48 protein-coding genes and 1 tRNA gene (1 of these 49 cut by a window edge) are annotated in these 56841 nt (G+C 65.9%); 32 read left to right on the top strand and 17 right to left on the bottom strand.

All coding sequences use genetic code 11. The features are described 5' to 3' along the window. The 6 genes from clpB to MJ205_RS14695 all read left to right on the top strand — a co-directional run. A protein-coding gene (gene clpB / locus MJ205_RS14720; protein ID WP_239809152.1) for an ATP-dependent chaperone ClpB crosses the window boundary here: on the top strand, window positions 1-1542 show its 3' portion. 1065 nt of this gene lie to the left of the window's left edge; only the last 1542 of its 2607 coding nucleotides appear in the window; its start codon lies off the left edge, out of view; it ends in the stop codon at window positions 1540-1542. 150 nt (window positions 1543-1692) lie between these two features. Then, entirely contained in the window at window positions 1693-2034 is a 342-nt protein-coding gene (locus MJ205_RS14715) for a hypothetical protein (RefSeq protein WP_239809151.1), read from the top strand. A 45-nt stretch (window positions 2035-2079) separates the two neighbouring features. Then, window positions 2080-3555 (top strand): aldehyde dehydrogenase family protein, encoded by a 1476-nt coding sequence (locus tag MJ205_RS14710; RefSeq protein WP_256460936.1) that lies wholly within the window; start codon window positions 2080-2082, stop codon window positions 3553-3555. Window positions 3556-3942: 387 nt separating this feature from the next. Next, a complete protein-coding gene (locus tag MJ205_RS14705) occupies window positions 3943-4473 on the top strand; it encodes a GNAT family N-acetyltransferase (RefSeq protein ID WP_021025922.1) in 531 nt (176 codons plus the stop codon). A gap of 140 nt (window positions 4474-4613) precedes the next feature. After that, entirely contained in the window at window positions 4614-5834 is a 1221-nt protein-coding gene (locus MJ205_RS14700; protein WP_239809149.1) for a methyltransferase, read from the top strand. A 56-nt stretch (window positions 5835-5890) separates the two neighbouring features. Then, window positions 5891-6886 carry a tRNA dihydrouridine synthase gene (locus MJ205_RS14695; protein WP_239809148.1) on the top strand — a complete coding sequence of 332 codons (996 nt, stop codon included), beginning with the start codon at window positions 5891-5893 and terminating at the stop codon, window positions 6884-6886. Here MJ205_RS14695 and MJ205_RS14690 read toward each other — a convergent pair. Then, on the bottom strand, window positions 6883-8715 hold the full coding sequence (locus MJ205_RS14690; RefSeq protein ID WP_239809147.1) for a phospholipase D-like domain-containing protein: 1833 nt from the start codon (window positions 8713-8715) through the stop codon (window positions 6883-6885). The genes MJ205_RS14695 and MJ205_RS14690 overlap by 4 nt on opposite strands. Before the next feature lie 250 nt (window positions 8716-8965). Here MJ205_RS14690 and MJ205_RS14685 point away from each other — a divergent pair, with 250 nt between their 5' ends. Continuing rightward, the gene (locus MJ205_RS14685) at window positions 8966-9217 is read left to right on the top strand and encodes a hypothetical protein (protein WP_239809146.1); all 252 of its coding nucleotides are present in this window, start codon (window positions 8966-8968) and stop codon (window positions 9215-9217) included. 129 nt (window positions 9218-9346) lie between these two features. Here the strand turns inward: MJ205_RS14685 and ribD are convergent, their stop codons facing one another. Continuing rightward, window positions 9347-10471 carry a bifunctional diaminohydroxyphosphoribosylaminopyrimidine deaminase/5-amino-6-(5-phosphoribosylamino)uracil reductase RibD gene (gene ribD / locus MJ205_RS14680; RefSeq protein ID WP_239809145.1) on the bottom strand — a complete coding sequence of 375 codons (1125 nt, stop codon included), beginning with the start codon at window positions 10469-10471 and terminating at the stop codon, window positions 9347-9349. A 181-nt stretch (window positions 10472-10652) separates the two neighbouring features. On the opposite strand from ribD, the gene MJ205_RS14675 reads away from it, so the two are divergent. Genes MJ205_RS14675 through MJ205_RS14650 form a run of 6 tightly spaced genes read left to right on the top strand, consistent with a single transcriptional unit; the run spans window position 10653 to window position 17706 of the window. Next, entirely contained in the window at window positions 10653-11231 is a 579-nt protein-coding gene (locus tag MJ205_RS14675; RefSeq protein WP_239809144.1) for a GspH/FimT family pseudopilin, read from the top strand. Between the two features lie 20 nt (window positions 11232-11251). Further along, window positions 11252-11938 (top strand): type IV pilus modification protein PilV, encoded by a 687-nt coding sequence (gene pilV, locus MJ205_RS14670; protein WP_239809143.1) that lies wholly within the window; start codon window positions 11252-11254, stop codon window positions 11936-11938. Window position 11939: 1 nt separating this feature from the next. Continuing rightward, window positions 11940-12839: a PilW family protein gene (locus MJ205_RS14665; RefSeq protein WP_239809142.1), complete on the top strand. Its 900-nt coding sequence runs from the start codon at window positions 11940-11942 to the stop codon at window positions 12837-12839. Beyond that, the gene (locus MJ205_RS14660) at window positions 12836-13627 is read left to right on the top strand and encodes a pilus assembly PilX family protein (RefSeq protein WP_239809141.1); all 792 of its coding nucleotides are present in this window, start codon (window positions 12836-12838) and stop codon (window positions 13625-13627) included. The genes MJ205_RS14665 and MJ205_RS14660 overlap by 4 nt, the downstream gene beginning before the upstream one ends. Before the next feature lie 9 nt (window positions 13628-13636). Next, window positions 13637-17266 (top strand): pilus assembly protein, encoded by a 3630-nt coding sequence (locus MJ205_RS14655; RefSeq protein ID WP_239809140.1) that lies wholly within the window; start codon window positions 13637-13639, stop codon window positions 17264-17266. A gap of 11 nt (window positions 17267-17277) precedes the next feature. Beyond that, window positions 17278-17706 carry a type IV pilin protein gene (locus MJ205_RS14650; RefSeq protein ID WP_239809139.1) on the top strand — a complete coding sequence of 143 codons (429 nt, stop codon included), beginning with the start codon at window positions 17278-17280 and terminating at the stop codon, window positions 17704-17706. A 40-nt stretch (window positions 17707-17746) separates the two neighbouring features. Here the strand turns inward: MJ205_RS14650 and MJ205_RS14645 are convergent, their stop codons facing one another. From MJ205_RS14645 to MJ205_RS14635, 3 genes are read right to left on the bottom strand one after another with little or no spacing between them, the layout of a single operon-like run. Further along, window positions 17747-18172 carry an RNA-binding S4 domain-containing protein gene (locus MJ205_RS14645; RefSeq protein ID WP_239809138.1) on the bottom strand — a complete coding sequence of 142 codons (426 nt, stop codon included), beginning with the start codon at window positions 18170-18172 and terminating at the stop codon, window positions 17747-17749. Beyond that, window positions 18159-19628 (bottom strand): sensor histidine kinase, encoded by a 1470-nt coding sequence (locus MJ205_RS14640; protein WP_239809137.1) that lies wholly within the window; start codon window positions 19626-19628, stop codon window positions 18159-18161. Before MJ205_RS14640 ends, MJ205_RS14645 begins: the two co-directional genes overlap by 14 nt. Continuing rightward, the gene (locus MJ205_RS14635; RefSeq protein WP_239809136.1) at window positions 19618-20316 is read right to left on the bottom strand and encodes a response regulator transcription factor; all 699 of its coding nucleotides are present in this window, start codon (window positions 20314-20316) and stop codon (window positions 19618-19620) included. The genes MJ205_RS14640 and MJ205_RS14635 overlap by 11 nt, the downstream gene beginning before the upstream one ends. Before the next feature lie 134 nt (window positions 20317-20450). Here MJ205_RS14635 and MJ205_RS14630 point away from each other — a divergent pair, with 134 nt between their 5' ends. The 4 genes from MJ205_RS14630 (at window position 20451) to MJ205_RS14615 (ending at window position 24797) form a co-directional block, all read left to right on the top strand. After that, entirely contained in the window at window positions 20451-21410 is a 960-nt protein-coding gene (locus MJ205_RS14630; RefSeq protein WP_239809135.1) for a Bug family tripartite tricarboxylate transporter substrate binding protein, read from the top strand. 155 nt (window positions 21411-21565) lie between these two features. After that, window positions 21566-22150 (top strand): tripartite tricarboxylate transporter TctB family protein, encoded by a 585-nt coding sequence (locus tag MJ205_RS14625; protein WP_239809134.1) that lies wholly within the window; start codon window positions 21566-21568, stop codon window positions 22148-22150. Then, the gene (locus tag MJ205_RS14620; RefSeq protein WP_239809133.1) at window positions 22150-23664 is read left to right on the top strand and encodes a tripartite tricarboxylate transporter permease; all 1515 of its coding nucleotides are present in this window, start codon (window positions 22150-22152) and stop codon (window positions 23662-23664) included. Before MJ205_RS14625 ends, MJ205_RS14620 begins: the two co-directional genes overlap by 1 nt. Before the next feature lie 191 nt (window positions 23665-23855). After that, entirely contained in the window at window positions 23856-24797 is a 942-nt protein-coding gene (locus tag MJ205_RS14615; protein WP_239809132.1) for a DedA family protein/thiosulfate sulfurtransferase GlpE, read from the top strand. A 19-nt stretch (window positions 24798-24816) separates the two neighbouring features. On the opposite strand, the gene MJ205_RS14610 is transcribed toward MJ205_RS14615, so the two are convergent. From MJ205_RS14610 to MJ205_RS14585, 6 genes are all read right to left on the bottom strand, one after another. Further along, window positions 24817-26064 carry a putative Na+/H+ antiporter gene (locus MJ205_RS14610; protein WP_239809131.1) on the bottom strand — a complete coding sequence of 416 codons (1248 nt, stop codon included), beginning with the start codon at window positions 26062-26064 and terminating at the stop codon, window positions 24817-24819. A gap of 230 nt (window positions 26065-26294) precedes the next feature. Next, window positions 26295-27338 (bottom strand): transporter, encoded by a 1044-nt coding sequence (locus tag MJ205_RS14605; protein WP_239809130.1) that lies wholly within the window; start codon window positions 27336-27338, stop codon window positions 26295-26297. A 102-nt stretch (window positions 27339-27440) separates the two neighbouring features. Next, window positions 27441-27605 (bottom strand): hypothetical protein, encoded by a 165-nt coding sequence (locus MJ205_RS14600; protein ID WP_239809129.1) that lies wholly within the window; start codon window positions 27603-27605, stop codon window positions 27441-27443. Between the two features lie 15 nt (window positions 27606-27620). Then, a complete protein-coding gene (locus MJ205_RS14595; RefSeq protein ID WP_239809128.1) occupies window positions 27621-28718 on the bottom strand; it encodes a YeeE/YedE thiosulfate transporter family protein in 1098 nt (365 codons plus the stop codon). An 83-nt stretch (window positions 28719-28801) separates the two neighbouring features. After that, the gene (locus MJ205_RS14590) at window positions 28802-29761 is read right to left on the bottom strand and encodes a rhodanese-like domain-containing protein (protein WP_239809127.1); all 960 of its coding nucleotides are present in this window, start codon (window positions 29759-29761) and stop codon (window positions 28802-28804) included. Window positions 29762-29902: 141 nt separating this feature from the next. Further along, on the bottom strand, window positions 29903-30448 hold the full coding sequence (locus tag MJ205_RS14585) for a DUF4256 domain-containing protein (protein ID WP_239809126.1): 546 nt from the start codon (window positions 30446-30448) through the stop codon (window positions 29903-29905). A 106-nt stretch (window positions 30449-30554) separates the two neighbouring features. Here MJ205_RS14585 and MJ205_RS14580 point away from each other — a divergent pair, with 106 nt between their 5' ends. Further along, window positions 30555-31445, top strand: coding sequence for a plasmid replication/partition related protein (locus MJ205_RS14580; RefSeq protein ID WP_239809125.1), 891 nt, complete (start codon window positions 30555-30557; stop codon window positions 31443-31445). Between the two features lie 30 nt (window positions 31446-31475). Here the strand turns inward: MJ205_RS14580 and MJ205_RS14575 are convergent, their stop codons facing one another. From MJ205_RS14575 to hemH, 3 genes are all read right to left on the bottom strand, one after another. Then, window positions 31476-34196 (bottom strand): ATP-binding protein, encoded by a 2721-nt coding sequence (locus tag MJ205_RS14575; RefSeq protein WP_239809124.1) that lies wholly within the window; start codon window positions 34194-34196, stop codon window positions 31476-31478. A 93-nt stretch (window positions 34197-34289) separates the two neighbouring features. Further along, complete coding sequence (locus tag MJ205_RS14570) at window positions 34290-34757, bottom strand: GNAT family N-acetyltransferase (RefSeq protein WP_239809123.1); 468 nt, start codon at window positions 34755-34757, stop codon at window positions 34290-34292. 36 nt (window positions 34758-34793) lie between these two features. Further along, window positions 34794-35843 carry a ferrochelatase gene (hemH, locus tag MJ205_RS14565; protein WP_239809122.1) on the bottom strand — a complete coding sequence of 350 codons (1050 nt, stop codon included), beginning with the start codon at window positions 35841-35843 and terminating at the stop codon, window positions 34794-34796. Window positions 35844-35972: 129 nt separating this feature from the next. Here hemH and MJ205_RS14560 point away from each other — a divergent pair, with 129 nt between their 5' ends. From MJ205_RS14560 to MJ205_RS14545, 4 genes are all read left to right on the top strand, one after another. Beyond that, the gene (locus MJ205_RS14560) at window positions 35973-36677 is read left to right on the top strand and encodes an HAD-IA family hydrolase (protein ID WP_239809121.1); all 705 of its coding nucleotides are present in this window, start codon (window positions 35973-35975) and stop codon (window positions 36675-36677) included. A gap of 165 nt (window positions 36678-36842) precedes the next feature. Then, entirely contained in the window at window positions 36843-37817 is a 975-nt protein-coding gene (locus MJ205_RS14555) for a quinone oxidoreductase family protein (protein WP_239809120.1), read from the top strand. A gap of 87 nt (window positions 37818-37904) precedes the next feature. Next, window positions 37905-38285 (top strand): LysR family transcriptional regulator, encoded by a 381-nt coding sequence (locus tag MJ205_RS14550; RefSeq protein ID WP_239809119.1) that lies wholly within the window; start codon window positions 37905-37907, stop codon window positions 38283-38285. Next, window positions 38285-38839 (top strand): substrate binding domain-containing protein, encoded by a 555-nt coding sequence (locus MJ205_RS14545; RefSeq protein WP_342395164.1) that lies wholly within the window; start codon window positions 38285-38287, stop codon window positions 38837-38839. Before MJ205_RS14550 ends, MJ205_RS14545 begins: the two co-directional genes overlap by 1 nt. A gap of 7 nt (window positions 38840-38846) precedes the next feature. Here the strand turns inward: MJ205_RS14545 and hpnE are convergent, their stop codons facing one another. Together hpnE and hpnD are read right to left on the bottom strand one after the other, a co-directional pair. Then, entirely contained in the window at window positions 38847-40160 is a 1314-nt protein-coding gene (hpnE, locus tag MJ205_RS14540; protein ID WP_256460935.1) for a hydroxysqualene dehydroxylase HpnE, read from the bottom strand. Then, complete coding sequence (gene hpnD / locus MJ205_RS14535; protein ID WP_239809118.1) at window positions 40161-41003, bottom strand: presqualene diphosphate synthase HpnD; 843 nt, start codon at window positions 41001-41003, stop codon at window positions 40161-40163. Between the two features lie 579 nt (window positions 41004-41582). Between hpnD and MJ205_RS14530 the strand changes: the two genes are divergently transcribed. From MJ205_RS14530 to MJ205_RS14510, 5 genes are all read left to right on the top strand, one after another. Next, window positions 41583-42266, top strand: a complete 684-nt coding sequence (locus tag MJ205_RS14530) for a response regulator (RefSeq protein WP_239809117.1) — start codon at window positions 41583-41585, stop codon at window positions 42264-42266. Further along, a complete protein-coding gene (locus tag MJ205_RS14525; protein WP_239809116.1) occupies window positions 42263-43600 on the top strand; it encodes an ATP-binding protein in 1338 nt (445 codons plus the stop codon). Before MJ205_RS14530 ends, MJ205_RS14525 begins: the two co-directional genes overlap by 4 nt. A 255-nt stretch (window positions 43601-43855) precedes the next feature. Then, complete coding sequence (locus MJ205_RS14520; protein WP_239809115.1) at window positions 43856-44824, top strand: Bug family tripartite tricarboxylate transporter substrate binding protein; 969 nt, start codon at window positions 43856-43858, stop codon at window positions 44822-44824. A 6-nt stretch (window positions 44825-44830) separates the two neighbouring features. Continuing rightward, window positions 44831-46480, top strand: coding sequence for a thiamine pyrophosphate-binding protein (locus MJ205_RS14515; protein ID WP_239809114.1), 1650 nt, complete (start codon window positions 44831-44833; stop codon window positions 46478-46480). A gap of 86 nt (window positions 46481-46566) precedes the next feature. Beyond that, a complete protein-coding gene (locus MJ205_RS14510) occupies window positions 46567-48114 on the top strand; it encodes a DegQ family serine endoprotease (protein WP_239809113.1) in 1548 nt (515 codons plus the stop codon). A 205-nt stretch (window positions 48115-48319) separates the two neighbouring features. Here the strand turns inward: MJ205_RS14510 and hpnC are convergent, their stop codons facing one another. Then, window positions 48320-49198, bottom strand: a complete 879-nt coding sequence (hpnC, locus tag MJ205_RS14505; RefSeq protein ID WP_373450039.1) for a squalene synthase HpnC — start codon at window positions 49196-49198, stop codon at window positions 48320-48322. A gap of 198 nt (window positions 49199-49396) precedes the next feature. On the opposite strand from hpnC, the gene MJ205_RS14500 reads away from it, so the two are divergent. The 5 genes from MJ205_RS14500 (at window position 49397) to clpP (ending at window position 56784) form a co-directional block, all read left to right on the top strand. After that, window positions 49397-50605, top strand: a complete 1209-nt coding sequence (locus MJ205_RS14500) for an efflux RND transporter periplasmic adaptor subunit (RefSeq protein WP_239809111.1) — start codon at window positions 49397-49399, stop codon at window positions 50603-50605. A gap of 12 nt (window positions 50606-50617) precedes the next feature. After that, window positions 50618-53854, top strand: a complete 3237-nt coding sequence (locus tag MJ205_RS14495) for an efflux RND transporter permease subunit (RefSeq protein ID WP_239809110.1) — start codon at window positions 50618-50620, stop codon at window positions 53852-53854. 280 nt (window positions 53855-54134) lie between these two features. Then, window positions 54135-54221, top strand: a tRNA-Leu gene (locus MJ205_RS14490). 489 nt (window positions 54222-54710) lie between these two features. Next, entirely contained in the window at window positions 54711-56024 is a 1314-nt protein-coding gene (tig, locus tag MJ205_RS14485) for a trigger factor (protein WP_230774937.1), read from the top strand. Window positions 56025-56175: 151 nt separating this feature from the next. After that, window positions 56176-56784: an ATP-dependent Clp endopeptidase proteolytic subunit ClpP gene (clpP, locus tag MJ205_RS14480; protein ID WP_239809109.1), complete on the top strand. Its 609-nt coding sequence runs from the start codon at window positions 56176-56178 to the stop codon at window positions 56782-56784. The last annotated feature ends 57 nt before the right edge of the window (window positions 56785-56841 follow it).

Genomic DNA, 56841 nt, shown 5'->3' with positions numbered 1-56841 from the left:
GAGGCCCACCATGGTGTGGACATCACCGACCCGGCCATCGTGGCGGCGGCCGAGCTGTCTGCACGCTATATCACCGACCGCTTCCTGCCCGACAAGGCGATCGACCTGATCGACGAGGCTGCGGCCAAGATCAAGATCGAGATCGACTCCAAGCCCGAGGTCATGGACAAGCTCGAGCGCCGCATGATCCAGCTCAAGATCGAGCGTGAGGCGATGAAGAAGGAAAAGGACGAGGCCTCGCAAAAGCGCCTGTCGCTGATTGAAGAGGACCTGTCCAAGATCGAGCGCGAATACGCCGACATGGAAGAGATCTGGAAAGCCGAGAAGGCCGACGCGATGGGCTCGGAGCAGCTGCGCAAGGAGCTGGACCAAGTGCGCTTCCAGATCCAGGAAGCCACCCGCAGCGGTGACTTCAACAAGGTCGCCGAGTTGCAATACGGGAAGCTGCCTGCGCTGGAAAAGCAGCTGGCTGAAGTACAGGCCGATGAGAAGAGCGAAGGGGCCAAGGACAAGGGCCACAAGCTGCTGCGCACGCAGGTGGGTGCCGAAGAGATTGCCGAAGTGGTCAGCCGCGCCACGGGGATTCCTGTGTCGAAGATGATGCAGGGCGAGCGTGACAAGCTGCTGCGCATGGAAGACAAGCTCCATGAGCGCGTGGTGGGCCAGGACGAGGCGATCTCCGCCGTCTCCAACGCGATCCGCCGTTCGCGCTCGGGCCTGTCCGATCCGAACCGCCCCACCGGCTCCTTCCTGTTCCTGGGCCCGACCGGCGTGGGCAAGACCGAGCTGTGCAAGGCGCTGGCGGGCTTCCTGTTTGACAGCGAAGACCACCTGATCCGCATCGACATGAGCGAGTTCATGGAAAAGCACTCGGTCTCGCGCCTCATCGGTGCGCCTCCGGGGTATGTCGGCTATGACGAAGGCGGTTACCTGACCGAGGCCGTGCGCCGCAAGCCTTACAGCGTGATCTTGCTCGACGAGGTGGAAAAGGCCCATCCGGATGTGTTCAATATCCTGCTGCAGGTGCTGGACGACGGCCGCCTGACCGATGGCCAGGGCCGCACGGTGGACTTCAAGAACACCGTCATCGTGATGACCAGCAATATCGGCTCGCAACTGATCCAGGCGATGGTCGGCGAATCGTATGAGGATGTAAAAGACGCGGTCTGGGGGGAACTGAAAAACCATTTCCGTCCCGAATTCCTCAACCGCATCGATGAGACCGTGGTGTTCCATGGCCTCGACGCCCAGCACATCGAGTCGATTGCACGCATCCAGCTGAAGCAACTCGAAAATCGCCTGGCGAAGATGGACCTGCATCTGCAGGTCTCCGATGCGGCGATGGCGGAACTGGCCAAGGTGGGCTTCGATCCGGTGTTTGGTGCCCGGCCGCTCAAGCGGGCGATCCAGCAGCGCATCGAGAATCCGTTGTCCCGGCTGCTGCTCGAGGGGGTTTACCCGCCCAAGAGCAATATCCCGGTGACCGTGGATCCGGTGCAGGCACCTGGCGAGTTCCATTTTGGCAAGGCGCAAGTGCAGTAATGTGCTGAGTGAGGGGCCATGCATAATCATGCATGGCCCAGCATCTTTACGCTGCGATATGCTTGTTGACAGTGCGGCGGGCTTGAAAAAGCCCGGCATCGGCATAACATGGATAGCATGCGCTGTCATACGGCGATGAAAGGAAGTGCGTTGAACGAGTTGTTGGCAACTGTGGTGAGCTGGACTTTGCGAATTGCGATGGTGCTGGCGGGTCTGGTGTTTTTTGCCAGTCTGATGGTGGTGGCCGCAATCGCCGCCATGCTGTGGGCCGTGCGCCTGCTGTGGGCCAAGGTCACCGGCAAGCCTGTGGTGCCGTTCGCGTTCAAGATGAACCCCGCCTCGGGCTGGACCACGGTCTACCGCAGCACGGCGCGCTGGTCGGCCAACAAGGGGGCGCGCGCCGCTGAGCCCGCTGCCAGCCCTGCGGGCATGCGCGCTTCCGTGATCGATGTCACGGATGTGGAGCCCCGCGAAATCCGTTCACAGCACTGACAGACCCGATGCAGGCGTTGGCCTGCTGGTGTGCAAAGCCCGGTTGTGCCTGATGCAGACCGGGTTTTTTTATGGGGCCAAGCTATGGATGTGAGCGAGTTGCACAGCCGTTTTGAGGCCATGCGTGCGGCCAGCCGCGCGCAGGCCGATACGCCGCTGCTGCTGCGGCGCGAGCGCTTGCTGCGCCTGCAAAAGCTGTTGCAGGACAACGAAGCGAGGCTGTGCGCCAGTGTGCAGGCCGATTTTGGCCAGCGCTCGGCCCGGGTGACCACTTTGACGGAGCTGCTGCCGCTGCACAGCCAGTTGCGGCAGGCACTGGGCGCACTGCGGCGCTGGGCAGCGCCCCGGCCCGAGGCCACGCCCTGGCATTTCTGGCCCGCGCGCGCCTGGGTGCAGGCCATGCCGCTGGGGGTTGTGGGGGTGATTGCCCCTTGGAACTACCCGTTGCTGCTGTCGTTGGGCCCGCTGGTGAGCGCGCTGGCCGCCGGCAACCGCGTAATCCTCAAGCCCAGCGAGTACACCCCGGAGACCATGCACCTGCTCGCCGAGCTGGTGCCCAGCTATTTTGCCGATGACGAGGTGGCCTTGCTCGCCGGGGACGCCGGGGCCTCCGCCGAGCTGGCTGCGTTGCCGCTGGACCACCTGCTGTTTACCGGCTCGGCCGCTACCGGCCGCAAGGTGGCGCTGGCCGCCGCCAACCAGCTGGTGCCCACGACCTTGGAGTTGGGCGGCAAATCGCCCTGCCTGCTGGAGCAAAGCTGCGATATCCAGGATGCGGCGCGCAAGATTGCCCATGCCAAGCTGCTCAATGCCGGCCAGACCTGCATTGCGCCAGATTATGTGTTGCTGCCGCGCGGCAGCGCTGCCGCCTTTGTCGAGGCCTATGCCCAGGCGGTGCAGCACATGTACCCGCAGCAGCAAGGCAATCCCGATTACACCTCGGTCATCCATGCCGCCCATGCGAGCCGCTTGTTGGGCATGCTGGCCCAAGCCGAGCAGGCGGGTGCCCAGGTGATCCGGCTCGAAAGTGGCGGGGCAGAGGTCTCCCAAAGCCGCATCGGCGATGGCATCAGCCGCCAGCTGGTGCCGTCACTGGTGCTGGGCGTCAGCGCGCAGATGCAGCTGATGCAGGAGGAGATCTTTGGGCCGGTGCTGCCGGTGCTGCAGTACGACGACCGCGAGGAAGCAGTGGCCGCGATCAACCAGGGCGAGATACCGCTGGCGCTGTACTGGTTTGGCCAGGACCGCCGCCAGGGCCGGGAGGTGGCCCAGCGCGTGCGCGCCGCTGGCATGTGCATGAACGACTGCCTGCTGCAGTTTGCCCATGGCGGGCTGCCGTTTGGCGGATGGGGCAGGAGCGGTTGGGGTGCACTGCATGGCTACCATGGATTCATGCGCTTTTCGCATGCCAAACCTGTCTTGCGTCAAGGCGGCTGGTCGGCTGCTGCCTGGCTGTACCCGCCTTATGGCAGGCGCTTTGATCTGCTGGTGCGTTGGCTGAGCCGTAGCTTTATGCGCTAAGCCCTTGATGGATATGGGGTGTTGAGGTTCGGGTAAACGCCTAGCGCAAATGCAGCCATTTGCAAACCCCTGCACAAATTGACCTACAAGCGGGTTGTGGGGCTACCCAAATGATGTCAGGAGTGAGACAATGGCGGGCTTTCGCGCACCATATCTCTGCAGCGCGCTGTTCACGCGCTGACTCTTCCATATGCCCTTAAAAAAGCCCTCAGCAGTGCCTTGTTGCCTGCTGATGCTGCGTGAGCCATGGTGTGTTGCAGGTGGGAGGATGTTGAGCCTCAGGGTGCTCCATCCCCACTTGACACCCGGCCGGGCGTGATGGTCGCAGTGTACGACGAGATATGCGTGCTTTTTGGTTAATTCATTGATTTTTGTTTTCGGTTATCCATGTCTGAAACTATCCAGGTTCGTCCCGCAACTCTCCGTGATGCCAAAGCCATTGCCCAAATCCATGCCGCCGCTTCGGTGGAGAGCTATCGCGGCGTTTTGCCCGATGACCAGCTGAAGTCCATCTCTTCCGTTGAAAAGCGCCAGGCTTACTGGCGCGAAGCCATCGAATACTGCGAGCCACAGGTGCAAGTGGCCGTTGAAAACGACAAGATCGTCGGTTTCATCGGTTTTGACCGTTCGCGCGATGCCAAGACCCGTCCCACCACCGGTGAGATCTGGGCGATCTATGCAGCCCCCACCCACTGGGACCAGGGTGTGGGCGTGGCGCTGTGGGATGCGGCGCGTGATGGCCTGTCCGAAGAAGGCTGCACCTCGGTGACCGCCTGGGTGCCGCTGCGCAACGAGCGCGCGCTGCGTTTCCATGAGTCTGCCGGTTTCAAGCGCGAGATGTCGACCGCCAAGACGGCGACCGTCGGTGCCATCAAGATCGAAGAAGTGCGCATGCAGCGCTCGTTGATGAACCGCTGATCCTTGCTGGCCAGGCATGCACCGGCGCTGCGTTGGCAGGGCGGTGATGCCTCGCTCTCAAGAGGCCGTCCTGGACGGCCTCTTTGTTTTTTCCCCCTTGGCAGCCGGCACCGCGCTGGTCTGCCCCAGAAAGCATTTGTATGACCACTGCCCAGCCAGAGAGTTTTCCCACCATCCACTGGGAGGAAGGCGGCGAGTCCCGCAGCGCGCGCTGGCGCAGCGAGCGGGGCGCTGCCGCTGCCACCCGCGTGGTGCTGGCCGATGACACCCTGCCCGCCGATGTGGCCTACCGCATGGCCTGCGAAGGCACGGGGCTGTTGTGGCGCGGTGACTTTCAAAATGCGCGCATGCTGCTGCAGTCGCTGACGCGCCGGCTGGACAAGACCGGTGAGCGCAAGGCCAAGAAAAAGCCTGCCGCCCCTGCCGTGGCTGGCATGCCCACGCCGCAGCTGGCATTGCCCTTCCACCAGCAGCGCCAGTTGCAGGCGCAGCGCGCCCGCGTGCTGTCGATGGTGCTGATCGAGCTGGATCCGCAGTACACCATCCACCTGCGCCGAGCGCCACTGGTGCAGGCCGCCTGCGTTGATGCCTGGGGCGCGCCTGAGGGCGATGTGGCCCAGGTGGTGTCCTTGCGCGAACTGCAGGCGCTGGTGGGCGCCCATGAATGGCGCAAGAAGGGGGTGGAAATCCCCGCGCTGGCCAAGCTGGCGCCCAAGGCCTATGACCGCATCCATCCGCACTACGGCGTCTTCTCGCCGGTGCGGGGCGAGTATGTCGACCTGATTGCCCAGGCGCCGCTGCCGACCGCACTGGCCAAGCAGTCGCTGGCCTATGACATCGGCACCGGGACCGGCGTGATCGCTGCCGTGCTGGCGCGCCGTGGCATCCAGAAAGTGCTGGCCACCGATACCGATCCGCGTGCACTGGCCTGCGCCAAGGAGAACCTGGAACGCCTGGGGGTGGACACGCGTGTGGAGCTGGCGCAGACCGATCTGTTCCCCGAAGGCAAGGCGGCTCTCGTGGTCTGCAACCCGCCTTGGGTGCCTGCCAAGCCCAGCGCGCCGGTCGAGCGTGCGGTCTATGACGAAGGCAGCCGCATGCTGCGTGGCTTTCTGGCAGGCGTGTCGGCACACCTGGTGCCGGGGGGCGAGGCCTGGCTGATCCTGTCCGATTTTGCCGAGCACCTGGGCCTGCGCAGCCGCGAGGAGCTGCTCACCTGGATCTCCCAAGCCGGCTTGCAAGTGGTGGGCAAAAACCATATCCGCCCCCGCCACCCCAAGGCCCAGGATGCCGCCAACCCGCTGCACCAGGCCCGTGCGGCCGAGATGACCACGCTGTGGCGCCTGCAGGTGGCCTGGTGATCCGCCGGATGATGCCAGTGGCCCCATCCTTGGGCGCTTGCTGAACGGGGCCAGCCATGCGCTTGTTGCTTGCGCCCATGGAGGGCCTGCTCGATTTCGTGCTGCGCGACGTGCTCACCAGCATTGGCGGTGCCGACCGCTGCGTCTCGGAGTTCATCCGCATTACCGGCAGCTTGCTGCCTGACAAGGTCTACCTGCGCACGATGCCGGAGTTGCACAACGGCAGCCGTACTGCTGCGGGCACACCGGTGCGCGCCCAGCTGCTGGGCAGTGATGCCGCCAGCATGGCGGCCAATGCCGTGCAGCTGGCGGCGCTGTCGCCCGAGGGCATTGACCTGAATTTTGGCTGTCCGGCCAAGGTGGTCAACCGCCATGGTGGCGGTGCCGCGTTGCTGCAAGACCCGGCCGCCATCCATGCGGTGGTCAGCGCCGTGCGCGGGGCCGTGCCTGCGGCCATGCCGGTCTCGGCCAAGATGCGCCTGGGCTTCAACGACCGGGCGCTGATGCTGGACTGCGCCTTGGCGATGCAGGAGGCGGGTGCCTGCGAACTGGTCGTGCATGGCCGCACCAAGCTCGATGGCTACCGCCCGCCTGCCTACTGGGACCAGATTGCGCGGATCCGCGAGGCCGTGCGCATCCCCGTCATCGCCAATGGCGAGATCTGGACCGTGGAGGACGCGTTGCGCTGCCAGGCCGAATCCGGTTGCCAGGACCTGATGCTGGGCCGTGGCATTGTGGCTGACCCGGGCCTGGCCTGGCGCATCCGCAAAGCGGTTGCCGAGCGTGATGGCCAGCCGCTGCCCGCCGGTCTGCGCGATGTGCAGTGGCCGGACCTGCTGCCCGCCTTGCTGCGCTTTTGGCACCTGGTCTGCGAGGACCTGGAGCCGCGCCAGCGCGCCGGCCGCTTGAAGCAATGGCTGAATCTGATGCGCCGGGCCTTTCCCGAAGCCGAGGCTGCCTACCAGCATGTGCGGGTGATGACGGACCAGGCGGCGATCACCGTCTGGCTGAACGGCTTGCAGCAGCACGCCTCGACGGGCGTGGCTGCTTAGAGCAAGGAATCAGGCGTGAAGGGGCTGATGATCTTGAGCATCAGCCGCAGCGGCAGGCTGGCATCCGGCTCGGTGGTCTGGTCCTTCAGGCGGCTGTTTTGCGGTGCCTGCCATACCAGGTCGCCATCTTTCAGCACCACATGCCAGGCGGCGCTTTCCAGCCCTTTTTCAATCATGTCTGCCGCCTGGGCAGACAGCTTGCGGCTGCGCACCAGCACCGCGATCTCGGTGTTCTGCAACTTCGAGCGCTGGTCCAGGTTCATCGATCCGACGACCAGCAGTTGGCCATCGAGGACCAGCACCTTGCTGTGCAGCATGACGCGGCGCCCTTCGCGGAAGCTGTTCTGCCCGCTGCCCAGACCAAAGGCGGCGCGCAGGTCACTCTCGTCGCTGACCAGTTCATACAGCTCGACACCATCACGCAGCAGGTTTTCGCGGTGGCGGGCATAGCCGATGTGCGCAATCGGCGCGTCGTTGGAGGACAGCGAGTTGGTCAGAATGCGCACCCGCACGCCGCGCTGCACGGCATCCTTGAAGGCCTGGCGCATCGTTTCACCGGGCACGAAGTAGGGTGAGACGATCAGCAAATCCTTTTTGGCATAGCCCAGCAACTGCACCAGGCCATCCACCACCGAGTCTGCACTGGGGCTGTGGCCGGGGTTGCGGGTTTCGGCCAGCACGCGCAGTTGTGCCAGGCGCTTGTTCTCCAGCACGCCCGGTGCGGCGCTCAGCGGGTTGGTCTGGCCATCGGAATCGACTGACGGTATCTTGCTGGGGGCGTCCGCCATCACCACCGAGTGGGCCCAGACCAGCGGAACACTGCGCAGGTCCATCGGCTGCATATCCCAGGCACGTTCACGCTGCTCTTCGGAGATGGCGCCGCCCGGGCGCGGTTCGCCATCCGGCGGGGAAGGCAGTGCGCCGCCGGTCGCCGCGCGCGCTGCCGGCGTCGAAGGGCTGTCGGCTGCATCGTTGTCGCCGCCTTTGCTGGGCCGGGCCAACAAGGTCTTCTGCATGTCCTCCAGCTCCTGCTTGCTGATGAGCGACTGCACCGGGTAGGCGCGCTCATTGTTCCAGTAGGTGTCGAAACTGCTGGACAGGTCCTGTACCGCCTGTCCCACGACGAGGACATCGGTGTCGAGGAAATTGGAGCTTTCGTCGTTGTCGAAATAGGCATCGCCGAGATTGCGCCCGCCCATGATGCCCATCGTGTTGTCGGCAAGGAACAGCTTGTTGTGCATGCGCTGCTGCGCGCGCTGGAAATCGGTGGCCGCATTCCACATGCGGCTGATCGGCGAGTCGCGGTCGCCGGGCAGCGGATTGAACATGCGCATCTCGATATTGGGCTCGAAGGCCAGCCGCATCACCTGGGCGTTGCGCCCGGTGCCGTGGAAGTCATCGAGCAGCACGCGCACGCGCACGCCCCGGCGCGCTGCGTTCACCACCCCTTCGAGCAAACGCGCGGTGCTGGCGTCGGCGTGGATCGCGTAGTACTGGACATCCAGCGTGTACTTGGCGCCTTGCACCAAGGCCAGCCGCGCGCCGTAGGCCGCTTGCGCACCGGCCAGAATCTCAAAACCCGAGGCGCCAGCGCCTGCCTTGCTTTCCGCCTTCTGGCGCTGCTGGCTGATCTGCACCAGCGGGCTGCTGGCCGCCGGGGGCTGGGCTGATGACGCGGGCCGATCCACCTGGGCCGGCAGCTTGCTGGCGCATGCGCTGAGCAAAAAGCTGGTGCACACCCATACCAGCCCGGACCGCAGCTTGCGCCATGATGAACTCGGGACAGAACTTGACGGGGACAGGGTGGAGGTCGGCAGAGCTATCGGCATGGCAGCAGGGTTCAATCAGTGGGCTGGCGCTATTGTGCGTGAGCGGCGGCCATTGCGGGTGCCGCCGCTGTGCTTTGGCGGCGCTGTCGTACAGCGGCAGGCGGCTGGGGCGTCGTGGCGCCGCAACGTGCTGGTACCGGTGCGTGGATCCCCAGCAGGGTTTGTGCCCAGGTGGTTTCTGCAAGCATCTCGCTAGGATTGCAGAAAACATCCGAGATCTTATTTGCAATAGCCAAGAGGAGGGCTGCTGATGCACCGATCACTGCGTTTTTACACCATCGCCCTGGTGCTGGCGGCCATCGCGATGCCACCCGCCCCTGCCTGGGCAGCGCGCCACAACAAGACCGAGGCAACGCAGGCGCCCAAGAAGCCGGCCAAAGTCAAGGTCAAGCGCCAGCGCAGCAGCAGTGCAGAAACCCCGGCCGAGCGCGACCGCCGCCTGCTGCGCGAATGCAAGGGGCTGCCCAATGCGGGCGCCTGCCTTGGCTACGCCAGCCGCTGACACCACCCGCTGACACCAGCCGTGGCAGGTCGCTACCAAGCCTGGTCGCACGCCTGGACGGCCTGGCGTTTGGCAAGCGCCAACCTTCGGTTTGCCGGGCCGAGTCAGCGGCGCTGCAGCAGGCCTGACTCAGAACGCCCCATGGCCCTGTACACGGGCCAGCACGCGCCAGTCGGCGCCCAAGGGCTCGATGGAGCGGATATCCAAGGCCGGCGCCTGGTCCAGCTGCTGCAGTGCCATACCGGCAAACGCGGGCAGTCCCTGGCCGACCAGCTTGGGCGCCAGGTAGAACAGGCATTCATCGACCAGGCCCGCCTGCAGCAGCGCGCCATTCAGGATGCCACCCGCTTCCACATGCAGTTCGTTGACTTCACGCTTACCCAGGTCTTGCATCAAGGCCGCCAGGTCGATGCGGGCGTTGGAATCTGCTGAGGCTTGACCCGGCAGTCGCACGATGGTCGCGCCAGCAGCCTCCAGTGCGGCCTGGCGGGCGCTGTCGTCGCTGCGGGTGTAGATCAGCACCTCGCGTTGCGCCGCAAAGATGCGGCCCTGCGCAGGCGTGCGCAACTGGCTGTCGAGCACCACCAGCCGGGGCTGGCGCGGGGTGTCCACATAGCGCACATCCAGCGCCGGGTCATCGGCCAGCACGGTGCCGACGCCGGTCAGGATCGCGCAAGCCCTGGCCCGCCAATGGTGGCCATCGGCCCGGGCGGCCTCGCCGGTAATCCACTGGCTGCTGCCATTGGGCAATGCGGTGGCACCGTCGAGCGACATCGCCGCCTTGAGCCGCACCCAGGGTTGCCTGCGCACCATGCGGCTGAAAAAGCCAATGTTCAGCTCGCGCGAGGCCTCCCCGCCGTCTTGCGGCGCACACACCACCACCTCGACCCCGGCAGCCCGCAAACGGGCAAAGCCATTGCCGGCGACCAGCGGGTTCGGGTCCGTGATGGCACCTACGACCTTGGCGATACCGGCTGCAGCCAGCGCTTCACAGCAAGGGCCCGTGCGGCCATGGTGGGCACAGGGCTCCAACGTGACATAGGCGGTGGCACCCACGGTGCTGTGGCCCCGGGCAGCGGCATCGCGCAAGGCCATGATTTCTGCATGGGGCCCACCGGCACGCTGGGTGTGGCCCTGGCCGATGACCTGGCCATCGGCAGCCACCAGCACGCAACCGACGCGGGGATTGGGGGAGGTAATGAACAGGGCGCTGGCAGCCAGGTCCAGCGCGGTTTGCATCGATTGATCAGTCATGGAGCTTTGTCGCAATAGGGGCCATACCTAGACGCGTGGCAGTCAACGGCAGGCCGGCTTGGCGATTATCGGCGCAAGACCGCGCCAGCGCTGCATGGCCTGATTTTCAACGCGAGCGAATTTAATTTTTCAATGGAAAGAGGGCTTTACGCGGTGGCATGAAATATAAATAATCAAAACCATGAATTCAATAGTTTTCATTAATTTATGGAGATATCGATGTTTGCGCAGGCATCGGGGGCTGACCGCTGTTGAGCTGATGGTCGTCATCAGCCTGTTGGCGATTATCGCGGGGCTGGCCGCGCCCAGTTTCAGCGGCCTGCTGCAGCGCTGGCGCGTGCAGCAGTCTCTGGAGGCCCTGCATTCGGCGATCCATCTTGCGCGCTCCGAGGCGGTCAAACGCAGTGGGCGGATCGCGTTGCAGCGCATCGCCGCCAGCGCGCACTGCCAGGCGCGCGCACGAACCAACGATTGGAGCTGTGGCTGGCAGGTCTGTGCGCATGAACTCGGCCAGCAGCAATGTGCGCCGGATGCCCTGGTCCTTCAGCGTTATGAGGTGCCGCCAGGTCTGCAGGTGCAGCGCAGCAGCTTGGGGGAGGGCATCCGGTTTGACCGCTGGGGCATGCCGGTGGCGGGTTTCAGCTTTTCGCTGCTCCCCCAGGGCAAAGGCCTGCAGGATGCCGCTGCCAAAGGGCTGTGCACCAGCCGAGGCGGCCGCGTGCGGGTTGCCGACAGGCCGCCCTGTCCTGTACGGGGCTGAAAGGGCGCCTGCCTATGTTCATGCCATCCCATCCCCAAGCCTCCTTCTCGCGCGGCATCAGCTTGCTGGAGTCGATGGTGGCCATCGTGGTACTGGTCCTCGGGGTGTTGGCGATGCTGGGGATGCAGTTGCGCACGCTTGCAGATACGCAGACCAGTACCCGGCGCGTGCAGGCCCTCCGCTTGATCGAAGACCTGGGTGAACGCATACGTGCCAACCCCCATGCCTGGGACCAGCTGGACCGCTACGTCAGCGACTGGCAGGACGCGGCGGCGGCGCCTCCGGCCTCTGCATGCAGCGCCCGGCCCTGCAGCGCTGCGGAGCTGGCGGACCACGAACTGGCGCAGTGGCGGCTGCAGGTGGCACGCAGCCTGCCGCTGGGGCAGTCCCGGATTTTTCTGGCACCGGGCGAAAACCAGGCCGCCAACCGGCGCCAACTGGGCGTGATGATCCGCTGGGCCGAGAGCTCGCATGCCATGCCGGGCTCGCCCGACCCCGCGCCGTACCGCAACCAGGTCGATAGTACCCGAAGTGTCGGCGAAGGAGCCCGCGCCGACGCGGTAGCGGAACGCGGCGGCGAGGTGGTCTGCCAGGATGACGATGGTGATCTGCGCTACACCTGCCATTTGCAGTACCTGGCCCTGAACGCACGCTGTGCGGTGGAGCGCATGGGCAGCAACGTGCACTACCACTGCGGGGGGATTTGATATGCCGCGCCACATCCGTCCGGCCGGGGCCTTTGCGCTGACTTCCGCGCCGTGCCGCTTAACGGAGAGCAGGCAGCAAGGCTTCAGTCTGGTCGAGCTGATGGTGGGCATGGCGCTGGGCTTGCTGGTGATCGCCGCTGCCAGCATGGCCATGCTGGCTTCCCGCAGCCTGTCGCTGACCGTCAGCGATGCCAGCCACTTGCAGCAGCAGGCCAGCTATGCGTTGCGCATCATCGGGCTGCAACTGCGCCAGGCGGGCGGTTTGTACCTCAACCTGAACCTGCCCGCCGGCGCCGGTGCATCGGTCAGCGCCGCGCTGGCGCCAGCGGCTTTCGAGACCACGGCACCAGCCTCAGGCAGCGCCCGTGGCTATGCCCCTCGAATGGATGCGCTGCGCGGCAGCCATAACAGCCTGGTGACCGGCTACCGGCGCTACAAGGAGCCGGTCTTTGCCCAGCCCGGCCTGGCTGCGCAAGCGCGCAACTGCCTGGGCGGGCCGGTGGATGCCAGTGCCGATCAGCGCCTGGAATCGCACTTCAGGCTGCGCGGCCATGTGCTGCGTTGTGGCGGCAACGATACCGCTGCGTCGCCCCAGCCGCTGGTCGACAACGTAGCGGCCTTTGAGCTGCGCTATTTGCGCATGCAGGCAGCGGGCACGGCGCAGCCGCAGCTCCAGTATGTGAATGCGCAGCAGGCGGGCCGCGACTGGTCGGAGGTGGTGGCGGTGGAAGTGTGCCTGGTGCTCTTTGGCAGCCGGCCCACCTCGTTGCCGGCAGGCAGCGGTTATACCGGTTGCGATGGCGAATGGGTGGCCGTCGCCGATCTGCCGGGGCCGCGCAAACAGCGGATGCACCGCGTCTTTCGCAACCTGTTCCAGTTGCGCAGCCAGGGCAGCCTATGAGACGCCCTCACCACCTTCATCCTGGCAGCCTTGCGCAGCACGCACGGGGTGCCGCGTTGCTGACAGTGCTGGTCTTCAGCATGCTGTCGATGCTGCTGGCCTTATGGGCGGCGCGGACCGCCTGGTATGGCGAACTGGTGGTCGGCAACGATGCCGATTACCAGCGGGCCTTTGAAGCTGCAGAAGCCTTGCTGTTGGACGCCGAACTCGATATTCGCGGAGAGCGGGCCGATGGCCGGCCTTGCGCCTATGGCGGCCTGCCTCATGGCGCGGCAGCCAGTGTGTGCCGCAGCGGGGGCACCACCAAGGTACCGATGGAGAACGCCGACCTGCCTGCCTTCTTGGCAACACTCAGTGCCCAGCCGCAACGCTGCATCGATGCGCTCTGTGCCAAGCGCGTCGGGCGCCAGGATATCTGGAATGCGCCTGCCGCAGGTACGCCGGCCCGGCAAGCCGGCGAGCAGGATTTGTTTGCGCTGATACGCGCTGGCACGGGCGCACGCTATGGCCAGTACACCGGCGCGCAGCTGGGCGATGCAGACCGGCCGGCCCATCCCATTCTGGCTGAGCGGGGTGACGCACAGGCCGGTGGCTGGTACTGGATCGAGGTCATCCCCTATATCGACAGCCAACCCGGTTTGATCAGCAATGCGCCTGCGCAGCAGCTCGAACTGGTGGGCCTGTCTCCGCATGTGGTCTACCGCATCACCGCCGCCGCCTTTGGCCGCAAGCCGGACAGCTTGGTGGTACTGGAGCAAAGCTACGCCCGGCCCCGGCGCAAAGACTGAGAGGCAGCTATGAATGGCAAGCACACCGGCAGGGTTTCACGCCGCAACTCCACCAGCGCTCGGAGCCTGGCACTGGCGTGGGCGGCTCTGGTACCGGCTGCGGCCGCGTCATTGGAGCTGGCCACCGAGCCTGCCGGTGGCGCCAGCGCCGTCGTGGCACCGAATGTCATTGTCTCCGTCGATGACTCGGCCGCGATGCAGCGCCGCATGGGCAGCACCGAGCCCGGTCTGGCCAGCATCACCGCCCCCGGTGGCGAGGGCATCTGGGACACGCGCGCGCAGCGCATCGCCGTGCTGCGCCATGCGCTCAAGGACGTATTGGGCGATCACCAGCAACTGCCCGATGGCGCGATACGCCTGGCCTGGCAGGCGATGTGGAACCATGGCGCAGCGCCCGGTGGCGGGCCGGCGGGCATGGTGCACGGCCAGCGCCGCCGGTCTGGCGCCAGCTCGGTCAACAGCCCGCGTCTGGCCAGCAACGGCATGCAGGCGCTGCAAGGCCGGCATCGCCAGCATGCTCTGGCCTTTGCCGACTCGCTCCGTACCGGCCACAGCAGCGACCTGCACCACCTGTTCGGCCAGGCCGATGCGTACCTGCGCAGGCCGCTGAGCCCGCAAGGCCCCTGGTCCAGCCAACCGGGCGCTGGCACTGCTGCCAGCAGTAGCTACCTCGGCTGCCGCCGCAACTACCACATTGTGCTGGCCGGCAGCCGCTGGGATGGCCCGGCCACCGGCGGCGCGCAAGACGACCACAGCCGCGCAAAAGTCCTGCCCGATGGCCAGGTCTATGGCGGTGGCAGTGCCGCGCAAAGGGCCGCCACCCGGCTTTACAGCGATGCGGTGCCCAGCACCTTGGCGGACTGGGCTTTCCACAGCTGGGCCGACCCTTTGCAGCGCGCAGGCCTGAGCGGCAGCCTGTTGCCTGAAGCCGGTTACCGCCATGCGCCGCGCAGCGAGCGTTTTGCCGATGGCCTTGGCCCGCCTGCCGAGCTGGAACGCTACTGGAACCCCCGCTACAACCCCGCCAGCTGGCCCCATATGCAGACCTATACGGTTGGCATTGGACGGGAGGCCAGCACCTGGCCCGGCGCGCCCCACATCCTGGCACCTGCGCAGCACATGCCATTGGGCTATGACGGCAGCTTTGCAGCGCTGGCCAAAGGGGAGGCCGTCTGGCCCGATATGCATGCGCAAGGCGAGGGCGTGCGCGCGCTGGATCTGTGGCATGCGGCCCTCAATGGGCGAGGGCGATTTTATGCAGCAACCGAGGCGCCCGACGTGGCAGCAGCGCTGCGCCGAATCTTCGCAGAGATACAGGCCCAGAACACGGGCGGCGCGCAGCGCGCCGCGGCTGCCAGCACAGGCGCTGCCAGCGCCAGCCAGGCCATTGCGCAGGATGCCCTGTTGTTCACGGCCAGCTACGACCCGGGCCGTGCCTGGGCTGGCGCCATTCAGGCCCAGGCGATGGCCAGCGATGGCCGCTTGCAGCCGGCACCCGGCTGGGGCGGGCAGACAACGGCTGACAAGCTCGATGCGATTGCCTGGCAGCAGCGCCTGGTGCTGACTTGGGGCGATGTGCAGCAGCGCGGCGTGCCTTTTCGCTGGGCTGCGGATGACCGCTACTTGAGTGCGGCGCACAAGCTGGCCCTGCAAGGTCACGCCGATGGCGAGCAGGGCCAGGCCAGCGGCGAGCAGCGGCTGAACTACCTGCGGGGCGAGCGCCGGCATGAGGCCCAGCACGGCGGCCGCCTGCGCAACCGGCATTCGCGCCAAGGCGATATCGTGCATTCGCAGATCTGGTACCTGGGCAAGCCTTCTGCGCGCCATACCGACGCGGGCTATCTCGACTTTGTGCTGCGCCACCAGCACCGCTTGCCGATGCTCTATGTCGGTGGCAATGACGGCATGCTGCACGGCTTCTCGGCCCGCAGCGGCGAAGAAAAGATCGCCTATGTGCCCCGGGGCGTGATCCCCGGTCTGCGTGCTTTGACCAGCCCAGGCTACGATGGCCAGCACCGCTATTGGGTCGATGGCTCGCCATTGGCTGGCGATGCCAACCTGGGCAGCACCAGCAGTCCGCGCTGGCGCACTTTGCTGGCAGGCACCTTGGGTGCGGGAGGCAAGGGCTACTTTGTGCTCGATGTCACCGAGCCCGAGACCGGGTTTGCCGAGGCGCAAGCCGCCGGTCTGGTGCTGATGGACCGCAGCTGGCATGCGACGGAATCCGCACCGCGCTGCGATGCGGAGACGGGCGCGGCATCGCAGGCTTGCACACAGCTGGCCGAGGCCTTTGCCGATATCGGCCATATCACTGCCAGCCCCTCCCGCGACGACATCGACCCGCAGCGCACGACGCAAATCGCCCCGCTCAACAACGGCCGCTGGGCGCTGGTGCTGGGCAATGGCTACAACAGCACCAACGGCAGGCCGGTGCTGCTGATCCAGTACCTCGACGGCGCGCAAGAGCTGCTGCGTTTGGTGGCGACCGGGGCCACCACGGCGCAGGCCTGCAGGCAGCAGGCCGCGCCGCAGGCGGCGTGCCGCTTTGTGCAAGACAACGGCCTGTCCGCGCCCAGGCTGGTCGATATCAATGGCGATGGCCGGCCCGATGTGGTCTACGCCGGTGACAACCAGGGCAATCTCTGGAAGTTTCTGATCAGCGCCGACAACGATGCTGCCTGGGGTGTGGCGCAGTGGGGCGCGCTGGCGGCAACGACCAGCAACCAGGGCACAGCGGGCGTACCGCTCTACCAGGCCCGGGGCGGCACGCGCAGCGCGCCCGGGCAGCGCAGCCGGCCCCAGCCCATCAGCACGGCGCCCCTGGTGCGCAGCAACGACCGCCTGCGCACGCTGCAGCAGGCGGGCGGCCAGCGCCAGGTGCCCGTCGGCGGCTTGATGGTGGCCTTTGGCACCGGCCGCAATGCCAGCCGCCAGGACCCGCAGGATGACAGTGTGCAAAGCCTCTATGCCGTGCTCGATACCAGCCGCTACAAGAGGGTGGGGGCGCACGGTGAGCGGGTCGAGGTCTGCGCCTCGGCCGCCGATGCGCAATGCCAGTCGGCACTGGGCAGCGATGCCGATCTGCCCAGCCCGGTGGCGCCAAGCCAGCTGCTGCAGCGGCGCATCCATCCCAACCCCGTCAATGCCCGCAGCAGCGACCGCCGCCAGTTCTGGGCGATGGACGAAAGCGAAGGCGCCGATGCGCTGGATTGGAACCAGCACCGAGGCTGGTACCTTGATCTGCCCGAAGCAGGCGAGCGCCTGCTGCAGCCCTTGGGTTTTTACAGCGGCAGCAACCTGCTGGCAGTGATCAGCGAGGTGCCCGCGCATGCCCGCGATCGCGACCCTGGCCCGGAGCGTTGCGAGCCGGTGGAAGGCACTGCCGCACGCCAGTATTTCAGCCTGGTCAATGCCATCGATGGCTCGCGGCCGCGCTTGCAGCTGCTGGATGCCGATGGCGATGGGGTGTTTGATGCGCAGTCCGACGGCCGGGCATCGCGCATGTCGCTGGGCGCCGGCCCGCATGCGATGCTGCGCGTGCGCGATGATGAGGGGCAGCAGCGCATCCGCCTTGACGGCGAATCGCTGCGTGATCTGCCCGAAGTGCCGATCCGGCCCACCTGGCGCCAGGCGCGATGAAAAGGGCCGGCATGCAGATTCGGTCCTCCCCGGCCAACGCGGGCTTGACCCTGGTGGAGCTGATGGTTGTCGTGGCCATCATCGGCATCCTGAGCGCGGTGGCCTTGCCCAACTACAGCGAATATGTGCGCCGGGGGCACCGCACCGACGCACGAACGGGTCTATTCCAGGCTGCGCAATGGCTGGAGCGCGCTGCCACTGCCAATGGTGTCTATCCACTGGAGCTGCCCGCCGCGCTGACCTGGCAGGACCTGCCGGACAAGCGCTACACCATTGGTTTTGCCGAAGGCAACAGCGCTGCCCGTTATACGCTGGTGGCAACTCGTAAACCGGGAGCGCAGCAGCGGGACCGCTGTGGCAACTACACGCTTTCGCACAATGGCCACCAGGGCAATCTGCAGCTCGCACAGGGCAGCAGCACGGCGGAGTGCTGGCGCTGACGGGCGGGGGCGGACGTCCGCCCGGCGGCATGCGCAAGGCTTACTGTGCGCTCCAGCGGTCGTTCCAGCTGCGCAGCTCCTGCATGTCGCGCCGGTCTTTCTTCGTGGGGCGGCCGGCCTGCAGGCTGTTGGCAGGCTCGGGCGCCAGGCGGCGCTGCTCGCTGAGCACTTCGCGCTGGCGGATGCTGTCGGCAGTCTCCTCGTACATCTGCTGGGCTACCGGGGCGGGGCCGCGCGTAGCGGCCATGCCCAGCACGGCGACGGTGCGCGGTGTCTGCGCCTGCAGCAGCTCGACCGTGTCCTGCGCGCGCACTTCCTTGGAGGGTTTGGCGACGGTGCCATTGACCTTCACATGGCCCTTGTGGATGGCCTCGACCGCAATGGCGCGGGTCTTGTAAAAGCGGGCGCACCACAGCCATTTGTCGATGCGCATCGTGGGTGTCTGGTCGGTCTCAGTGTGGGCCATCTTCGGCAGGTGGTTGGACATTCGGTTTGAACTCTACTACAGCATCAAAACCTTGGATATGGCCATGGTGCAGGCGGTTGTGCAACGACAGGCGCGCGCCCAGCGCCGTCACAATGGAGTGGCAGATCGCCAAGCCCAGGCCCGAGCCGTCGCGCAGGTTGCCGGTGACAAAGGGCTCGGTCAGCCGCGCCTGCATCTCCGCGCTGACCCCGGGGCCCCAGTCGCTGATGCGCAAGCTGGCAGCCGGGCCTTGCTGCGTCAGCTGCAGCAGCAGCGGCGCATCGGGTGGCGAGTGCTGGATGGCATTGTGCAAAAGGTTGCGCACCAGCTCGCGCAGCATCCAGGGGTGGGCGGCCAGCAGCACTTCATCGCTTTGCAGCTCGAACTGCAGGTTCTTGTCGGCCAGCAGCGGAGACAGCTCAATTACCATGTCCCGCACGATGGCCGTCAGGTCGACGGTCTGGGTATGTTCGGACTGGTGCAGCTGCTCGACCTTGGCGAGCGACAGCATCTGGTTGGCGAGCAAGGTGGCGCGGTCCACGGTGGCGGCGATCTCGCTGAGCGCCTGCTCGGGCTCCACATCGCCGCGCTGGGCCGACTGCACCTGCACCTTCAGCACCGCCAGCGGCGTGCGCAGCTGGTGCGAGGCATCACGCACAAAGCGCTTCTGGTGCTGCACCAGGTGCGACAGCCGCGCCATCACCCGGTTGGTGGCATCGACCAGGGGCAGCACTTCCGAAGGGGTGGCGGCCGGGGTTTTGAGTGGCTGCAATGCATGGTCGCTGCGCGCATTGAGCTGGTCGCTCAGCTGCAGAATCGGCAAGGTGGCGCGCCGCACCACCACCACCACGACAACGGCAATGCAGCCAAACAGCAAGGCCTGCTGCACCAGGGTGCCCCAGAGCATGTCGCGGGCCAGCGATTCGCGGATCTCCAGGGTCTCTGCCACCTGGATCAAGGCCATGCCCCGGCCCGTGGCGCTGGCCACCGGCTGCAGCAGCGCGGCCATGCGCACCGGCATGCCCCGAAACTCGGCATTGTAGAAATCAACGAGCGCGGCGTAGGGTGGCTGCTGGGCGATGCGCCCGCGCCAGATCGGCAGCTCGGCAAAGCCGCCAATCAGCTCCCCGCTCATGTTGGAGACGCGGTAGAACAGCCGCGACTGGTTGTCGGCCTCGAAGGCCTCCAGCGCCGAATAGGGCACGGCCGAATCGACAATCGCCAGGTCGTCGTAACCGGCGACAGTCAGTTGCTCGCCAATCACCTTGGCCGATGCCAGCAGGCTGCGGTCGTAAGCGGTGTTGATGGCCTGCAGCGACTGCCGGTAGAGGCTGCTGGTGTTGTAGATGATGAACACCACAACGGGCAGCAAGATGCCCAGCAGCAGGTTGCGGCGCAGCGAGCGTATGCGCGGCGGCTGGGACCGGCCCGGGGCCTTGCTGCTGTCAGGCGCCATCGGCGGCACCGGGCTTGAGCAGGTAGCCCAGGCCGCGCAGGGTCATCAGCTGCATGTTTGTCGGCGCCAGCTTTTTGCGCAGGCGGTAGGCCACTACCTCGACCGCCTCCAGCTGCACATCGGTCTCGCCCGCAAAGACGGCGCTGAACAAACGCTCCTTGGTCACCGCCTGGCCCATGGGCTGGCTCAGCACGCGCAGAAAAGCCACCTCGCGCGGCGTCAGTTCAAACAGCTTGCCACGCCAGTAAAACGATTCGGACGCCTTGTCATAGCGCAGCGCCATGCCGGGGGGTGCCACAGCCGGTGCTGCGGGCTCGGCCACCAAGGGTTGCGCGCGCCGCACCAGCGCGCGGATGCGCGCTTCCAGCTCGTCCAGGTCAAAGGGCTTGGCCAGGTAGTCATCGGCGCCCGAGTTCAGGCCCAGAATGCGGTCGCCGACGGTGCCACGCGCAGTCAGGATCAGGGTGGGGGCGGCCAGGCCTTCGCTGCGCGCCTGGGCAATGATCTCCAGCCCGTCCATCGTCGGCAGGCTCAGGTCCAGCACCACCACGTCGGGCGCGAGCTTGCGCCAGGCTGGCAGCGCCGCACCGCCATCGGTGATGGGCGTGACCTCCATGCCCCGCCGGCGCAAGGTGCGCTGCAAGGTGGTCTGCATCGTGGGGTCGTCTTCGATCAGCAAGAGGTGCATGGCGGGAGTGTGCACCAATTCCTCGGTGCCTCCAGACTCGGTGTTTTCCCTAGCTCTGGACCGCCTGGCTGACAGCCATTTGACAGCTAGGGCCGCGATGATTCAGGCACTAACAACACGATCAGGAGACAACCATGCGCCGTGATGCATTCCTCAAATCCATGCTTGCGCTGGCCGCTGCCGGCAGCCTGCCGATGCAGGCCTTTGCTGCCACCAATGTCAAGATGCTGCTGCCCGCCAACCCCGGTGGCGGCTGGGACACGACCGGCCGTGCGCTGGGCAAGGCGTTGCAGGATGCCGGCGTCGCTGGCACCGTGACCTATGACAACAAGGGCGGCGCCGCAGGCGCCATCGGCCTGGCGCAGTTCGTCAATGGCAGCAAGGGCGATCCGAACGCGATGATGGTCATGGGCGCCGTCATGCTGGGCGGCATCATCACCGGCAAGCCACCGGTGGACCTGAACCAGGCCACGCCGCTGGCGCGCCTGACCAGCGAATACAACGTCTTCGTGCTGCCCGCCAACTCGCCCTACAAGAGCATGGCCGAAGTGGTCGCCCAGCTCAAGAAGGACCCTGGCTCGATCAAGTGGGGCGGCGGCTCGCGCGGCTCGACCGAGCACATTGCTGCGGCGATGATTGCCCGTGCCGTGGGTGTGGACCCGGCCAAGATCAACTATGTCGCCTTCCGGGGCGGCGGTGAGGCGATTGCTGCCGTGCTGGGTGGCAATGTCACCGTTGGCGGCAGCGGCTTCAGCGAGTTTGCCGAGTACATCGCCACCGGCAAGATGCGCCCGATCGCCGTCACCTCGGCCCAGCGCCTGGAAGGCTCGACCGTGCCCACGCTCAAGGAGCAGGGCATTGATGTGGAAATCGGCAACTGGCGCGGCGTCTATGGGGCGCCCGGCATCTCGGCTGACCAGCGCGCGCAGCTGATTGCGATGCTGGAAAAAGCCACCAAGAGCGCCAGCTGGGCCGAGTCGATGAAGAAGAACGACTGGACCTCGGCATGGCTCGCCGGTGATGCCTTCAGCCAGTTCGTCACCGCCGAGTTCGCCAATCTCAAGGACACCATGACCCGCGCTGGCATGGTCTAAGCGCAGCCGGCATGGCCGCTGGCGGCCATGCGCTGCGCATTGCGCTCCCCTTTGCCATCTGTCTGAGGCACCGGCCTGGCCCGGTGCCCGGCTGGGCCGTTGCCGCCTGATCGGTGGCGCGGGGGCGGCGCCGTCATCTTTTCAGGAGTTTCGATATGAGCAACACCGCAGATTCTTCGGGGCCCGGCGCCAACGGCGCCGCCGCGCCTGCGCCGGAGGCTTTCGAGCATGCGCACACGCCGCGCACCACCTCGCAGCTGCTGGTCGGCATAGCGGTCCTGGTGATTGCCGGCCTGCTGTCCTGGGGGGCATTGCACATCCCCTCGCAAGCGGGCTACAGCGGCGTGGGGCCTGATTTTCTGCCCTGGCTGTCTGCCAGCGTGCTGGGCCTGTGCGGCATCTGGCTGTGCTGGGAGGCGCTGACCGGCGGCTTCCACCACCTCGATGCCCCCGATGGCGCCCAGCATGGTGACTGGGGCGCGCTCACCTGGGTCTGCGCAGGGCTGATCAGCAGCGCGGCGCTGATCACTACGTTGGGCTTCATCCTCAGCTGCAGCCTGTGCTATGTGCTGGCCACGCAAGGGCTGCGCCGCGCAACCGGCCAAACGCAGGCGGGCTCGTTCAAGACCATGGGCAAGGACCTGGTGACGGGTCTGCTGATTTCTGCGCCCGTGTTCTGGGCCTTTACCCAATTCCTGGCAATCAACCTGCCCGGACTGACCGAGACAGGGTGGCTGTGATGGATATTTTCAATGCACTGATCCAAGGCTTCATGACGGCGGCAACGCCGGTGAACCTGCTCTGGGCCCTGGTGGGCTGCGCGTTGGGCACGGCGGTGGGTGTGCTGCCCGGCATCGGCCCTGCGGTGGCGGTGGCGATGCTGCTGCCGATCACGGCCAAGGTCGAGGTGACTGCCTCGATGATCTTCTTTGCCGGCATCTACTACGGCGCCATGTATGGCGGCTCGACCACCTCGATCCTGCTCAACACCCCCGGTGAGACGGCGAGCATGGTGACGGCGATGGAGGGCAACAAGATGGCCAAGAGCGGGCGTGCTGGTGCGGCGCTGGCGACCTCGGCCATCGGCTCCTTTGTGGCCGGCACGATTGCCACCGTGGTGGTGACCTTGTTTGCACCGACCGTGGCCGAGTTTGCCGTGCGCCTGGGCCCGCCCGAGTACTTCATGCTGATGGTGCTGGCCTTTACCACCGTCAGTGCTGTGCTGGGCAAGAGCAGCCTGCGCGGATTGACCGCCTTGTTCCTGGGCCTGGCCGTGGGTTGCATCGGCATGGACCAGATCACCGGCGCCGCGCGATACACGATGGGCAAGCCCGAGCTGCTCGATGGCATCGACATCGTGCTGGTCGCCGTGGGCCTGTTTGCGGTGGCCGAGGTGTTGTATTTTGCGCTCTACGAAGCCAAGACCCGCGATACGCAAAACAAAATGGGCCGCGTGCACATGACGCGCCGCGACTGGAAGCGCTCGGTACCCGCCTGGATCCGTGGCACCATCATCGGCACGCCGTTTGGCTGTATCCCTGCGGGCGGCACCGAGATCCCGACCTTTCTGAGCTATGCGGCCGAGAAGAAACTGGCCAAGGGCGATGACAAGGCCGAGTTCGGCACCTCGGGCGCCATCGAAGGCGTGGCCGGCCCGGAAGCGGCCAACAATGCGACGGTGACGGCGGCGCTGATCCCGCTGCTGACCCTGGGCATTCCCACCAGCAACACCACGGCGGTGCTGCTGGGTGCGTTCCAGAACTACGGCATCAACCCCGGCCCCCAGCTGTTCACCAGCTCGGCAGCGCTGGTGTGGGCGCTGATTGCCTCGCTCTACATCGGCAATGTCATGCTGCTGGTGCTGAACCTGCCGATGGTCGGCATGTGGGTCAAGCTGCTGAAGATCCCCAAGCCGCAGCTCTATGCCGGCATCCTGATTTTCGCCACCGTCGGCGCCTATGGCATGCGCCAGAGCACCTTCGATCTGTTCCTGCTGCTGGGCATTGGCGTGCTGGGCGTGGTGATGCGGCGCTTTGACTTCCCCACTGCCCCTGTGGTGGTGGGCATGATCCTGGGCCCGCTGGCCGAGGCCCAGATGCGCAACGCGGTCGCCATTGGCGAGGGCAGCTGGACCATCTTCCTGCAGCGCCCGATGTCACTGACCTTGATCATCATCGTGCTGGCGGTGCTGATTGTGCCCCGCGTCCTCAAGTGGGTCGGCAACCGCAAGGCGCTGCAAGCCGCGGCGGCGTGATCATCGGCACATCACCGGTCCTTCTCTTGGCACCCTGCGGGGTGCCTTTTTTATGCCTTTGCCATGCGTGTCGTTCCCGTGCTGCAACACTGTATTGCCCATTTGCGGGCTAGGCAGTGGCGGTGCCATGGCCTACCATTTGCAGATTAGCAACTGGTGCTGCCAAGGCAGCGTGGAAACGGCCTGCGTTCATGGATTTCATTGTTGCCCTGGTGCGCGAATACGGTGTTGGCATCGTCTTTCTCAATGTGCTGATCGAGCAGTTGGGCGCGCCCATTCCCGCATATCCGGTGCTGATGGTCACCGGTGCCATTCACGGCGGTTCGCTGCCGCAGCAGTTGCTGCTGATCGCGGTGGCGGTGTTGGCGGCGTTGATCGCAGATGGCGTCTGGTATGCGATGGGGCGGCGCTACGGCAGGCGGGTGCTGGCGCGGGTCTGCAAGATTTCGCTATCGCCCGATTCCTGCGTGCAGAACACCGAATCGCTCTACGGCCGCTGGGGCGCCAAGTCGCTGCTGATCGCCAAGTTTGTGCCCGGCTTTGCGTCGATTGCCAGCGCGCTGGCCGGTGCCGTGGGCACTACGCCGAGCCGCTTTGTGCTGTTCGATGGCCTGGGCGCCTTGCTCTGGGTGGGCTCGGCAGTGCTGCTGGGGGGGCTGTTCAGCTCCACGGTCGAGGACCTGTTGGCCGTGCTCGCGCAGCTGGGCCAGTGGGGTTTGCTGCTGCTGGGCCTCGGGTTTGCCATCTTCATTGCGCGCCGCTGGTGGAGCCGCCGCCAGGTGATCCGCTCGCTGCGCATGGAGCGGCTCACCGTCGATGAGCTCAATGACATGCTCGGTGGCGATGATCTGCCCGTCATCCTCGATGTGCGTGCCGGCACGGCGTTCGAGGCATCGCACATCCCCGGCGCGCATTCCTATGACCCGCATGACAAGGGCGCGCGGCTGCCGGCCATCGACCCCGAGGCCTCGGTGATCATCTACTGCGCCTGCCCCAATGAGGTATCGGCTGCCCGCATGGCCCAGTTGCTGCGACGTGCCGGCATCCAGCGGGTGCGGCCGCTGCTGGGTGGTATCGATGCCTGGGTCGATGCGGGCTACCAGGTGCAGGGCAGCAGCGCCGCATCTGCGTGACAGCTTTCAAGGCCGGGTTTTACAGGCAGAGAAAAGCCAGGGCTGCAATGGCCGTGGGCAGCAAGGCGCCCAGCAACAGGCCGCCAATGCTGATGGTGGCGTTGCTGAAGCCGTGCTTGAGCAAGGCCACACCAGCGGGGTTGGGGGCATTGGCAATCACCGTCAGGCCACCACCGGCGACGGCACCGGCCATCAGCATGTACTTGGCCGCGTCGCTCATGCCTTCGATCTGCGAGCCCAGGTAGGTCAGTGCCGCGTTGTCGGTGATGGCGGTCAGGCCCAGCGCCCCAAAGAACAGCACCAGCGGTGCCATGCTGGCCACCAGCGGCTGCAGCCACCAGCTTTGCAGGCCGCCCAGCACCACCAGGCCGGCCAGGAAAAAGCCCACCAGCAGTGCCTCCTTGAGGATCAGCGGGCTTTGGTATTTGACATAGGCATGGGTGTAGCCCAGAAACAGCAGAAACACGCCCAGGAACAGCACCGGGTGGTGGGCCAGCACGACCACCGCCGCCAGCAGGGCCGCATGCACGGCCACCACACCCAGCGGCATGGCCGGCTGCGCATCGTCGCTGGGCGGTGCTGCTGCCAGATGGGCGCGCATGCACCAGGCAGCAATACTGGCGTTGACCAGCACCGCAATCACCGCTTTCCAGCCAAACTGGCTCAGCATGAAGGCGCTGTCCCAGCCCCAGGTGGCCGCCACCATCAGCACCGGCGGGGCGGCATAAGAGGTGAGCGTGCCGCCAATCGAGATGTTGACGAAGAGCACGCCCAGCGCCAGGTACTTGAGGCGGGTGGGCATGCGCGGGGTAAAGACCAGCGGGGCCAGGGTCAGTGCGGCAATGGTCATCGCGGCCGGCTCGGTGATCAGCGAGCCCATCAGCGGCACGGCGGCCAGGCCCAGCCAGGCCAGGCTCAGGGCGGTGGGCAGCGGCGTGGCGCTGGCCAGTGCGGCCAAGCTGCGCTGCACCGTCGTCACGATGGGGCGGGACGCCGCCATCACCATGACGACAAAGACGAACAGGGGTTCGGTGTAATTGCGCGACTCGGCGTAGTCAATGGCCTGGGATGGCCCGCTGGCAAAGGCCATGACACCGATCAGCACCATGGCCCAGAAGCCGAAGACGATCTCGACCTCGCCCAGCAGATGGAAGACACCCGCGTGGCGCGGGTAGCGGTGCGACAGGCGCTCGAATTGTTTGGCAAGAAAGGTATGGGCCAGCGCGATGGCAAAGATGCCAGCGGCCAGGTGCTCGATCGCAAACATGAAGGTGCTCCGATGCGAAGCATGCAAGCGTTTGCAGGCGGCGGGGCGTGCACGTGGGTGGCAGCGGCCGCAGGCAAAAGTGTGCAGGCAACAATGTTCCAGCGAGGCGGCCCGACCTTCGCTCACAACCTGCCGCTACACCCTATGTGACGACACCCAAGCCCTCCATTTTACAAAAAAATAATCAGTTATGGGTTTTCAATGTCTTTTTGCAGACGCGCAACACGGTCTCAGGCCGGCGGGTGGCGGCGCTTGCTGCGCAGCCACCAGGCCGCGATCAACGAGAACAGCACGATCACCCCGACCAGCAGCCAGAAGCCCAACGGATCCTGGCTGAGCGGAATGCCGCCCACATTCATGCCAAACAGGCCGGCCATCATGTTCACCGGCAGGGCCAGCACGGTGATCATCGTCAAGGTGTAGAGCGAGCGGTTGGTGTCTTCGTTGATGCCGGCGGCAATCTCTTCCTGCAACAGCTTGATGCGCTCTTCGAGCGACTGCATATCGCGCAGGAAGACGGAAAACTCCTCGCTGGCCGCACGCAGCGCATGCAGGTCTTCATCCAGCATCCACTGCGGCGGCGTCTGCAGCAGGCGGAACATGGCCGAAGGCTCAGGCGCCAGCAGGCGCTTCAAGCGCACCAGCAGGCGGCGCAGCGCGCCCAGCTGGCGCGGCTGCATGCGCGTGCGCCCGCCCAGCATGGTGTCCTCGATCTGGTCAACGCGGTGGGTCACATCGCGCACGATGCGCACCAGCACATCGGCCTGGGCGCGCAGCAGGCGCTCCAGCAGCTGCGGGCTGGAGCCGGGCGTGTCACCCTGGCGAATCTGCTGGCGCAGCGCATCGACCGAGCGCAGCGGGTGGGCGCGCGCCGATATCACCCATTGGGGCGAGGCCTGGATCCACATCGTGTGGATGTCGCTGGACTCGAACTGGAAGTCGAAATCGATGTCGTTGATGACGGCGAGCAGCGCATCATCCATGCGCTCGATACGGGTCGAGGCCAGGCCATCGCGCAGCGCCTCGAAGTACTGCTCATCGAGCGCCGCATACTGCTGCAGCCAGCGCAGGCAGTGGGCATGGGAGAGGTTGAAATGCAGCCAGATAAAGGCCGTGCTGTTGGGCGGCGCGGCCAGCCAGGCCTGCGCTTGCTCGGCATTCAGCGCGGTGGCGGGACCATGGCCGTCGAAGGCATAGCCCCAGATCAGGCCGCTGTTGTCGTGGGGGGAGACCAGCGGGAGCGGGTCGGGCTCCCGCGGCAGGGGTTCGTTCAAGATAGCACTCCGGGGACGGGCGGTTGCCCCTCGCCAAACCCGGTATTTTTGGCCGCTATCGTGAATTTTTCATGACAAAGCCATGACGCGCCCCGGGCGCACTCAGTCGGGCATCGAGCAGTGGCCGCCGCTGGCGTGCTGGCCCGAGCCCGCAGCGATCAACGGGGCCTCGTAGCGCAGGTCAACGGGCTGGCTGTGGACATAATCCCAGGCGATGAAGGCGACCAGCAGCACCCAGAACGTGCTGCGCAAAACGGTGGTGTTCATATACGGCTCCTGTGCTTAAAAACCAAAATGGCGGCGAATGCGCAGCCCGAAGATCGTGCCGGCAAAGGCCAGTGGCACCCAGATCCAGCCATGGATGCTGCCGGTGCTGATGCCCGAGAGCATCGCGCCGACATTGCAGCCAAAGGCCAGGCGCGAGCTATAGCCCAGCACCAGCCCGGCGGCCAGGGCCACCAGCCACTGCGTGCCGGTCAGCGCCTTGGCAGCGGCGGGCTTGCCGGCAGCCATCCACAGCGCACCGGCCAGAATGCCGATGTTGGTGATGCTGGTGATGTCCAGCAGCACGGTCTCGTGCAGACGCTGGGCATTGCCCGGCTGGCTCCAGAACCAGTTGCCTGCCAGGTCCACGATGCCGGTGCCATTGGCGACCTTGGCGGCCCAGAGGCCAAAGCCATAGACGACGCCCCATGGCTGGCCGGCAATCACTAGGTTCAGGGTCGCGAAGATGGCCAGGCCGATCGCGCCCATCACCCATTTGCGCTGCCACAGGCCGGGCATGCTGCGCTGCTGCGCCGCATGGGCCCTGGCGCAATAGGCCTGGACCGCAAACCCGATGACGGCCAGCGCTGCCAAGGTGGCAAGCAGCGCAGGCAACCAGCCCCAGGTGCTGACCAGGCCCACGGCCGGCATGCGGCCCAGGTCCAGCCACCAGCCCAGGTGCAGCGATCCCAAAAAGCTGCCGATGGCAAACATCGGCAGGATGGCCGTGTTCATCGGGATGCCCATGCCCGCCTTGTACAAGGTGCCGCTGCCGCAGCCATCGGCAATCTGCATGCACAGGCCAAACACAAAGGCCCCCACCAGCAGGCTGATGCTCGGTGGGCCCAGCGCAGCCGTCAGCTCAGGGTAGTGGCCCAGCAGCGGCATGGCCATGGCGGCGGCCAGTGCCAGCAGCAGCAACTGGCCAAACACGCCGCGCGGGTCCTTGTCCTCGACCAGCATGCGCCAGCCGGTGGTAAAGCCAAAGCGCTGGCCGGCCAGGATGGCACCCAGGCCGATACCGACCAGGAACAGCGCCGCCTGGCGCAGCGATACCGACCACAGCAGCCAGCCAAAAAAGGCCGCCATCAGGATCGACAGGGGAAGTCGTTTCATCACGATCACCGTTGAGAGTCAATACAACAAAAAGCTGCCAGCACCTTTGCGGGAGTGCTGGCAGCCGAAGCACCGGGTCAGGCTTACTTGAACTTGCGCTGCCACCATTGCTTGGCGTCATAGGCCAGCGATTCGGCGCGCCCGGGCTGGTTCTCCATCGCCGGGGCACCGGGCTGCTGGGTCCAGTCCACCATCGAGCCGGCGTACAGCTTGACGTTGGGCAGGCCGGCCATCTCGCTCAGGCCAAACCAGTCGGTGGCGGCCCAGTGGCCGGTATTGCAAAAGGCGACGGTGTCCTGGCCGTCCTTGCGGCTGACCTTCTCGGCGATCTGCCGGGCGGTGGCCGGGTCCACAAACTGGGCCGTGCCCTTGACAAACCACTGGTTGAAATCCAGCTGCTGCGCGCCGGGCAGGGTGCCCGAGAGCTTGGCCGCTGGCGCCCGGGTCTTGCCCTGGTAGAAGGCATCGGGGCGGGAATCGACCAGCGCGGCATTGCTCAAATCCACATGGGAGCGCACCTGGTCGCGCGTGGCGATCAGGCTCTCGTCCAGCACGGGCTGGTAGCTGCTGGCCTGCACCTGGGGCGCCTCGGTGCTGACCGGCTTGCCGTCGGCCACCCAGGTCTTCATGCCCCCGTTGACGATGGACAGCTCCTTCAGACCCAGCACCTTCAGGCTCCAGTAGACCCGTGCCATCGCGCCAAAATCGGTGGCATCGGCGCCAGTGGATACGACCACCGCATGCGTGGCCGGGGTCAGGCCCAGCGACTGCACCAAGGTCGTGAGCTTGGGCAGATCGGGCAGCTCCCCGGGGTTGGTGGCCGGGCCGCGCCACTTGCCATAGGGCGCATTGAGCGCGCCGGGGATATGGCCTTCGGCATAGAGCTTGGGCTCGCGGATATCGATGACGACAGGCGCAGCAGCGCCTTGCTGGGCGCTGGCCAGCTCGGCCGGGCTCAAGAGCGGTTGCGCGGCATGGGCTGCCGTGAGCCAGCTGCTGACCAACAGGGCGCTGGCCACAGCCAGATGGCGAAAGGTTGTCATGGCAATAGCTTGTAGAGGCAATTCAATGGGCCCTATTGTCCCGCGATTGCGGTCTGCGAGCAGGTTGTGCGCAGATTGAATATATGGCGGTAAGGTTATATACCCTGAGGGAATAAAGGCCGCGCTGCCTGCCTGGGTTGCCTATACCCAGAGCCCGGCGCGGAAGCCGCGTGCCGCGTAGTAGGACTGCACGCCATTGTGGTAGCTGAACACGCGCTCATAGCGCCGGTCGCCAAACAGCGCGCCCCCAAGACGGCGCATTGCTTCGGGGGTGGCCAGCCAGCTCGAGGTCTTGCAGTCAAACGCTCCCAGGGTCTGCAGATGGCGGTACTGCAGCTCGTCGAGCAATTGCACACCCATCGCATCGGCCATGCCCTGCGCGCTGCCGGCGGGCCTGTTTTCCTTGCGGGCGGCCAGTGCCTGCTCGTCAAAGCAGAGGCTGCGCCGGCCGCTGGGGCTTTCGGCAGCGCAGTCGGCAAACAGCAACCGGCCGCTGGCACTGTCCTGCAAGATGACATCAGGCTCGCCGCCGGTGGCCTCCATCCGGGCCAGCGCTTGGTGCGCAGCCGTGTTCCTGTCCAGGCGCTGCAGCACCTGTGCCCATGCCAGTAGGGGGTGGCGCGGCATATGGGCCTCAAAGCGTGCCTGCAGCAGGGCCATCAATGCCTGCAGTTCGGTCTTGTTCATGGCTGTCAAATCCTTGTCAAGCGGCTGCCACTTTTGCGCACTTCTACAATCGGCGCAAGCTTTTTCAAGGATTACCCAACGGCGGCACCTGCCGCCGCGCTGCATTATGGATATTGTTGTCAACGAAGAACTCAAGGCCTACATCGACCCGCTGACCCCTGACGAGCATGCCTCGCTGGAGCGCAGCATCCTGGCCGAAGGCTGCCGCGATGCGCTGGTGCTCTGGGGCAATGTGCTGGTCGACGGCCACAACCGCTACGGCATCTGCCAAAAGCATGGCCTGCCTTTCAACACGGTGCAGAACACCCAGTTCCAGTCGATGGAGGATGTCTACCTGTGGATGATCGACCAGCACCTGGGGCGGCGCAGCGTCTCGGATTTTCAGCGCGGCGTGCTGGCGCTGCGCAAGCGCGAGATTCTGGAGCACCGCAAGCTGGAGAAGGCCCACCCGGTGGCTGCACAGCCGGCCGAAGGCGAGGCGCCTGCGGTCAGCAACGCCGACGAGGCTTTCTCGCCGGTCGATGCCGCCGAGCTGGAAAAGGTAGCCACCCGCGAGGCCATCGCCAAGGCGGCCCGGCTGTCGAGCAGCCAGGTGGCACAGATCGAGAAGATCCAGAAAAGCGCCGCGCCGGCGCTGGTCGAGGCCTTGAAGGCCGGTGATATCTCCATCAATGCTGCTGCCGTGGTGGCCAGCCTGCCGCATGACGAGCAGCAGGCCGCTGCCCAAGGCGGCAAGGATGGCTTGAAGCAGGTGGTCAAGCAGGTGCGCGAGGCCAAGCGCAAGCCCAAGGAGGAGGCCCCCGAAGCCCAGGAACCGGCCAGCGCACCCTCGGCCGCGCATGGTGCCGAAGCGGTGGATGCCGCGCTGGACAAGGCCCAGCAGCAGATCAGCGACCTGCGCGCCCGCGTGCAGGAGCTGGAGCTGGAAAACGCCCAGCTGCGCCTGCAGCTCGCGGCAGCGTCGTCGCAGGATCTGCCGGTCCCCGACGAGGCCTGATCGAGGATTTCTGCCTTTCGCCCTCCGCCTTTAATCCAGCGGCGGGCGCTTGGCCGGCTTGGGCAGCAGCCGCTGGCGGAAACGCTGCGCACGGGGCCGCGCAGCGTCGGCACGCTGGCAGGCCAGGCGGTATTGCAGCAGGCTGGCCTCGGCTGCCTGCACCAGCGCAAGCGGCAGGCGCTGTGCCTCGGGCATCGGGTGCGGGGCGCTCGCGGGCAGGTCGCACTGGTCCATCAACAGCGCCAGGCCCTGGCCCACATGCGCGGCCGTGTAGACATGGAACTGCCCGGCCTCCACCGCCTGTACCACCCGCTCGGCCAGCATCAGATGGCGCTGGTTGCGTGCGGGGATCAGCACGCCGTGGCTGCCATCCAGGCCTTGCTCGGCGCACAGGTCAAACCAGCCTTCGATCTTTTCATTGAGGCCGCCCACGGGCAGTACCTCGCCGTGCTGGTTGAGCGCGCCGGTGACGGCGATGCTCTGGCGCAGCGGCAGGCCCGACAGCGAGGACAGCAGCGCATAGAGCTCGGCGCAGCTGGCCGAGTCACCTTCGACACCACTGTATTCCTGCTCAAACACGACCGAGGCATTGAGCGCCAGCGGCGCCAGATGGCCAAACAGGGCCGTCAGATAGCCTTGCAGAATCAGCACGCCCTTGTCGTGGATGGGGCCGGACATGGCCACCTCGCGCTCGATGTTCATCACCCCTTCCTGGCCGGCATGGGTGCGCGCGCTGATGCGCACCGGCAGGCCAAAACGGTGGTCGCCGGTGTCGATCTGCGACATGCCATTGATCTGGCCGACCTGGCTGCCGGCAAAGGAGATCAGGTGCTCGCCGTCGCTGATGGCCGCATGCAGGTCCTGCTCCATCGCGTTGTGGCGCAGGCGCTGCGCGGCCAGCGCGGCTTCCACATCGGCGGCCTGCACCAGACGGTCCTGCCCTGAGCGCCGGGCGCGCTGCGCGCTCTCCAGCAGCAAGGCTTCGAGCTGGTTCAAGCGGCCGCTTTGGCGCTGCTGGTCATCGGCCTCGCGGTGGGATTGCTCCAGCAGCCGGGCGACCGCACCGGCGTCGCAATGCGGCATCTGGTAGAGCTTGCAGCGCTGCGCCATCAGTGCAGCGGTGGCGCGGTAGGTGGCGGCCGAGGCCTTGAACTGCTCGGCAAAATCGACCTTGACCCGAAAACGCCGCGCCATGTCCGGGTCGCTCTCCTGCAGCTGGTAGTAGGCTTCTTCGGAGCCGACCAGCACGAGCTTGAAGTTCAGCGGCAGCAGCTCGGGCAGCATCGCGCCACTGCTGCTGGGGCCTTGCGCGGCATGGGCATCCTCGATGCGCAGCTGGCGCGTGCGCAGCACCCGGCGCAGCGCCTGCCAGCTGTCCTCGTCGCCCAGCAGGTCGCGCAGGTGCAGCATCAAAAAGCCGCCATCGGCACGCAGCACGCTGCCCGCGCGGATGCAGGAGAAATCGCTGCGGCGCTCGTCCTCCTCGGGCGGGTCGATGGTGCCAAACAGGTTGCGCAGGCTGGGCTGGTCCTCCAGCACCACGGGGGCATGGGCCTCGCCATGGTGGTCGACGATCAGGTTGAGCTGGCTGAGCGCGCGCAGCGCCTTGCGCTTGGCCTCCAGCAAGGCGCGGGCATCGTCGCGCGCATCCTGGCTTTCGCCTTCGCCCTCGATGCTGTCGGTCTGGTCGAGCAGCGCATCGGCATCCTGCGCAATGCTGCCCGGCACCCACAGCGCCATATTCTTGAGCCACTCGGCCTGCATCTGCGACAGCCAGCGCTGCAACGTGGCTGCATGCTCGGCGCTGGGGGTCAGGCCATCGAGCACCTGCGCCGATGCGGCTTGCCAGAGCGGCGTGGCCAGCGATTGGTAGAACAGGTTCAGCGCCGCATCGCGCGCCATCTGTGCCTGCCGCACCTGGCCCCGGAACTGTGCCAGCTGCACGCGCAGCTGGTATTCCAGGTCTTCGGCGGGTACTGCGGTGCCGGGGGCCTCTGCGGCGTCCTCGCCTTCGCCGGGCGCCAGCAGCAGTGCAGGGTCGGCCTCGGTATCTGCCTGGGGCGGGGTGGCATTTTCCAGCACAGGCGGCTGCTCTTGCTGCACACCCGCCCCAGGCGGGCCGGCGTCCGGGCCGGTGGGGTCGCCAGGCGGGTTGTCCTGGCTGTCCACCACCAGCTGGCCTTCCTCGCGGCGAATGCGCAGGCCGGCGCCCTGCGCCCAGTCGTGCAGCGTGCCAAAGGCGGCTTCTTCCGCCTGGCGGGCCTGGTTGTACAGCTGCTCGATCTGGCTGCGGTGCTGCGCTTGCTGCACGGCTTTGTCGAGCTGCTCGGGCAGCTTGTCCACCATGGCCTCGATGCGGCGGCGCAGGCTGCGGCCCTGGCCGGCGGGCAGGCGCAGCGCCTGGGGGCGCTCGGGCACGGCGAAGTTGTGCACAAAGGCGATATCTTGCGCAGCGGGGCGGCGCTGTGCCTCGGCCTGCATGGCCTGGCGCAGCAGCGATGTGCGGCCGCTGCCTTCCTCGCCCAGCACAAACAGGTGGTAGTCGGGCGGGTCCATCGCCAAGCCAAACTCGGCCGCCGCCTGCGCGCGTTGCTGGCCGATCCAGGAGAAGGGCTCGTGCACCAGCTCGGAGGTGCTGGCAAAGCCCAGTTGGGCCGGGTCAATGCGCAGGCGCAGTTGGTCGGCCTGCAGCAGCTCGGCGCACAGCAGCGGGTTGGCAGGTGGGGAAGGGGTCAATGGCGTGTCGGACAAGGGGATATTTTTCTGGAGAGCCCCAGGGGCGCGGGGCGCCTGGGGCCTTGTTGTGGGTCAATGGGGGTGTCTGGGCAAAGCGCAAGCGCGGGGCTAGAGCGCCAGCCGCATGATGTGCTGCGGGCCGTAGCCACCATCCAGGTAGAGCTCGCCGGTGTCCTCAAAACCGCACTGGCGGTACAGCGGTATCGCAGCGGCATTCTTGCAGTTCACCGTCAGAAACACGGATGTCGCAGCCAGGCCCTGCGCCCGCAGATAGGCGGGCAGCGCCTGCAGGCTGCGCTTGGCCAGGCCCTTGCCCTGAAAGCGCTGGTCGATGAAGAAGCTGCGCAGGCCCAGGCTGTCCGCCGACGCAAAGGGGTAGTGCTGCGCGTAGTCCTGGTCGATCAGGAAAAAGCCGGCAATCTCCTCGCCATCGCCAATCAGATGGGCGCCCAGCCGGGGGTGCAGCTCGGCCAGGGTCTGGGCAATCGGGGCGACAAAGGGCAGCTGTGCCTCGTGCAGCGACAGGCCCAGCACGCGCTCGCGCTGCTCGGGCCGGTAAGGGGAGAGGAGGGTCATCGTGGTGCGGTCTCTGGCAGCGTGGTGCGGGGCAGCTCAGCGGGGCTGGGATGGCGCCGTGCCGGTGTCCCAGCCTTGCAGGTGCTGCAGGGCCAGCTCGCGCAGCGCCTGGATCCAGCGGGGCTGGTCGTTCAAACAGGCAATGTAGTCGAACTGCTGGCCGCCTGCATGCACAAAGGCTTCGCGCACTTCCTGGTTGATCTCTTCGAGTGTCTCCAGGCAATCGGCGGGAAAGCCCGGGCACATGACCTGCACATGGCGCAGTCCTTGCTGGGCCAGCGCGATCAGGCTCGGCTCGGTATAGGGCTCCAGCCATTTGGCCTTGCCAAAGCGCGACTGGAAGGTAAGCATGTACTCGCTATCGGTCAGGCCCAGCTCGGCGGCCAGCAGGCGGGCCGTCTCCTGCGAGTGCTGCTGATAGGGGTCGCCCAGGCGTACATTGCGCTCGGGGATGCCATGGAAGCTCATCACCAGCTTGGGCGCGCGGCCGTCCAGCTGCCACTGCTTGCGCACGCTCTGGGCCAGTGCCTGGATATAGCCGGGATCGCGGTGGTAGCTGCGCACAAAGCGGATCTCGGGGATGTCGCGCGCGCTGGCGCACCAGGCATTGACCGCATCGACCACGCTGGCGGTGGTGGTGGCCGAGTACTGCGGGTACAGCGGCAGCACCAGCACGCGGCGCACGCCTTCGGCCTTGAAGGCATCGAGCTGGCTCGCGATCGAGGGGTTGCCGTAGCGCATCGCTGGCCGCACCAGCACCTGGTGGCCCGCTTCGCCCAGGGTGCCGCGCAGCAGCTTGGCCTGCTTCTCCGTCCAGACGGCCAGCGGCGAGCCCTCGGGCATCCAGACGCTGCGGTACTTGGCGGCCGACTGGGCCGGGCGGGTGCGCAGGATCACCCCGTGCAGCAGCGGCTTCCAGACCAGCGGCGGGATCTCGACGACGCGCTGGTCGCTCAGGAACTCGGCCAGGTAGCGGCGCGTGGCTGCCGTGGTGGGCGCATCCGGTGTGCCCAGGTTGCACAGCAGAATGCCGGTTCTGTCAGGAAGGGGTTGGCCAAGAGGCTCGGGTCGGAAGCGTGAAACCATGGCTGGGATTGTCGCAGCTTGGCAGCGGGCCCCGGCGCATACCCCTGGCCGCAGCGGGCCTGCGCGCCTTTGTCCGACACCGGACCGCTGGGGCGCGCTGGCCCGCAGCGATCCGCTATGCTTGGCGCCATGCTCGATCTCTCCCGAATCCGTGCCATCAGCCTTGATCTGGATGACACCCTCTGGCCGGTGCTGCCGACCCTGAAGGCGGCCGAAGCCGCGCAGCACGCATTTTTGCTGGCCCATGCGCCGGCGACCGCTGCCTTGCTGCAGGACGCGGCCGAGGCCCAGCGCATCCGCCAGTCGGTGCGCGATGACTTTGTGCACCTGTCGCATGACATGACGCATTTCCGCCAGCAGTTCATCCGCCGCGCGCTGCAGCAAAGCGGTGGCGATGAGGCGCTGGTCGAGGCCGTATTTGCCCAGTTCTTTGCCGCCCGCAACCGGGTGACCTGGTTTGCCGAGGTCGAAGACGCGCTGGCCTGGCTGTCCTCGCGCTACCCGCTGGTCGCCGTCTCCAACGGCAATGCCCAGCTGGACCTGGTGGGCCTGTCGCCCTGGTTTGTGGCCAGCACCAGCGCGCGTGAGGTGGGCGTGGCCAAGCCCGACCCGCGCATTTTTACAGCCGCTTCCGAGCGCGCCGGTATCGATCTGCCCGCCTTCTTGCATGTGGGCGATGACGCCGAGCTGGATGTGCAAGGCGCCTTGGCCTGCGGCATGCAGGCCGCCTGGGTGCAGCGCCAGGAGCTGGACCACCACCAGCGCACCGAGGCAGGCCTGGCCTTGCGCTGGCCGTTGAGCAGCCCCCGCCCCAGGCGCTGGTGCGCAATCTGACCGAGTTGTGTGAGTTGCTGGGGCGGCCCGCTGTCTGACAGTGCGGCATCGCCATGGGCGGTGATTGCTGCACCCACTGCAGCTATCAACTGTATGGTGCGCTATTTATCAGTAGCCGTGCAGGCTCTAAGCTGGCGCCATCGACAAAACCGCAAGGAGTGATGCATGGCGCAAGTGATTCGTTTGGCAGCGGCCGGTGGCCCGGAATGCATGCAAATGCAGCAGTGGGAAATGGCCGCACCCGGCCCGGGCGAGGTCTTGCTGGCGCAGCAGGCAGTCGGTGTGAACCCGCTCGATGTGCTGCAGCGCAAGGGCATTGCGCCCATCCCGCTGCCCTCGGGCCTGGGATTGGAAGGCGCGGGCCAGGTGCTGGCCCTGGGTGCCGGGGTGAGCCAGTTTGCCGTCGGCGACCGGGTGGCCTATGCCACCGGCCCGCTGGGCGCCTATGCCAGTGAACGCCTCTACCCGGCCGAGCGCCTGGTCAAGCTGCCCGATGGCATCAGCGCCGAGCAGGCCGCCGCCGTGCTGTTCAAAGGCATTACCGCGCAGTACCTGCTGACGAGCACCTATGCCGTCGGCCCCGGCACCATCGTGCTGCTCTATGGCGCATCGGGCGGAGTGGGGCAGTTGATGGCTTCCTGGGCCAAGCATTTGGGCGCCACCGTCATTGGCGTCGTCTCGAAACCGCAAAGCCAGGCACGGGCGCTGGCCGCCGGTTGCGACCAGGCACTGGTGTTCGATCCCCAGACCCTGGCCGCGCAGCTGCGCGATGCCACCGGCGGCCGCATGGCCGATGTGGTCTATGACGGCCTGGGCAAGCTGTCGTTTGCCGCATCGCTGGACTGCCTGCGACCCCGCGGCCTGATGGTGTCCTTTGGCGCGACCACCGGTGCACCGCCCGCCATCGACATGGCCACGCTCAACGCCAAGGGCTCGCTCTACATCACCCGCCCCTCGCTGGCCGCGCATACCGCGACCGCGGCCGAGTACCAGCAGCGCGCCAGCGCCGTGCTGCAGGCGATGGAGCAGGGCATCATCCAACCGGCCATTGGGCGCCGCTATGCGCTGGCGGAAGTGGCTGCCGCGCATGCCGATCTGGAGGCGGGGCAGACCCAGGGGGCGGTGGTGCTGCTGCCTTGATGCCAAGCCGCTGCGGCGGCGGCATCGCCGCATCGTCCACCGTGTCTTGGCCTATAGTGCGGACACCAGCCACTCCGCCCCACCACCATGCCCCTGCTCGACAGCCAACACGCCGATGAACTCAGCGCCTTGCTGGCGGTGTTCGATGCCGGGTCCTTTGTCGCGGCGGCCGCGCAGCTGCAGCGCCACCCAACGGTGCTGTCGCGCCGGCTGAGTGCGCTGGAGGCACGGTTGGGGATTCGCTTGCTGGAGCGGTCCACGCGCCAGCTGAGGTTTACCAGCGCAGGCCAGCATTTTGTGGCCCAGGTGCGCGAGGCCATGGCCTTGCTGGACCAGGCCCAGCGCCAGGCCAGCGAGGCAGCGGCCGTCGTGCGCGGGTCGCTGCGGCTGTCGTTGCCGGCCAGCATGGGGCGGCGCTGGCTCAGCCCCATGGTGGCGGGTTTGCCAAGGCCCATCCGCAGGTGGTGATGGATGTGGAGTATGCCGAGCGCTTTGTCGACATCATCGGTGAGCATTTTGATGCCGCGATCCGAATCGGGTCGCTGGCCGACAGCAGCCTGGTGGCGACCCGGCTGTGCGACCACCGGCGCCTGGTCTGCGCTGCACCCGGCTATTTGGCCGAGCAGGGCTGGCCGCATACGCCGCAGGATCTGGCCCGGCACCGCTGCCTGGGCTTTACCGGGCTGCGCAGTTATCCGCAGTGGCAGTTCTCGCGCGGGGCCGAATCCTGCCTGGTCAGCATCCGCGCCAGCATGGTCAGCAATGACAACGAGGCCTTGCTGGTGGCCGCACGCCAGGGCCTGGGCATCATTGCGGGCGGCGACTGGCTGCTGGGCCCCGAAGTGGCCGCGGGCCATTTGCAGGAAGTGTTGCCGCAGTGGCAGCTGCAGGCCGATGCCGGCATCTACCTGGTGCGGCCGTCCAGCCAATGGAGCAGTGCCGCATCCAGCGCCTGGCGCGACTGGGTGATTGCGCATTTTGCGCACGGTGCGCCTTGGCGCCAGACTGCGGGCGCTGTTTGATGGGGCTTTAGGCCAGCGCGTGGGCGGCGGCGATGCCGCTGCGCACCGCGCCTTCCAACGTAGCGGGGTAGGGCCCGTCGATGTAGTCGCCGCAGGCCAGCAGGCCGGGCGCAATCAGCATGCCGGGGCGCTGCATGCCGGGCGTGCAGGCAAAGGTGGCGCGCTTTTCCACAACGGTTTTGAGGGGCTGCAAGGCCAGGCCCAGTTGGGCTTGTGCCTGGGCGATGACCTGCTGCTCGATCTCGGCGCGGTCGCCTTCGCTGGTGCTGATGACAAAGGCCAAGAGGCCGGCAGGGCCGCCCAACTGGGCACGGTCAAACACAAACTGTGCGGGCTGGCTGGGGCTGCTGTGCAGCGCCAGCCAAGGCGCATGCAGGCTATGGCCCTGGGGGTCGGGGGCCGGGTTCCAGGCGTAGACGGTGGCAATGGCGGTATGCGTCAGGCGCCCGGCGTCGTCGGCCCAGGCCAGGGCCTCGGCATAGTCGTTGGCTGGATGGGCAAACGCGGCTTGCACCAGGCGCGCGGCCTCCCAGGCCGGGCAGGCCAGCAGGACCTGGTCATAGTGCTGGCCCTGGAGCTGCCAGCCAGCACCGGCTTGCACCAGCTGCGGCACCCGGCTGCCCAGATGGCAGTCATGGCCCCGGGCCTGCAGCCAACTGGCGGCGGCAACGGGAAACAGCTGGCCCAGGTCCACCAGCGGCAGCCAGAAGTGCGAGCCTTTGTCGACCGCGAACAGGCTGTCTTGCAGCACGCGCAGAAAGACCTGGCCGCTGGCCTGGTGCAGGGGGGTGTTCAGCGCGGAGATGCACAGCGGCTCAAAAAACTCGGCCAGCAGGCGCGGGGGCAGACCGGCACAGAGATCGGCCACACTGGCCTGTGGCGCGCAGCGGAAGCCCTGGCGTTGCCAGGCAGCGGCCCGGCGCAGCAGATGCAGCCGCTCCAACAAGGACCAGCCCTTGGCGGTGGCAATGCCGATCAGCGCATCCCAGGGCGGTGCGCTGTCGGGAAAACGGATGCCCCGGCCATCGGGGTAGCGCATGGCCAGCGGCCGTTGGATGAACGACGCATCGGTGCTGACGCCTACCCGCTCCATCAGTGCGCGGCAGGCGGTGTAGGCGCCAATCAGAATATGCTGGCCGTTGTCGGCGGTGATCTCCTCGCCGCTGGGCAAGGCCAAGGCCAGGCCGCGCGCGCGGCCGCCCCAGTGGGCGGAGGATTCCCAGACGGTCACTTGGTGGGCGCTGACCGAGGCGAGCTCGACGGCGGCGGCCATGCCGGCCCAGCCGCCCCCGACCACGGCGATGCGTTGGCTGCGGGCCACTTACATGCGGCCCAGGGCTTGCATGCGCCAGGCCAGCCAGAGCTTGCGCAGCGGCGTCAGGCTCACGCGCTGGTGCAGCACCTGGAACTTGTCCTGCTCGATCTCGCGCAGCAAGGTGCGGTAGATGCTGGCCATCATCAACCCGGGCTTTTGCGCACGGTAATCGGCCTGCGGCAGCAAGGCCAGAGCTTCGTCATAGAGCTGGTGGGCGCGCTTGGCCTGGAAACGCATCAGCGCCTCGAAGCGGTCCGAGTACTTGCGGTTGAGAATCTCGTGCGCCTTCACATCGAACTGCTGCAGCTCGTTGACGGGCAGGTAGATGCGGCCGCGCATCGCGTCCTCGCCCACATCGCGGATGATGTTGGTGAGCTGGAACGCCAGCCCCAGCTTGTGCGCGTACTGCGTGGTTTGCGGGCTGGTCTGGCCAAAAATGCGGGCTGCCACTTCGCCGACGACGCCGGCCACCAGGTGGCAGTAACGCTGCAGACCGGGAAAATCCAGATAACGGGTCTGCTCCAGGTCCATCTGGCAGCCCTCGATCACCGCCAGCAGGTGTTCGGCCTGGATCGAGAAGGCGCTGGCATGCGGCATCAGCGCCTGCATCACGGGGTGGCTGGGCTGGCCGGCAAAGCTCTTGCGGACCTCGCTCTGCCACCAGGCCAGCTTGGTCGCTGCCACGCCCGGGTCGCTCACCTCGTCGACGACATCGTCGACCTCTCTGCAAAAGGCGTAAAAGGCGGTGATCGCTGCACGCCTGTCCTTGGGCAGAAAGAGGAAGGCATAGTAAAAGCTGCTGCCGGAGGCTGCGGCCTTGTTTTGAACATACTGCTGGGGCGTGGTCATAAGCGCCGTATTGTCCCATGGGCCAGAGGCCCGGGAAGCGATTACCCCGGCGACAGCGCTCCAGCCGTTGCCGCGCCTTGCCGCGCGGCTACCTCGGGCGGGGCGCTGCAGCCTGAACTGCCTGCAGCAACGGGGTGAGCGCTTGCACAGCTTTGTTGACATTGCCCGCGGACTGCGCTGGCGGATACCAAGGCATGCAGGTTTTTTCAACGAATTCATCGTGGTAGGGCGGTGCGGGAACCAGAAGACCTGGCGTTGCCGAGGGGCCGGAAGTCTTTTGTTGCAATAGTGCCTGGTTATTGACATGTGCCCGTCCATATAATCGCGGTCGCCATGGAGCACTAGGGGGTTCATCCCGCCAGGACGCGAGGACCAAAGCCAACTACAAGTCCGGACGTTCACCGATAAGGCGGTATGCGCGAAGGCAGGTTGCGCACAATACGATTGACGCAGTGTGTGCCGCTTATTTCTCTGCCAACCATCATGCGGGTCGCGGGCTGATCGCCATTGAGGGGGTCAGCCCGTGTTTCTTCTGGGCCTGCTTCCCATCACGTTATTGGGCGCTTGCATAATGCTGCCATGCGCATACTCCTGGTAGAAGATGATCAGATGATTGGCGAAGTGGTGCTCGATGCACTGCGTGCCGAATCCTGGGCGGTGGATTGGGTCAAGGACGGGGCGATGGCGCAGACGGCGCTGGCGACGGCCGGCTATGACCTGGTGTTGCTGGACCTGGGCCTGCCCAAGGTGGACGGGCTGCAGGTGCTGCGCGAGATGCGTGCGCGCCAGGTCCGCATCCCCGTACTCGTGGCGACGGCGCGTGATGCCATTGCCGAGCGGGTGGCGGGGCTCGATGCCGGCGCTGATGACTACATCATCAAACCCTATGACCTGGACGAGCTGCTGGCGCGCATCCGTGCGCTGCTGCGCCGTGCCAGCGGCCGGGCCGAGCCCGAGTACTGCTGGGGCCAGGTGCGGCTGGTGCCCGCTTCGCGCGAGGCTTTTGTGGCCGGGCAGCCGGTGCAGCTGTCGGCCCGTGAATGGGCGGTGCTCGAGCCCCTGATTGCAAGACCTGGCCGCGTGCTTTCCCGCGCGCAGCTGGAGGAAAAGCTCTACTCCTGGCGCGATGACATCAGCAGCAATGCGGTCGAGGTCTATATCCACGGGGTGCGCAAAAAACTGGGCGCCGAGCTGATCCAGAATGTGCGCGGTCTGGGTTATCTGGTGCCGGTCGAGTCTCCTCCAAGTGGGGAGGCCGCTTGAGCGCAGCGCTGTGGGCCGGCCGGCCTTTTTCGCTGCGTGCGCGGCTGATCTGGGCGCTGCTGGCCGTCGTGGTGGTGGCCGCTGGGCTGCAGGCCGTCAGCATTTACCGCACAGCGCGGGCGGAGACCGAGGCGCTGTTCGATGTGCAGATGCAGCGCATTGCGCTGGCGCTGTCGGCCGGGCTGGCCTCCGAGGTGGCCTCGGACGCGCTGGCCGATCCGCAGGCCAAGGCGCAGGACATGATCGTGCAGATCTGGCGCTCCGACGGCATCATGCTCTACCGCTCCAGCAACTCGCGCCTGCTGCCCCAGGTCGCCGTGCTGGGCTTCAGCGATGCGCGCGCCCATGGCGTGGCCTTTCGCATCTATGCGCTGCAGACGCCGACCCAGGTCATCCAGGTGGCGCAGGAGGCGGCATCGCGCGGCCAGATGGCTGGCCAGGTGGCCTTGCGCTCCATCGTGCCGGTGCTGCTGCTGGCCCCGCTGATCATGCTGGTGGTCTGGTGGGTGGTGGCCCATACCTTGGCGCCGCTGGCGCGCACGCGCGAGCAGCTGGCGGCGCGCCAGGCCGATGACTTGTCACCGCTGGCCGATGCCGATCTGCCGCTGGAAGTGCAGCCGCTGGTGCAGGAGATGAACCTGCTGCTGGCGCGCTTGCAGGCTGCGTTTGATGCGCTGCAGCGCTTTGTCGGCGATGCCGCCCACGAGCTGCGCACACCGCTGGCGGCCCTGCGCCTGCAGGTGCAGGGGCTTGCCCGCGCGCCCGATGATGCTGCGCGGCGTGTGGCCAGCGAGCGGGTGATGGCGGGCATCGACCGGGCCACGCGCATGGTCGAACAATTGCTGCATCTGGCCCGCCAGGAGGCCGGGCAGATGCAGGCAGCGCCTGCGCAGCCGGTCGCCGTGGCCGCGCTGTGCGAGATGGCGGTGGATGAGCTGCAACCGCTGGCCCAGCAGGCGGGCTTGGCCTTGCAGCACCAGCTGGATGACACCTTGGAGCCCGTGCAGGGCCAGGCCGATGCGCTGGGCCTGCTGCTGCGCAATCTGCTGGAAAACGCGTTGCGCTACACCCCCACCGGTGGCCAGGTGCTGTGCCGTTGGTACCGCGATGCGCAAGGGCAGCGCGTGCTCAGCGTCGAAGACAGCGGGCCCGGCATCGTCCCCGAGGAGCGCGAGCGGGTGCTGGACCGCTTCTACCGCGTGCCCGGCACCAGCGCGCATGGCAGCGGGCTGGGACTGGCGATTGTCAGTGCAGTGGCACGCCAGCACGGCGCGCAACTGCTGCTGGATGCGTCGGAGGAGCTGGGCGGCCTGCGCGTGCGGGTCATCTTCTAAGAGCCACTAATACGACCCTTGATACGTCGTTGCAAAGCCTTGCCGTACTACTGTACTGCCTGCGGCTTTGCGTCTAGTCTCAACCGCAAACCTGTGGTTTGCTGGGTCGTCTTAGCGGCTCTGAGCGCAAATGGCGCAAACTGATTCGTTGTAAATATCAGCTTATTCAATCTGCGAACTTCTAGGGTTAGCAGGGGGAGGGGGCTGTCGGTACCTAAGGGATAAAGGAGCGCACAAGAACCTCAGGAGACCGGCATGAACCCGTGGACCATCGCGCTCAGTGCAGCGCTGTTGGGGGTGTGGGGCGCTGCAGCGCAGGCCCAGCCCAAGGCTTTTCCTCAGCAGCCCATCAAGCTGGTGGTGGGGTATTCACCGGGCGGCTCGGTCGATATCGTGGCGCGGCAGTACGGGCACAAGCTCTCCGAGCTGCTGGGCCAGAGCGTGATTGTCGAGAACAAGGCCGGCGCCAGCGGTACTCTGGCCGCCAATGCGGTGAAGAACGCCACGCCCAATGGCTACACGCTGTACTTCGTGGCCAGTCCCACGATCAGCATCACGCCGGCGGTGACGAGCACCAGCTTTGACCCGGTCGCCGATTTCTCTCCGATCGGCTCGGTGGTCAAGTACACCAATGTGCTGCTGGTGGGCGCGCAGTCGCCGTTCAAGTCGCTGCAGGAGCTGGTGGCCTTTGGCAAGGCCCAGCCCGGCCAGCTGACCTATGCCTCGGCGGGCAATGGCTCGTCCAACCACCTCTCGGGCGTGCTGCTGGCCAAGTACGCGGGCATCATGATGACGCATGTGCCTTTCAAGGGCAATGCACCGGCCATGGCCGAGCTGATGGCCAACCGCGTGTCGATGTTGTTTGACCTGAACACGACGGCGGTCACGCAGGTGCAAAGTGGCAGCGTGCGCGCGCTGGCGCTGACATCGCCGCTGCGCAACCCGCAGCTTCCCCATGCGCCGACGATGGTGGAGTCCGGCTACCCCGACTTCAATTTCGAAGGCTGGATCGGCCTGCTGGCGCCGGCCAGGACCGCACCCGAGGTGGTCGAGGCGCTGGCCCAGGTCAACCAGAAAATTCTGGCCGATGCCCGCTTTGTTGCCGACATGGAGCGCTCGGGCTATGCGATCGACCCGGTCAGTACCACCGATCTGAAAAAACGCATTGCCAGCGACTACCACTTCTTCAAGCAATTGGCCCCGAACGTTCAGGCCAGCGAGTAAACCACCATGTCACACACTTTCAATATCGGCGACCTGGTCGCCCAGTTCCTGCATGCGATCGATACCGAGCTGGTCTTCGGCATCATCTCCGTGCACAACATCCCGATCATGGATGGCATTGCCCGCCAGGGCGGCATCCGCGTGGTGATGACGCGCGGCGAGATGGGCGCAGCGCACATGGCCGATGGCTATGCCCGGCGCAGCGGCAAGCTGGGCGTGCTGGTCTCCAGCACCGGGCCGGGCGCGGCCAATACAGTGTCGGGCTTGCTGGAAGCCTCGTTTGCCTCCACGCCGCTGCTGCATATCACCGGCCAGGTGCCGCGCAAGTTTCTGGGGCGCGATACCGGCGCCACCCACAATGTGCGCGACCAGCTCGGCATGCTGCAGTCGGTCTGCAAGGCCAGCTACCGCATTGAGCGGGCCGAAGACGCACTGCGCATCTTGCAGCAGGCGGCCACCGAGGCGCTGGCGGCGCCGATGGGGCCGGTGAGCATCGAGATTCCGATCGATGTGCAAAAGCAGCCCATCCCGCAAAGCGATGCGGGCGCAAGCCTGGCGCTGCCGCCCATGCCCGCGCGCCCCCGGGCCAGCGATGCCGACATCGCGCAGCTGGCCGAACGCGTGCGTGCGGCGCGGCGGCCCATGCTTTGGGTGGGGCGCGGTGCCATCGATTGCGGCGCGCCCTTGCAGCAGCTGCTGGACAGGGGCTTTGGCATGGCATCGAGCTGGGCCGGGCGCGGCATTGTGCCCGAGGACCATGCCTGCAACCTGGGCGGCCTCAACGGCACCGGCGCGCCCGAGGTGATCGCCTTCTACGAGAGTGTGGATCTGATGGTGGTAGTGGGCTCGCGGCTGCGAGGCCAGGAGACCGTGGACCAAAGCCTGGCCTTGCCCAGCCAGCGTGTGCAGATCGACCTGGACCCCGCCGCCGAAGGCCGCAGCTATGACTGCGCGCAGTTTGTCTGTGGCGATGCCCGCGATGTGCTCGAACGCCTGGTGGCGGCGCTGGGCAACTACCAGGCCGAGCCTGGCTACCGCGAGCAGTTTGCCAATATGAAGCAGCGCGCCCGCCAGGCCTTTGCCGGCACCCTGGGCCCCTATGCCGGTTTTGCCGAGCAGCTCAGAAGCCAGCTGCCGCGCAATGCGGTATGGGCGCGCGATATCACCGTCGCCAACTCCACCTGGGGCAACCGCCTGTTCGAGGTCTATGGCCCCCGCGACGCCATGCACCCGGTGGGCGCTGGCATTGGACAGGGCCTGCCGCTGGGCATAGGTGCCGCCTTTGCGGCCAGGGGCGCCAAGACCGTGGTGCTGAGCGGCGATGCCGGCTTCATGATGAATGTCTGCGAGCTCTGGACCGCCATGCAGGAGCAGCTGGACATGCTGCTCATCGTCATGAACGACGCGGGCTACGGCGTAATCAAGCACATGCAGGATGCCAACTTTGGCGGCCGGCGCGTCTACGGCGATCTGGCGCCGCCGGACTTTGCGCTGCTCGCCCAATCGGCCGGCATGGCCTACCGCAAGCTCGGCCGGGCCGATGGCCTGGCAGAGGCGGTGGCGCAGCTGGCGGGCGCGCCCGGGCTGGCGATTCTGGAAGTGGACATGCTGGCCATCGGTGAGGCGCCGCCTTATTTTCCGTACCAAAAATCCTGAGGCCCTTGCGTCTAAGTTTCTTCTAAGTCTGGGCAGGCACATTAGCCCCATCGACACCATGCAAGTGGTATTTGGGAGTACAAAAAATGTCTGTTCCTTCTTTTCAACTCGGTTCGCGCAAACTGGTAGCTGCCTTGCTGACGGCAGGTGTGTTGGGCGGCGTGGGTGCTTCGGCACTGCAGCATGTGCAGTGGAGCGCCCATGCACAAGGCGCGCCTGCGGTGGTGGCGCAAGCGGCCCCGGCTGCGGCGCCGATGGTCAGCCTGCCCAATTTCAGCACCATCACCCAGCAGGCCGGGCCTGCGGTGGTCAACATCAGTGTGCGCGGCACGCGCAAGGTCTCGGACGATGAGGATGACGGCGACGATGCCGACGCCGCGCCCTCGGCCAACCGGGGCCAGCAGATCGACCCCAACGACCCGATGCTGCAGTTCTTCCGCCAGTTCGGCTTTGGCGTGCCGCAGCAAGGCATGCCGCGCGGGTTTGGCCGCCAGGTGCCGCAAGAGGTGCCGATGGCCGGTGAGGGCTCGGGCTTCATCATCAGCCCCGATGGCACGATCCTGACCAATGCCCACGTGGTCAAGGGCGCCAAGACAGTGACGGTCAAGCTGACCGACCGGCGCGAGTTCAAGGCCAAGGTACTGGGTTCGGACCCCAAGACCGATATCGCGGTGATCAAGATCGATGCCAAGGATTTGCCCGTTGCCAAGATTGGTGACTCCAAGGCCATCCAGCAAGGCGAATGGGTGCTGGCGATTGGCTCGCCGTTTGGCTTCGAGAACTCGGTGACTGCCGGTGTGGTCAGCGCCAAGGGCCGTGCGCTGCCCGATGACAGCTCGGTGCCGTTCATCCAGACCGATGTGGCGATCAACCCCGGCAATTCCGGTGGCCCGCTGATCAATGCCCGCGGCGAGGTGGTGGGCATCAACTCGCAGATCTACAGCAAGAGCGGCGGCTACCAAGGCCTGTCCTTTGCGATCCCGATCGACCTGGCGGTCAACATCAAGGACCAGATCGTCTCGCACGGCAAGGTCGACCATGCCCGCCTCGGCGTCGTGATCCAGGAGGTCAACCAGGCCTTTGCCGATTCCTTCAAGCTGCCCAAGCCCGAAGGCGCCTTGGTGGCCAGTGTGGAAAAAGGCGGCCCCGCCGACAAGGCCGGCCTGCAGCCTGGCGATGTGATCACCGGCTACAACGGCCAGGCGATTGTCTCGTCCAACGACCTGCCTGCGGCCATTGCCACGGCGCGGCCCGGCACCCAGGCCGAGCTGCAGGTGTGGCGCGGCGGCAAGGCCACCAGCTTGCAAGCCACGTTGGGCGGCAATGTCAGCAAGGGCGAGCAGGTGGCAGGCAATGAGAAGGTCGGCAAGGGCAAGCTGGGCCTGGCGCTGCGCGAGCTGACGCCGCAGGAAAAGCAGGCCAGCGGCAGCCAGCAGGGCTTGATCGTCGAGCAGGCGGCCGGACCTGCAGCGCTGGCCGGTGTGCAGCCTGGTGATGTGGTGCTGTCGGTCAATGGCGCGGCGGTGAAAGGCATTGAGGATCTGCGCAAGCAGGTGGCGCAGTCCGACAAGTCGGTGGCGCTGCTGATCGAGCGCAATGGCCAGAAGATTTTTGTTCCGGTGCAACTGGGCTGAGCGCCAATTCAACGGTCCTGAGAAAGGCGAGACCATGACAAGCGTATTCCCCAGCTGGGCAAGGGATGGCTGAGCCCTGAGCCGCCTGGCCGCAAGGCCCGTAAACACTCTCCTCGGGGGTTCCCATAACCCCTTTAGGCCGGATCGCAGGATTCGGCCTTTTTTTGTGGGGGCGGCAGCGGGCGAAGAGCGTGCGGATAGCGGCTTACATGCGCCAGGCGCGCCACAGCATCAGCGGCACATCGCCCTTGCCAATGGTGCGGCGCTGCCACAGGCTCTGGCCTTGCAGCGCCTCGACCTTGTCCAGAATGCGCAAGCCCCCTTGCACCACCAGGCGCAGCTCCCAGCCGGCGCGGCCGGGCACGCGGTGCACCAGCGGCGCGCCTTCTTCCATCAGGCGGCGCGCCCAGGCGGCCTGGTCCATCACCAGCTGGCGCAGCGCCGGGCTGTCCTGGCGCTGCTGCATCGCGGCGGCGGTGATGCCGGCAGCCTGGCAGTCGGCATCATTGAGGTAGTAGCGGCCACGCGGAATATCGACCCCCAGGTCCTGCCAGAAGTTGATCAGCTGCAGCGCGCTGCAGATCGCATCGCTCTGGGCCAGCGACGCGGCGTCGTTCACGCCATACAAATGCAGCAGCAACCGCCCCACCGGGTTGGCCGAGCGGCGGCAGTAGTCAAGCAGCTCGGCGCGGTCGGCATAGCGCGCGCTTCGGGCGGTCTTGTCGATGTCCTGCATGAAGGCGCTGATCAAATCATCCAGCAAGGCGACCGGCAACTGCCACTGCACGATGGCGGCCTGGAGCGGCGCAAACACGGCCTGCCAGCGCGCCTGTGGCGGCTTTCCATCAGCAATATGGGCCAGCGCATCGCGGTAGGCCTGCAGCTCGGCCAGGCGGGCGGGGGCATCGGCGTCGCCCTCGTCGGCAATGTCATCGGCTGTGCGCGCAAAGTGGTAGATAGCGGCGATGGGAGGGCGCAGTGCCGGCGGACACAGCCAGGAGGCCACCGGAAAATTCTCGTAGTGGGTGACGGGCGTGGCGGCAGCCGCAGAAGAGGAGGGCGTGGAATCTTTCACAGCGCCGATGCTAGCGCATCCCGCACAGTGTGGCTGCCAAGCATTGACAGGCGGGAGCGAACTGTCTAAATTAGTGACCGTTTGGTCATTAAGGGCCCTCTGCACAGCGCGCGTCCGGGTGTTGGGCAGAGGGTCCTTGGTGCATTTCCCTCTTTTTCTTCTGCCGGGCCAGGGTCTTCTTGGCCTCTCACCGCCCGCATGCACACCATGTTCCTACCTCTTCGAGCGCCCAGCGCGCGTGCCGCAGTGCTGCTGCTGTCGATGGCGGCATTGGCCAGCTTGACGGCCTGTTCACGCCAGGAGTCCCCGCCCGAGCCGATTCGTGCGGTCAAGCTGCAAACCGTGGGCGCCGCGCCGCTGCAGGCGCAGTCGGCATTCGCCGGCGATATCCGTGCCCGTACCGAGGCGCAACTGGGTTTCCGGGTGGCGGGCAAGGTGCTCAGCCGCAACGTGGAGCTGGGCCAGGCCATCAAGCCTGGGCAGCTGCTGGCCCAGCTCGATGGTGCTGACTACGCGCTGGCGGCCCAGGGGGCGCAGGCGCAAGTGCAGGCCGCCACCACGCAGCGTGACCTGGAAGCGGCCAACTACCGCCGCTTCAAGGAGCTGCGCGACAAGAACTTCATCAGCGCGGCCGAGATGGAGCGCCATGCGGCGGCGCTGAAATCGGCCCAGGCACAGCTGGACCAGGCCAAGGCCAACGCGGCCAGCCAAAGCAACCAGACGGCCTATACCCGCCTGGTGTCCGAGGTGGCCGGTGTGGTGACTGCGGTGAATGTGGAGCCTGGCCAGGTGGTGTCTGCCGGCACGCCGGTGCTGCGTGTGGCCAAGGATGGTGCGCGTGATGCGGTGTTTGCGGTGCCCGAAGACCGCATTGCGCAGCTCAAGCCCGGCCAGCCGGTGCAGGTCAAGGTCTGGCCTGAGGAGCAGTTGCTGGGCGCGCATATCCGCGAAGTGGCAGCCAGCGCCGATGCCGCCACCCGCACCTACCAGGTCAAGGCCTCGCTGGATGCGGCGCCCAATGAGGTGCTGCCCAAGCTGGGCGCCACGGTGACCGTGCTGCCGCCCGAGCGCGCCGCTGGCGCTGACAAGGCGGCCGAGGCGATCAAGCTGCCTTTGTCGGCGCTCTGGGACAAGGCCGGCAGCACCCAGGTCTGGGTGTTTGACCCTGCCAGTTCTACCGTCAACCCCCAGGCGGTGGCGGTGGCGCGCATGGATGGCAATGACGCCGTCATCCAGAGCGGTCTGCAGGCTGGGCAGCAGGTGGTGGTGGCCGGCGTGCATGTGCTCAATGCCGGCCAGAAGGTGACGGTGTTCCAGTCCAAGTACGCAGCCTCCGCGCCTGCGCAGAACCAGGCCGATGCACCGGTGGTGAATGCGCCTGCTGCGGCAGGTGCGGCCGCAGCTGCGCCCAAGTAATAAGAGGTGGCCATGCAAACACCTCAGAACACGCCGCAAGGCGCTGGTCCGTCCTCGCCGGCCCCCGGTCCCGATGGCGAGAAGCACAGCAGCAGCAAGGGCTTCAACCTCTCGCGCTGGGCGCTGCAGCATGTGCCGCTCACACGCTATCTGCTCATCATGCTGCTGGTGCTGGGCATTGGCGCGTATTTTCAGCTGGGCCAGGATGAGGACCCGCCGTTCACCTTCCGTGCGATGGTGGTCTCGGCCGCATGGCCAGGCGCCACGGCCCAGCAGATGGCCGAGCAGGTCACCGACAAGGTCGAGCGCACGTTGCAGGACGTGCCCAATGCCGACAAGATCGTCAGCTATTCCAAGCCCGGCGAGATGCTGGTCATCCTGAACCTGCGCGAAGACACGCGCCCGCAGGATGTGCCGCAGACCTGGCTGGCGGTGCGCAAGAAGGTGGGCGATATGCGCGCCACCTTGCCCCAGGGCGTGCTGGGGCCCTTCTTTAACGATGACTTCGGCGATGTCTATGGCGTCATCTATGCGCTGCAGGGCGAAGGGTACAGCTACGCCGAGCTCAAGGAGTATGCCGACAGCGTGCGCCAGAGCCTGCTGCGGGTCAAGGATGTCGCCAAGGTCGAACTCTTTGGTGTGCAGGACGAGAAGCTCTATATCGAGATCTCGCGCAGCAAGCTGGCCCAGTTGGGGCTGGACATGAACCAGGTCATTGCCCAGCTTGGCCAGCAAAACGCCGTGCAAAGCGGGGGCGAGGTGCAGGCCGGTGCCGACCGGGTGCAGGTCGAGGTGACGGGCGAGTTCCGCCAGCTCGACGACGTCAAGGCCATGCCGATCCGTGGGCCCAATGGCAACCAGCTCAAGCTGGGCGATATCGCCGACATCTACCGCAGCTACCTGGACCCGGCCAAGACCAAGGTGCATTACCAGGGCCAGCCGACCGTGGCGCTGGGTATCTCGATGCGCAAGGGCGGCGATGTGATTGCACTGGGCAAGCACCTGCATGAGGCGGTGGACAAGATTGTGCCCACTCTGCCCGCCGGCTTGAGTCTGGAGAACGTGCAGGACCAGCCCAAGGCCGTGTCCACGTCGGTCAACGAGTTTGTGCGTGTGCTGATCGAGGCGGTGGTGATTGTGCTGGCCGTGAGCTTTTTGAGCCTGGGCATGCACATCCGCAAAGGCAAGGATCCGTTGTGGCGCCGCATCACCTTGGACCCGCGCCCGGGGCTGGTGGTGGGCATCACCATTCCGCTGGTGCTCTGCGCCACGTTCCTGGCGATGTGGTACTGGGGCATTGGCCTGCACAAGGTATCGCTGGGCTCGCTGATCATTGCGCTGGGCCTCTTGGTGGACGACGCCATCATTGCCGTCGAGATGATGGTGCGCAAGATGGAAGAGGGCTATGACAAGCTGAGCGCGGCCACCGCCGCCTATGACATCACTGCCAAGCCGATGCTGACGGGCACCCTGATCACGGCGGCAGGCTTCATGCCGATCGGCATTGCCAAGTCCACGACCGGTGAGTACACCTTTGCGATCTTTGCGGTGACCGTGATTGCGCTGGTCATCAGCTGGGTGGCCTCGGTCTACTTTGTGCCTTACCTGGGCACGGTGTTCCTGAAGAAGCCCAAGCATGCGCCGCACGAGAGCGAAGGCGGCGAGCATGCGATGTTCGACACCCCCTTCTACAACCGCTTCCGCCGCACCGTCTCCTGGTGCGTGGAGCACCGCTGGCTGACGATTGGCGCCACGGTGCTGGTGTTTGCGCTGGGCCTGTTTGGCATGGGCAAGGTGCAGCAGCAGTTCTTCCCCGATTCCAACCGCACCGAGATCCTGATGGATGTCTGGCTGCCCGAGGGATCGAGCATGGCTGCCAATGAGGAGGTGACGCGGCGCATCGAGCAGCGCATGCAGGCGCAGGACGGCATCGAGTCCGTCACGTCCTGGATCGGCTCGGGCGTGCCGCGCTTCTACCTGCCGCTGGACCAGATCTTCCCGCAGTCCAATGTGTCGCAGCTGATCCTGCTGCCCCACAGCCTGGCCGACCGCGACAGCCTGATGAAGCGCCTGCCGACCTTGCTGGCGCAGGAGTTTCCGGAGGTGCGGGCCCGCGTCAAGCTGCTGCCCAGCGGCCCGCCGGTGCCGTACCCGGTGCAGTTCCGCGTGATGGGCCAGGACCCCCAGCTGCTGCGTGCGCTGGCCAGCGAGGTGCGTGCCAAGCTGGAGGCCTCGTCCGATATGCGGGGCGTCAATGACAACTGGAACGAGTCCATCAAGGTGCTGCGCCTGGAAGTGGACCAGAGCAAGGCCCGTGCGCTGGGCGTGAGCAACCAGAGCATTGCCCAGGCCACACGCACCCAGCTGTCGGGCAACACCATTGGCCAGTACCGCGAAGGCGACAAGCTGATCGACATGGTGCTGCGCCAGCCGGTGGATGAGCGCCAGGCCGTCACCGATGTGGGCAATGCCTATGTGGCATCGAGCAGCGGCCAGGCCATCCTGCTGTCGCAGATTGCCAAGCCCAGCTTTGTCTGGGAGCCGGGCATTCTGTGGCGCCAGGGGCGGGAGTATGCGATCACCGTGCAAGGCGATGTGGCCGCCGGCCTGCAAGGCCCGACGGTAACGCAAAAGCTCTGGCCTGATCTGCAAAAGCTGCAGCAGGGCTGGGCCGACAAGGGCCTGAACCAGTACCGCATCGAGATTGCCGGTGCGGTGGAGGAAAGCGCCAAGGGCTCGGATTCCATCATGGCGGGCATGCCGATCATGGTGTTCATCGTGTTCACCTTGCTGATGCTGCAACTGCACAGCTTCAGCCGCTCGGTGCTGGTCTATATCACCGGCTTCCTGGGCATTGCAGGCGTGACTGCGGCCCTGCTGCTGCTGAACCGGCCCTTTGGCTTTGTCGCCTTGCTGGGCGTCATCGCGCTGATGGGCATGATCCAGCGCAACTCGGTGATCCTGATCGACCAGATCGAAGCCAACCATGCCGCCGGCCTGTCGACCTGGGATGCGATTGTCGAAGCGGCCACCCACCGCTTGCGCCCGATTGCGCTGACCGCTGCAGCCGCCGTGCTGGCGATGATTCCGCTGTCGCGCAGCATCTTCTGGGGTCCGATGGCCGTCGCCATCATGGGCGGCCTGGTCGTTGCCACGGTGCTGACCTTGCTGGCGCTGCCGGCGATGTATGCGGCCTGGTTCCGCGTGAAAAAGGAGCACAGCGACGTGCCACTGTCGGCTGCCGTTTGAGTGGCTTGCCAGGGACCCTCGGCATAACCCTCGCCAAGCGGGATGGACGCGGATCGGGATGAGATGCAAGGCGTCTTTTGCAGTCAATAGCGAGCTATTGACAAGGAAGACAACACAGCAGATCGCCCGAGATCGCGTTCAAACCACGGCAGGGAGTTATGCAGAGGGTCCCTTAGCGAGTTTTTGCCGAGGTTTGCCCAAGGCAGCAATGGCTTGCATTAGAATCGTGGATTGACCTAAAAGCAGGCAGTTGGCTGGCAAGCCGGCTGCAGCTGTAACCGCGCGGGTGGCGAAATTGGTAGACGCACCAGGTTTAGGTCCTGACGCCAGCAATGGTGTGCGGGTTCGAGTCCCGCCCCGCGCACCAAAATTTAATAGCAGAAGGTACAAGCACCATCTGCTGTTGCAATGCATATGAGCCGAATTTCCAACAGGAGATTCGGCTTTTTTCTTGGCGTTTTGCGCCAGCGGCTGCCGGCATCAGGGTCTGACCCTGCGCCATGGCGGTATTGGCATCCAGGAAAAGAGCTGGCTTTATATATAATGTTCGGTTTCGGTCGATGGCGCCTTGCGCTGCACCGCTTTCGTGACAACGGTGGTTTTTGCCGGGTCACGCCAGGTGTTGCTTGCTACTGAATGCGCTGTCATCGTTTGATTTTTGGGTGTGCTGGGCTTAGGGCCAGTCGCCTATCTACTGGGACCCCAGGTTGTAAAACGGTGCCAATCCCCGTTGATGCCATCCCCGATGTGACACGGACAGTCCTCGCATCGGACGCAAGCTTTGCCGCTTGCAGGCTGGCTTGAATGGCGTTTGCACACCGTGGCCGGAAGGGTTCGTGCCTAACTAGGATTAACCATGGCAGTGAATGTTGAAACCCTTGAAAAGCTCGAGCGCAAAATTTCGCTGAGCTTGCCTCTCGCATCCGTGCAAACCGAAGTGGACAGCCGCCTGAAGCGCCTGGCCCGCACCGTGAAGATGGACGGCTTCCGTCCCGGCAAGGTGCCGATGAACGTGGTGGCACAGCGCTATGGCTATTCCGTTCAGTACGAAGTGCTCAACGAGAAGGTCGGCGAGGCGTTTGCCAAGGCCGCCAACGAAGCCGAACTGCGCGTGGCCGGTCAGCCCAAGATCACTGAAAAAGAAGGCGCACCTGAGGGTGAGCTGGCATTTGATGCCGTGTTCGAAGTGTTCCCCGAAGTCAAGATCGGTGACCTGGCTTCCGCGGAAGTCGAGAAGCTGGCTGCCGACGTGGACGACGCTGCCATCGAGAAGACCATTGACATCCTGCGCAAGCAGCGTCGCACCTTCGCCCAGCGCCCAGCCGATACGGCTGCCGTTGATGGCGACCGCGTGACCGTTGACTTCGAAGGCAAGATCGACGGCGAACCCTTCGCTGGCGGCAAGGCTGAAGCATTCCAGTTCCTGATCGGCGAAGGCCAGATGCTCAAGGAATTCGAAGACGCAGTGCGCGGCATGAAGACCGGCGAATCCAAGACTTTCCCGCTGGCATTCCCTGAGGACTACCACGGCAAGGAAGTGGCTGGCAAGACCGCCGACTTCCTGGTGACCGTCAAGAAGGTGGAAGCCGCCAACCTGCCCGAAGTGAACGAAGCGCTGGCCAAGTCCCTGGGCATTGCTGACGGCTCCGTCGAAGGCCTGCGCGCCGACATCAAGAAGAACCTGGAGCGTGAAGTCAAGTTCCGCGTGCAGTCGCGCAACAAGCAAGCCGTGATGGAAGCCCTGGTGTCCAAGGCTGAGCTGGACCTGCCCAAGGCCAGCATCGACGCCGAAGTCGGCCGTCTGCTCGAGGGCGCCCGTGAAGAGCTGAAGCAACGCGGCATCAAGGACGCTGAAAAGGCGGAAATCCCTGCTGACGTGTTCCTGCCCCAAGCCGAACGCCGCGTGCGTCTGGGCCTGGTGGTGGCCGAACTGGTCAAGGCCAACAAGCTGGAAGCCACGCCTGAGCAGATCAAGGCCCACATCGACGAGCTGGCATCGAGCTACGAGAAGCCGGAAGATGTCGTGCGTTGGTACTTTGGTGATCGCCAGCGTCTGGCCGAAGTCGAAGCCGTTGTGATCGAAAACAACGTGACCGAATTCGTGCTGGGCAAGGCCAAGGTCAGCAACAAGACCGTGTCCTTCGACGAACTGATGGGCCAGCAAGGCTGATAAGCGCGCGGGGCGGCCATGGCCCCCAGCGCGGCGGCCAGCTGAAAACAGGGGCTTGTGCTTTTGGGCGCAGGCCCCATTTTATTGGGGTACAGTTAGCGCAGTCACAGTGCATTGACGCTAGCTTCCACCTATCCTGAACGGAGATGTAATGAGCGCACAAGATATTCAGAACTTGGGTTTGATCCCGATGGTGATCGAGCAATCGGGCCGTGGTGAGCGCTCGTTTGACATTTACTCGCGCCTGCTCAAGGACCGCGTGATTTTCCTGGTCGGTGAAGTCAACGACCAGACCGCCAACCTGGTGGTCGCCCAGATGCTGTTCCTGGAAAGTGAAAACCCCGACAAGGAGATTTCGCTCTACATCAACTCGCCTGGCGGCAGTGTGACGGCCGGCATGGCCATTTATGACACCATGCAGTTCATCAAGCCGCAGGTCTCGACGATGTGCCTGGGCTTTGCCGCGAGCATGGGTGCTTTCCTGCTGGCCGCTGGCGAGAAGGGCAAGCGCTACTCGCTGCCCAACTCCAAGATCATGATCCACCAGGTGCTCGGCGGCGCCCGTGGCCAGGCGACGGACATCGAAATCCATGCCCGCGACATCATCCGCACCAAGGAGCAGATGAACCGCATCCTGGCAGACCGCACCGGCCAGCCCTATGACAAGGTCAAGGCCGACACCGAGCGTGACTACTTCATGACGGCGCCCGAAGCGCAGGAGTACGGTTTGGTCGATACTGTGGTAGAAAAGCGCCCATAAACCCGCTTTTCCGGACAAGCGGCCCCAACCCTACCGGTTGAGGCCGCTTTGTAGTTG

It is taken from the genome of Comamonas sp. B21-038, from assembly GCF_022387135.1.
GTDB lineage: Bacteria > Pseudomonadota > Gammaproteobacteria > Burkholderiales > Burkholderiaceae_C > Comamonas > Comamonas sediminis.
Note: the sequence above shows the minus strand (reverse complement) of the source record. Positions and strands in the feature narration are given on the sequence as shown.

Bases quoted from the DNA above. Each gene is read 5' to 3' on its own strand.
- MJ205_RS14705 (WP_021025922.1), top strand. From the start codon at position 3,943: ATGTCTGAAACTATCCAGGTTCGTCCCGCAACTCTCCGTGATGCCAAA.
- MJ205_RS14700 (WP_239809149.1), top strand. From the start codon at position 4,614: ATGACCACTGCCCAGCCAGAGAGTTTTCCCACCATCCACTGGGAGGAA.
- MJ205_RS14695 (WP_239809148.1), top strand. From the start codon at position 5,891: ATGCGCTTGTTGCTTGCGCCCATGGAGGGCCTGCTCGATTTCGTGCTG.
- MJ205_RS14690 (WP_239809147.1), bottom strand. From the start codon at position 8,715: ATGCCGATAGCTCTGCCGACCTCCACCCTGTCCCCGTCAAGTTCTGTC.
- MJ205_RS14685 (WP_239809146.1), top strand. From the start codon at position 8,966: ATGCACCGATCACTGCGTTTTTACACCATCGCCCTGGTGCTGGCGGCC.
- ribD (WP_239809145.1), bottom strand. From the start codon at position 10,471: ATGACTGATCAATCGATGCAAACCGCGCTGGACCTGGCTGCCAGCGCC.
- MJ205_RS14675 (WP_239809144.1), top strand. From the start codon at position 10,653: ATGAATTCAATAGTTTTCATTAATTTATGGAGATATCGATGTTTGCGC.
- pilV (WP_239809143.1), top strand. From the start codon at position 11,252: ATGCCATCCCATCCCCAAGCCTCCTTCTCGCGCGGCATCAGCTTGCTG.
- MJ205_RS14665 (WP_239809142.1), top strand. From the start codon at position 11,940: ATGCCGCGCCACATCCGTCCGGCCGGGGCCTTTGCGCTGACTTCCGCG.
- MJ205_RS14660 (WP_239809141.1), top strand. From the start codon at position 12,836: ATGAGACGCCCTCACCACCTTCATCCTGGCAGCCTTGCGCAGCACGCA.
- MJ205_RS14655 (WP_239809140.1), top strand. From the start codon at position 13,637: ATGAATGGCAAGCACACCGGCAGGGTTTCACGCCGCAACTCCACCAGC.
- MJ205_RS14650 (WP_239809139.1), top strand. From the start codon at position 17,278: ATGCAGATTCGGTCCTCCCCGGCCAACGCGGGCTTGACCCTGGTGGAG.
- MJ205_RS14645 (WP_239809138.1), bottom strand. From the start codon at position 18,172: ATGGCCCACACTGAGACCGACCAGACACCCACGATGCGCATCGACAAA.
- MJ205_RS14640 (WP_239809137.1), bottom strand. From the start codon at position 19,628: ATGGCGCCTGACAGCAGCAAGGCCCCGGGCCGGTCCCAGCCGCCGCGC.
- MJ205_RS14635 (WP_239809136.1), bottom strand. From the start codon at position 20,316: ATGCACCTCTTGCTGATCGAAGACGACCCCACGATGCAGACCACCTTG.
- MJ205_RS14630 (WP_239809135.1), top strand. From the start codon at position 20,451: ATGCGCCGTGATGCATTCCTCAAATCCATGCTTGCGCTGGCCGCTGCC.
- MJ205_RS14625 (WP_239809134.1), top strand. From the start codon at position 21,566: ATGAGCAACACCGCAGATTCTTCGGGGCCCGGCGCCAACGGCGCCGCC.
- MJ205_RS14620 (WP_239809133.1), top strand. From the start codon at position 22,150: ATGGATATTTTCAATGCACTGATCCAAGGCTTCATGACGGCGGCAACG.
- MJ205_RS14615 (WP_239809132.1), top strand. From the start codon at position 23,856: ATGGATTTCATTGTTGCCCTGGTGCGCGAATACGGTGTTGGCATCGTC.
- MJ205_RS14610 (WP_239809131.1), bottom strand. From the start codon at position 26,064: ATGTTTGCGATCGAGCACCTGGCCGCTGGCATCTTTGCCATCGCGCTG.
- MJ205_RS14600 (WP_239809129.1), bottom strand. From the start codon at position 27,605: ATGAACACCACCGTTTTGCGCAGCACGTTCTGGGTGCTGCTGGTCGCC.
- MJ205_RS14595 (WP_239809128.1), bottom strand. From the start codon at position 28,718: ATGAAACGACTTCCCCTGTCGATCCTGATGGCGGCCTTTTTTGGCTGG.
- MJ205_RS14590 (WP_239809127.1), bottom strand. From the start codon at position 29,761: ATGACAACCTTTCGCCATCTGGCTGTGGCCAGCGCCCTGTTGGTCAGC.
- MJ205_RS14585 (WP_239809126.1), bottom strand. From the start codon at position 30,448: ATGAACAAGACCGAACTGCAGGCATTGATGGCCCTGCTGCAGGCACGC.
- MJ205_RS14580 (WP_239809125.1), top strand. From the start codon at position 30,555: ATGGATATTGTTGTCAACGAAGAACTCAAGGCCTACATCGACCCGCTG.
- MJ205_RS14570 (WP_239809123.1), bottom strand. From the start codon at position 34,757: ATGACCCTCCTCTCCCCTTACCGGCCCGAGCAGCGCGAGCGCGTGCTG.
- hemH (WP_239809122.1), bottom strand. From the start codon at position 35,843: ATGGTTTCACGCTTCCGACCCGAGCCTCTTGGCCAACCCCTTCCTGAC.
- MJ205_RS14560 (WP_239809121.1), top strand. From the start codon at position 35,973: ATGCTCGATCTCTCCCGAATCCGTGCCATCAGCCTTGATCTGGATGAC.
- MJ205_RS14555 (WP_239809120.1), top strand. From the start codon at position 36,843: ATGGCGCAAGTGATTCGTTTGGCAGCGGCCGGTGGCCCGGAATGCATG.
- MJ205_RS14550 (WP_239809119.1), top strand. From the start codon at position 37,905: ATGCCCCTGCTCGACAGCCAACACGCCGATGAACTCAGCGCCTTGCTG.
- MJ205_RS14545 (WP_342395164.1), top strand. From the start codon at position 38,285: ATGGATGTGGAGTATGCCGAGCGCTTTGTCGACATCATCGGTGAGCAT.
- hpnD (WP_239809118.1), bottom strand. From the start codon at position 41,003: ATGACCACGCCCCAGCAGTATGTTCAAAACAAGGCCGCAGCCTCCGGC.
- MJ205_RS14530 (WP_239809117.1), top strand. From the start codon at position 41,583: ATGCGCATACTCCTGGTAGAAGATGATCAGATGATTGGCGAAGTGGTG.
- MJ205_RS14520 (WP_239809115.1), top strand. From the start codon at position 43,856: ATGAACCCGTGGACCATCGCGCTCAGTGCAGCGCTGTTGGGGGTGTGG.
- MJ205_RS14515 (WP_239809114.1), top strand. From the start codon at position 44,831: ATGTCACACACTTTCAATATCGGCGACCTGGTCGCCCAGTTCCTGCAT.
- MJ205_RS14510 (WP_239809113.1), top strand. From the start codon at position 46,567: ATGTCTGTTCCTTCTTTTCAACTCGGTTCGCGCAAACTGGTAGCTGCC.
- MJ205_RS14500 (WP_239809111.1), top strand. From the start codon at position 49,397: ATGTTCCTACCTCTTCGAGCGCCCAGCGCGCGTGCCGCAGTGCTGCTG.
- MJ205_RS14495 (WP_239809110.1), top strand. From the start codon at position 50,618: ATGCAAACACCTCAGAACACGCCGCAAGGCGCTGGTCCGTCCTCGCCG.
- tig (WP_230774937.1), top strand. From the start codon at position 54,711: ATGGCAGTGAATGTTGAAACCCTTGAAAAGCTCGAGCGCAAAATTTCG.
- clpP (WP_239809109.1), top strand. From the start codon at position 56,176: ATGAGCGCACAAGATATTCAGAACTTGGGTTTGATCCCGATGGTGATC.